Annotated in this window: 55 protein-coding genes and 1 riboswitch (2 of these 56 running past the window's edge); of the genes, 18 read left to right on the top strand and 37 right to left on the bottom strand. The window is 71.0% G+C overall.

The features are described from left to right. Nucleotides 1-285: the 5' portion of an LLM class F420-dependent oxidoreductase gene (locus tag ACIQMV_RS08380; RefSeq protein WP_141357422.1), read on the bottom strand. It extends 639 nt beyond the left edge of the window; the window shows 285 of its 924 coding nt (coding positions 1-285); its start codon is at nucleotides 283-285; its stop codon lies beyond the left edge, outside the window. A gap of 79 nt (nucleotides 286-364) precedes the next feature. Then, the gene (locus tag ACIQMV_RS08375) at nucleotides 365-835 is read right to left on the bottom strand and encodes a DUF6099 family protein (RefSeq protein ID WP_141366160.1); all 471 of its coding nucleotides are present in this window, start codon (nucleotides 833-835) and stop codon (nucleotides 365-367) included. A 760-nt stretch (nucleotides 836-1,595) separates the two neighbouring features. On the opposite strand from ACIQMV_RS08375, the gene ACIQMV_RS08370 reads away from it, so the two are divergent. Continuing rightward, complete coding sequence (locus ACIQMV_RS08370) at nucleotides 1,596-2,324, top strand: SDR family oxidoreductase (protein WP_402592004.1); 729 nt, start codon at nucleotides 1,596-1,598, stop codon at nucleotides 2,322-2,324. Nucleotides 2,325-2,667: 343 nt separating this feature from the next. On the opposite strand, the gene ACIQMV_RS08365 is transcribed toward ACIQMV_RS08370, so the two are convergent. The 3 genes from ACIQMV_RS08365 to ACIQMV_RS08355 form a co-directional block, all read right to left on the bottom strand. After that, nucleotides 2,668-3,534 (bottom strand): hypothetical protein, encoded by an 867-nt coding sequence (locus tag ACIQMV_RS08365; protein WP_402592003.1) that lies wholly within the window; start codon nucleotides 3,532-3,534, stop codon nucleotides 2,668-2,670. A gap of 264 nt (nucleotides 3,535-3,798) precedes the next feature. Continuing rightward, nucleotides 3,799-4,197: a nucleotide pyrophosphohydrolase gene (locus ACIQMV_RS08360; RefSeq protein ID WP_141357434.1), complete on the bottom strand. Its 399-nt coding sequence runs from the start codon at nucleotides 4,195-4,197 to the stop codon at nucleotides 3,799-3,801. An 88-nt stretch (nucleotides 4,198-4,285) separates the two neighbouring features. After that, entirely contained in the window at nucleotides 4,286-4,675 is a 390-nt protein-coding gene (locus ACIQMV_RS08355; protein ID WP_402592002.1) for a cell division protein SepF, read from the bottom strand. 316 nt (nucleotides 4,676-4,991) lie between these two features. Here ACIQMV_RS08355 and ACIQMV_RS08350 point away from each other — a divergent pair, with 316 nt between their 5' ends. Next, a complete protein-coding gene (locus ACIQMV_RS08350; RefSeq protein ID WP_402592001.1) occupies nucleotides 4,992-6,668 on the top strand; it encodes a hypothetical protein in 1,677 nt (558 codons plus the stop codon). A 98-nt stretch (nucleotides 6,669-6,766) separates the two neighbouring features. Here ACIQMV_RS08350 and ACIQMV_RS08345 read toward each other — a convergent pair whose 3' ends face one another. From ACIQMV_RS08345 to ACIQMV_RS08310, 8 genes are all read right to left on the bottom strand, one after another. Continuing rightward, a complete protein-coding gene (locus tag ACIQMV_RS08345; RefSeq protein WP_402592000.1) occupies nucleotides 6,767-7,765 on the bottom strand; it encodes a polysaccharide deacetylase family protein in 999 nt (332 codons plus the stop codon). Nucleotides 7,766-7,809: 44 nt separating this feature from the next. After that, nucleotides 7,810-8,814 (bottom strand): glycoside hydrolase family 11 protein, encoded by a 1,005-nt coding sequence (locus ACIQMV_RS08340; protein WP_401772882.1) that lies wholly within the window; start codon nucleotides 8,812-8,814, stop codon nucleotides 7,810-7,812. Between the two features lie 301 nt (nucleotides 8,815-9,115). Next, nucleotides 9,116-9,700 carry a hypothetical protein gene (locus ACIQMV_RS08335; RefSeq protein ID WP_402591999.1) on the bottom strand — a complete coding sequence of 195 codons (585 nt, stop codon included), beginning with the start codon at nucleotides 9,698-9,700 and terminating at the stop codon, nucleotides 9,116-9,118. A 69-nt stretch (nucleotides 9,701-9,769) separates the two neighbouring features. Continuing rightward, a complete protein-coding gene (locus tag ACIQMV_RS08330; protein WP_141357444.1) occupies nucleotides 9,770-10,519 on the bottom strand; it encodes an SDR family NAD(P)-dependent oxidoreductase in 750 nt (249 codons plus the stop codon). 47 nt (nucleotides 10,520-10,566) lie between these two features. After that, nucleotides 10,567-11,370, bottom strand: coding sequence for an SDR family NAD(P)-dependent oxidoreductase (locus tag ACIQMV_RS08325; RefSeq protein ID WP_402591998.1), 804 nt, complete (start codon nucleotides 11,368-11,370; stop codon nucleotides 10,567-10,569). Nucleotides 11,371-11,463: 93 nt separating this feature from the next. Continuing rightward, a complete protein-coding gene (locus ACIQMV_RS08320) occupies nucleotides 11,464-12,855 on the bottom strand; it encodes an MFS transporter (protein ID WP_402591997.1) in 1,392 nt (463 codons plus the stop codon). Further along, nucleotides 12,852-13,745 carry a polysaccharide deacetylase gene (locus ACIQMV_RS08315; RefSeq protein ID WP_141357450.1) on the bottom strand — a complete coding sequence of 298 codons (894 nt, stop codon included), beginning with the start codon at nucleotides 13,743-13,745 and terminating at the stop codon, nucleotides 12,852-12,854. The genes ACIQMV_RS08320 and ACIQMV_RS08315 overlap by 4 nt, the downstream gene beginning before the upstream one ends. Nucleotides 13,746-13,885: 140 nt before the next feature. Continuing rightward, entirely contained in the window at nucleotides 13,886-14,887 is a 1,002-nt protein-coding gene (locus ACIQMV_RS08310; RefSeq protein WP_402591996.1) for an asparaginase, read from the bottom strand. Between the two features lie 221 nt (nucleotides 14,888-15,108). Here ACIQMV_RS08310 and ACIQMV_RS08305 point away from each other — a divergent pair, with 221 nt between their 5' ends. Continuing rightward, nucleotides 15,109-16,179 carry a LacI family DNA-binding transcriptional regulator gene (locus ACIQMV_RS08305; RefSeq protein ID WP_402591995.1) on the top strand — a complete coding sequence of 357 codons (1,071 nt, stop codon included), beginning with the start codon at nucleotides 15,109-15,111 and terminating at the stop codon, nucleotides 16,177-16,179. Here the strand turns inward: ACIQMV_RS08305 and ACIQMV_RS08300 are convergent. After that, entirely contained in the window at nucleotides 16,126-17,391 is a 1,266-nt protein-coding gene (locus tag ACIQMV_RS08300) for an MFS transporter (protein WP_402591994.1), read from the bottom strand. The two genes, ACIQMV_RS08305 and ACIQMV_RS08300, sit on opposite strands and share 54 nt — an antisense overlap. A gap of 89 nt (nucleotides 17,392-17,480) precedes the next feature. Here ACIQMV_RS08300 and ACIQMV_RS08295 point away from each other — a divergent pair, with 89 nt between their 5' ends. Continuing rightward, on the top strand, nucleotides 17,481-18,257 hold the full coding sequence (locus ACIQMV_RS08295) for a DeoR/GlpR family DNA-binding transcription regulator (protein WP_402591993.1): 777 nt from the start codon (nucleotides 17,481-17,483) through the stop codon (nucleotides 18,255-18,257). Beyond that, on the top strand, nucleotides 18,254-18,826 hold the full coding sequence (locus ACIQMV_RS08290; RefSeq protein ID WP_402591992.1) for a histidine phosphatase family protein: 573 nt from the start codon (nucleotides 18,254-18,256) through the stop codon (nucleotides 18,824-18,826). The genes ACIQMV_RS08295 and ACIQMV_RS08290 overlap by 4 nt, the downstream gene beginning before the upstream one ends. 56 nt (nucleotides 18,827-18,882) lie before the next feature. On the opposite strand, the gene ACIQMV_RS08285 is transcribed toward ACIQMV_RS08290, so the two are convergent. Then, entirely contained in the window at nucleotides 18,883-19,656 is a 774-nt protein-coding gene (locus ACIQMV_RS08285; protein ID WP_141357462.1) for a CbtA family protein, read from the bottom strand. Nucleotides 19,657-19,677: 21 nt separating this feature from the next. Continuing rightward, entirely contained in the window at nucleotides 19,678-19,896 is a 219-nt protein-coding gene (locus tag ACIQMV_RS08280; RefSeq protein WP_141357464.1) for a CbtB-domain containing protein, read from the bottom strand. Between the two features lie 36 nt (nucleotides 19,897-19,932). Beyond that, nucleotides 19,933-20,074, bottom strand: a riboswitch (cobalamin riboswitch). A gap of 205 nt (nucleotides 20,075-20,279) precedes the next feature. On the opposite strand from ACIQMV_RS08280, the gene ACIQMV_RS08275 reads away from it, so the two are divergent. Further along, nucleotides 20,280-21,392 carry an aminotransferase class V-fold PLP-dependent enzyme gene (locus ACIQMV_RS08275; protein WP_402591991.1) on the top strand — a complete coding sequence of 371 codons (1,113 nt, stop codon included), beginning with the start codon at nucleotides 20,280-20,282 and terminating at the stop codon, nucleotides 21,390-21,392. A 27-nt stretch (nucleotides 21,393-21,419) separates the two neighbouring features. On the opposite strand, the gene ACIQMV_RS08270 is transcribed toward ACIQMV_RS08275, so the two are convergent. The 4 genes from ACIQMV_RS08270 to ACIQMV_RS08255 form a co-directional block, all read right to left on the bottom strand. After that, nucleotides 21,420-22,676, bottom strand: coding sequence for an MFS transporter (locus ACIQMV_RS08270; RefSeq protein WP_402591990.1), 1,257 nt, complete (start codon nucleotides 22,674-22,676; stop codon nucleotides 21,420-21,422). Continuing rightward, a complete protein-coding gene (locus ACIQMV_RS08265) occupies nucleotides 22,673-23,815 on the bottom strand; it encodes a PLP-dependent cysteine synthase family protein (protein WP_402591989.1) in 1,143 nt (380 codons plus the stop codon). Before ACIQMV_RS08265 ends, ACIQMV_RS08270 begins: the two co-directional genes overlap by 4 nt. Before the next feature lie 120 nt (nucleotides 23,816-23,935). Next, the gene (locus ACIQMV_RS08260; RefSeq protein WP_402591988.1) at nucleotides 23,936-24,367 is read right to left on the bottom strand and encodes a hypothetical protein; all 432 of its coding nucleotides are present in this window, start codon (nucleotides 24,365-24,367) and stop codon (nucleotides 23,936-23,938) included. 88 nt (nucleotides 24,368-24,455) lie between these two features. After that, entirely contained in the window at nucleotides 24,456-24,908 is a 453-nt protein-coding gene (locus ACIQMV_RS08255) for an ATP-binding protein (protein ID WP_402591987.1), read from the bottom strand. Between the two features lie 191 nt (nucleotides 24,909-25,099). On the opposite strand from ACIQMV_RS08255, the gene ACIQMV_RS08250 reads away from it, so the two are divergent. Both ACIQMV_RS08250 and ACIQMV_RS08245 read left to right on the top strand, forming a co-directional pair. Then, nucleotides 25,100-25,951: a helix-turn-helix domain-containing protein gene (locus ACIQMV_RS08250; protein ID WP_401772856.1), complete on the top strand. Its 852-nt coding sequence runs from the start codon at nucleotides 25,100-25,102 to the stop codon at nucleotides 25,949-25,951. Beyond that, a complete protein-coding gene (locus ACIQMV_RS08245) occupies nucleotides 25,948-26,139 on the top strand; it encodes a DUF397 domain-containing protein (protein WP_401772854.1) in 192 nt (63 codons plus the stop codon). The genes ACIQMV_RS08250 and ACIQMV_RS08245 overlap by 4 nt, the downstream gene beginning before the upstream one ends. Before the next feature lie 58 nt (nucleotides 26,140-26,197). On the opposite strand, the gene ACIQMV_RS08240 is transcribed toward ACIQMV_RS08245, so the two are convergent. Genes ACIQMV_RS08240 through ACIQMV_RS08215 form a run of 6 tightly spaced genes read right to left on the bottom strand, consistent with a single transcriptional unit; the run spans nucleotide 26,198 to nucleotide 32,990 of the window. Beyond that, nucleotides 26,198-27,964, bottom strand: a complete 1,767-nt coding sequence (locus ACIQMV_RS08240; RefSeq protein ID WP_402591986.1) for a CocE/NonD family hydrolase — start codon at nucleotides 27,962-27,964, stop codon at nucleotides 26,198-26,200. An 18-nt stretch (nucleotides 27,965-27,982) separates the two neighbouring features. Next, on the bottom strand, nucleotides 27,983-28,924 hold the full coding sequence (locus ACIQMV_RS08235) for an MBL fold metallo-hydrolase (RefSeq protein WP_402591985.1): 942 nt from the start codon (nucleotides 28,922-28,924) through the stop codon (nucleotides 27,983-27,985). A gap of 34 nt (nucleotides 28,925-28,958) precedes the next feature. Further along, nucleotides 28,959-29,882 (bottom strand): alpha/beta hydrolase, encoded by a 924-nt coding sequence (locus ACIQMV_RS08230; RefSeq protein ID WP_402591984.1) that lies wholly within the window; start codon nucleotides 29,880-29,882, stop codon nucleotides 28,959-28,961. 4 nt (nucleotides 29,883-29,886) lie between these two features. Beyond that, nucleotides 29,887-30,999 (bottom strand): FAD-dependent oxidoreductase, encoded by a 1,113-nt coding sequence (locus tag ACIQMV_RS08225; protein WP_402591983.1) that lies wholly within the window; start codon nucleotides 30,997-30,999, stop codon nucleotides 29,887-29,889. 12 nt (nucleotides 31,000-31,011) lie between these two features. Next, complete coding sequence (locus tag ACIQMV_RS08220; protein WP_402591982.1) at nucleotides 31,012-31,956, bottom strand: phosphotriesterase; 945 nt, start codon at nucleotides 31,954-31,956, stop codon at nucleotides 31,012-31,014. 59 nt (nucleotides 31,957-32,015) lie between these two features. After that, nucleotides 32,016-32,990: a phosphotriesterase gene (locus ACIQMV_RS08215; RefSeq protein WP_402591981.1), complete on the bottom strand. Its 975-nt coding sequence runs from the start codon at nucleotides 32,988-32,990 to the stop codon at nucleotides 32,016-32,018. Between the two features lie 244 nt (nucleotides 32,991-33,234). Here ACIQMV_RS08215 and ACIQMV_RS08210 point away from each other — a divergent pair, with 244 nt between their 5' ends. Genes ACIQMV_RS08210 through ACIQMV_RS08195 form a run of 4 tightly spaced genes read left to right on the top strand, consistent with a single transcriptional unit; the run spans nucleotide 33,235 to nucleotide 36,666 of the window. Beyond that, a complete protein-coding gene (locus ACIQMV_RS08210; protein WP_402591980.1) occupies nucleotides 33,235-34,407 on the top strand; it encodes a cytochrome P450 in 1,173 nt (390 codons plus the stop codon). After that, a complete protein-coding gene (locus ACIQMV_RS08205) occupies nucleotides 34,404-34,592 on the top strand; it encodes a ferredoxin (protein ID WP_141357496.1) in 189 nt (62 codons plus the stop codon). The genes ACIQMV_RS08210 and ACIQMV_RS08205 overlap by 4 nt, the downstream gene beginning before the upstream one ends. Next, nucleotides 34,589-35,731, top strand: coding sequence for an NAD(P)/FAD-dependent oxidoreductase (locus ACIQMV_RS08200; protein WP_402591979.1), 1,143 nt, complete (start codon nucleotides 34,589-34,591; stop codon nucleotides 35,729-35,731). Before ACIQMV_RS08205 ends, ACIQMV_RS08200 begins: the two co-directional genes overlap by 4 nt. A gap of 11 nt (nucleotides 35,732-35,742) precedes the next feature. Beyond that, entirely contained in the window at nucleotides 35,743-36,666 is a 924-nt protein-coding gene (locus ACIQMV_RS08195) for a LysR family transcriptional regulator (RefSeq protein ID WP_402591978.1), read from the top strand. A gap of 39 nt (nucleotides 36,667-36,705) precedes the next feature. Here ACIQMV_RS08195 and ACIQMV_RS08190 read toward each other — a convergent pair whose 3' ends face one another. From ACIQMV_RS08190 to ACIQMV_RS08155, 8 genes are all read right to left on the bottom strand, one after another. Then, entirely contained in the window at nucleotides 36,706-37,314 is a 609-nt protein-coding gene (locus ACIQMV_RS08190; RefSeq protein ID WP_388478345.1) for a TetR/AcrR family transcriptional regulator, read from the bottom strand. 135 nt (nucleotides 37,315-37,449) lie between these two features. Next, a complete protein-coding gene (locus tag ACIQMV_RS08185; RefSeq protein ID WP_401772839.1) occupies nucleotides 37,450-38,124 on the bottom strand; it encodes a 3-oxoacid CoA-transferase subunit B in 675 nt (224 codons plus the stop codon). Next, a complete protein-coding gene (locus ACIQMV_RS08180; protein WP_402591977.1) occupies nucleotides 38,124-38,819 on the bottom strand; it encodes a 3-oxoacid CoA-transferase subunit A in 696 nt (231 codons plus the stop codon). The genes ACIQMV_RS08185 and ACIQMV_RS08180 overlap by 1 nt, the downstream gene beginning before the upstream one ends. Next, nucleotides 38,816-40,009 carry a thiolase family protein gene (locus ACIQMV_RS08175; RefSeq protein WP_402591976.1) on the bottom strand — a complete coding sequence of 398 codons (1,194 nt, stop codon included), beginning with the start codon at nucleotides 40,007-40,009 and terminating at the stop codon, nucleotides 38,816-38,818. Before ACIQMV_RS08175 ends, ACIQMV_RS08180 begins: the two co-directional genes overlap by 4 nt. Next, the gene (locus tag ACIQMV_RS08170) at nucleotides 40,006-41,280 is read right to left on the bottom strand and encodes an FAD-dependent oxidoreductase (protein WP_402591975.1); all 1,275 of its coding nucleotides are present in this window, start codon (nucleotides 41,278-41,280) and stop codon (nucleotides 40,006-40,008) included. Before ACIQMV_RS08170 ends, ACIQMV_RS08175 begins: the two co-directional genes overlap by 4 nt. A gap of 13 nt (nucleotides 41,281-41,293) precedes the next feature. Continuing rightward, nucleotides 41,294-41,929 (bottom strand): maleylpyruvate isomerase N-terminal domain-containing protein, encoded by a 636-nt coding sequence (locus ACIQMV_RS08165; RefSeq protein WP_402591974.1) that lies wholly within the window; start codon nucleotides 41,927-41,929, stop codon nucleotides 41,294-41,296. After that, a complete protein-coding gene (locus tag ACIQMV_RS08160) occupies nucleotides 41,926-42,753 on the bottom strand; it encodes a fumarylacetoacetate hydrolase family protein (protein WP_402591973.1) in 828 nt (275 codons plus the stop codon). The genes ACIQMV_RS08165 and ACIQMV_RS08160 overlap by 4 nt, the downstream gene beginning before the upstream one ends. A 2-nt stretch (nucleotides 42,754-42,755) precedes the next feature. Beyond that, nucleotides 42,756-43,916 (bottom strand): cupin domain-containing protein, encoded by a 1,161-nt coding sequence (locus tag ACIQMV_RS08155; RefSeq protein ID WP_402591972.1) that lies wholly within the window; start codon nucleotides 43,914-43,916, stop codon nucleotides 42,756-42,758. Between the two features lie 68 nt (nucleotides 43,917-43,984). On the opposite strand from ACIQMV_RS08155, the gene ACIQMV_RS08150 reads away from it, so the two are divergent. Then, nucleotides 43,985-44,761: an IclR family transcriptional regulator gene (locus ACIQMV_RS08150; protein ID WP_141357514.1), complete on the top strand. Its 777-nt coding sequence runs from the start codon at nucleotides 43,985-43,987 to the stop codon at nucleotides 44,759-44,761. 227 nt (nucleotides 44,762-44,988) lie between these two features. Next, nucleotides 44,989-46,635 (top strand): MFS transporter, encoded by a 1,647-nt coding sequence (locus ACIQMV_RS08145; RefSeq protein ID WP_402591971.1) that lies wholly within the window; start codon nucleotides 44,989-44,991, stop codon nucleotides 46,633-46,635. 121 nt (nucleotides 46,636-46,756) lie between these two features. Here ACIQMV_RS08145 and ACIQMV_RS08140 read toward each other — a convergent pair whose 3' ends face one another. Further along, nucleotides 46,757-48,349 (bottom strand): MFS transporter, encoded by a 1,593-nt coding sequence (locus ACIQMV_RS08140; protein ID WP_402591970.1) that lies wholly within the window; start codon nucleotides 48,347-48,349, stop codon nucleotides 46,757-46,759. 191 nt (nucleotides 48,350-48,540) lie between these two features. Continuing rightward, a complete protein-coding gene (locus tag ACIQMV_RS08135; RefSeq protein ID WP_141357520.1) occupies nucleotides 48,541-49,011 on the bottom strand; it encodes a MarR family winged helix-turn-helix transcriptional regulator in 471 nt (156 codons plus the stop codon). A gap of 47 nt (nucleotides 49,012-49,058) precedes the next feature. Between ACIQMV_RS08135 and ACIQMV_RS08130 the strand changes: the two genes are divergently transcribed. Together ACIQMV_RS08130 and ACIQMV_RS08125 are read left to right on the top strand one after the other, a co-directional pair. Then, nucleotides 49,059-49,469, top strand: a complete 411-nt coding sequence (locus ACIQMV_RS08130) for a hypothetical protein (RefSeq protein WP_402591969.1) — start codon at nucleotides 49,059-49,061, stop codon at nucleotides 49,467-49,469. A gap of 5 nt (nucleotides 49,470-49,474) precedes the next feature. Continuing rightward, on the top strand, nucleotides 49,475-49,732 hold the full coding sequence (locus tag ACIQMV_RS08125) for a hypothetical protein (RefSeq protein WP_402592473.1): 258 nt from the start codon (nucleotides 49,475-49,477) through the stop codon (nucleotides 49,730-49,732). 170 nt (nucleotides 49,733-49,902) lie between these two features. On the opposite strand, the gene ACIQMV_RS08120 is transcribed toward ACIQMV_RS08125, so the two are convergent. Beyond that, entirely contained in the window at nucleotides 49,903-53,271 is a 3,369-nt protein-coding gene (locus tag ACIQMV_RS08120; RefSeq protein WP_402591968.1) for a type ISP restriction/modification enzyme, read from the bottom strand. A 646-nt stretch (nucleotides 53,272-53,917) separates the two neighbouring features. On the opposite strand from ACIQMV_RS08120, the gene ACIQMV_RS08115 reads away from it, so the two are divergent. Beyond that, complete coding sequence (locus ACIQMV_RS08115) at nucleotides 53,918-54,310, top strand: hypothetical protein (RefSeq protein ID WP_402591967.1); 393 nt, start codon at nucleotides 53,918-53,920, stop codon at nucleotides 54,308-54,310. A 5-nt stretch (nucleotides 54,311-54,315) separates the two neighbouring features. Then, nucleotides 54,316-54,884: the 5' portion of a nucleotidyl transferase AbiEii/AbiGii toxin family protein gene (locus ACIQMV_RS08110; RefSeq protein ID WP_402591966.1), read on the top strand. It continues 100 nt past the right edge of the window; only the first 569 of its 669 coding nucleotides appear in the window; it begins with the start codon at nucleotides 54,316-54,318; its stop codon lies beyond the right edge, outside the window.

The raw sequence follows: 54,884 nt of genomic DNA, 5'->3' as shown, positions 1-54,884 counted from the left end.
CATCCGGTCCACCTGGGCGACCTGGACGGCGAGCACGCCGGGCAGCCGGAAGGTGGCAGCCGTCATGAGCGTGCCGAGCCGGATGCGCTTGGTCTCGCGGGCGAGTCCGGCGAGGGTGATCCAGGCGTCGGTGGGTCCGGGCAGGCCGTCCACGTCGCCCATGTGGAGGAAGTGGTCGGAGCGGAAGAAGGCGTCGAACCCCAGGTCCTCGGTGGCCTTCGCCACGGTGAGCAAGGTGTCGTAGGTCGCCCCCTGCTGGGGCTCGGTGAAGATGCGAAGATCCATGCTCCCCATCCTGCACGCCGGCGGGCCCACCGGCGCACGGGCCTCACCGGGTCCCGTCGCCCTCCCGCCCCCGGTCGGGTCAAATCGCCTCCCTCTCCGGCGGCGCCTCCTCCCGCGCGGCCAGTTTCCGCACCATCTCGCGGACCCTGTCGCGGGCCTCGTCCGCCGCGTCGATCGCCTCCATGCACTGCCAGTACGTGGCCTCGTCGGCGGCCGAGCTCGCGACGCCGACGAGCGCGATGCCGGCCTCGCCGAGCAGGGCGTCCAGGCACAGCAACGCCTGCCGGGCGTCGTCCAGTTCGGTGAGCAGGGCCGCCCGTAAGTCCTCCGGATCGAGGTCCGGCGCGTCGAGGACTCCGCAGCCCCGGCCCGCCAGTTCGGTCAACCCCAGCGCCTCGCCCCGTAGTTCGGGTGGCCCGGAGACGGCGAGCCGGCTGCCGATCGCCTGCGCCAGGGCTTGCGCCTGCCACACCTCGGTCAGGATGGCGGGGGCTTCGCCGCTCCCCGCCAGGGCACGCCTGCTCGCCAGGATGAGCCGCACCGCGTCCATGCGCTGCCCCTGTCTGTCCCGACGTGCTGTTCGCACGTCCGCCCGAACACCCTTGTTCACTACCCAGAGTGAAGGCGCCTGGGACGAAAAGCCAGAGGAAGCCGGAAATCTGCGGACAACAAATCGGTTTCGGTCGGATGAACGATTTCGGAGAGTGACAACGGAGGAGGGGCTTCCCCCTTCACGCCCCTGTTCACCCTCATGGGATCGCAGAAGTCCGGCGGACTGATCGAGGCGACCCTCGAGGACGTCGCCGAGTCCCTCGGGTACAGCCGGCCCCACCTCACGACGGATTTGCTGATCTCTGAGGGATGGGAAAACTGGGGAGGAAGCGGCCCTGCTGGTGCGATGGCGGTGCGGCCACGGCGTGCCGGGGCCTCCAGATGAAGCCCCGCCGTTCGACCAGGTCACCGCCTGCGCCGGTGTTCTGGTGCGGCCTTGTACGTCATCTCGGCGAAGGTCGCTGTACGTGGGCTGGTCGCTGACGGTGAAAAGGGGAGGCCCTGCAGCCGGGAGCCGTCTCACATGCGTCGCTGCACCGGTCGGTGCACGCTGGTGGTGGAGAGGGCTTTTGCGTGGGCAAGCCTGCGGGCGCGACGACCCGACCCGGCCGTCCCGGCAGGGCCCGACATCAGGTGGAGACCGAGCGCCGGCCTGCTGGTGATGGGTTCCCCCCTCTGCGCGAGTCGTCCGTGGACCTGGGCCGGCCCAGGACGCGGTCCGGCGCGGGGCTTCCCCCTGCAGGGTCGTTCCTCGACAGGTGCCCGCTGTCATCGGCAGGCAGCAGTGGGAAGGAAGCGCGATGGAGATCAAAGGATCGACCGCCCTGGTGACGGGGGCCAATCGTGGCATCGGCCACGCGTTCGCCCGCGCGCTGATCGCGCGGGGAGCAGGGAAGGTCTACGCCGGTGTCCGCGATCCGGCGGGCGTGGGCGACGAGGACCTGACCCCGCTGCGTTTGGACGTCACCGTGCCGGAGGACGTCGCCGCGGCGGCGGCGGCCGCCGCGGATGTCACCATCGTGATCAACAACGCGGGTGTCGGAGGTTTCGACACCAAGCTGCTGACGGGCTCCTTCGACGGCGCGCGCGAGGCGATGGAGATCAACTACTTCGGTACCTGGGCCGTGTCCCGTGCCTTCGCCCCGGTCCTGGCGCGCAATGGCGGCGGCGCACTGATCAACATGCTGTCGACCGCCTCCTGGGCGTCCCGGCCGGACTATCCCGGGTATGCGGCCTCCAAGGCAGCCCAGTGGTCGTTGACGGGCGCGCTGCGGGAAGGCCTGCGCGAGCAGGGAACTCTCGTGATCGGTGTCCACGCCAGTTTCGTGGAGACGGATCTCAGTTCCTTCACGGACGCACCGAAGATCAGTGCGGATGATGTTGCGGAGCAGACCATGGAGGCACTGGCGAACGACCGGGTCGAAGTCCTTACCGACGAGCGGACCCGGCAGGTCAAACGTGCTCTGTCGCAACCAGTCGAACAGTGAGGAGCTGCCGGCTCGCCCCCACGGGGCTGACGGCAGCGGATCACCGCCCGGTACCTGCAGCAGCCCGACGAGGTGCTGGATCGGCACGCCATCGAGGGCCCCGCAGCACCTCGCCGCTCCAACGGTGAGCTGGTGTTCGCCGAGCCGTGGGAAAGCCGCGCCTTCGGCATGGCCGTCACCCTGTACGAGACGGGCGTCTTCGGCTGGACGGAATTCCAGACCTTCCGCGGTCGTCACTGCCCACGCGTCATCGTTCGGCAGCTCGTAGCGCCCGCCGTTGCCCTTGAGGCCGAAGGCCGCATGTTGCGGTCCGATGGGTTGCCGCATCGGTCGATGAGTCCCCCTACGACCGTCCGTACGGCACCGGCCGGCCGGTGAACGCGTCCAGGAGGACACGGTCGCCGAGTGGCCGGTTCAGCTTCACCGTCACCGTCTCCATCAGCAGGTCTGCGGTACAGGGACCCTCCTTCGTCCCGACGACGGAAGCGGACAGCACCACGCTCCCGCCCGTCTCCAGCACGTCCACGACAGGACCGTCGTCGCAGGCCCCGTGGCCGGAGAGCACCGTGACGGACCGGCCGTCCCTCGCGGTCCTGACCAGCTGCAACGTGTCGCCGGACCCCTCCGCGACCGGCTTGACCGGCGGCGTGAGAGGTTTCGAGGGGCGGACGGCGGCCAGCTTGAGCGGAGTGTCGTAGCCGTCCAGGGTGAAAAGCCAGGCCGGGACGGTCGCCGGGCCGCGGCTGGTGGCCACGGTCATCTCACCCAGCTTCGCCCCGGTCACGGTCAAGTGCGGTCCGTCGTCGCTGCCGCGGGCCACTGCCTCATACGCCTGCCGCGCCCCCATCAGCGGCAACGTGAGCGAGCCCCCGCTCTCCCACTTCACCCGGCCGTTCTTCCCCGGCGCGGCGGGGAGTTGGCCGCGCAGGGCGAAGTTCTGGGTCCCGTAGGCCTGCTTGTCCGATATGCCGTGGAAGACGTCCTCGGGCAGCTCGACAGCCTCTCCGATCGGGTGGTAGCCCTTCCGCCAAGCCCGGGCGGCCTCGGAGCCGTCCCAGGCGTCGGCGACCTGACGAGCGCGGGCCCCCGCCACCAGGCCACAGCCGGTGACGGTCCCGCCCGCTGCGGCGAACAGGGCGAGGACGAGGAGCAGTTGGGCGGTGCGGGCCAGGGCGCCGGAGACGGCGGCCAGAGTGGCTCGTATACGCATGCGTTCCCCAGGTGGAGAAAGGGGCCGGGCGCCGATCGTTCCTCGCAGTCCGTCTCGGCGCGGGGCCCAATGACCGTGGAGTCTGTTTGACTCACGTGATCAGATCCCTCACCGGTGGGGGCGGTTGTACGGGAATTCGAAGTTCTGGAAACGGCCTGTCAGTCGCCGTGGCGGCGGCCGCCCCGGACTCAGGAGAGCCCACACATGCTCGTGCTCCTGCGCAGCAAGCGGGAACAGGCCCGACGGTTCGAGCGGAACTGGGGATCACGCCCCCGGCTCGCCCGGCTCCGTCCATTCCCCTGGTTCCGCAGCCGGTTCCCCTGGCTTCCCCGGCACCGGAAACCGCCGCTCGTTCCGGTCGATCTTCGCAGCCAGCGCCGCCAGTGGATCGACGCCGAGCACCTCGCACAGTTGCAGCAGATAGGCGAGGACGTCCGCGACCTCGTCGCGCACACGGTGCGCGGTCCCGGGGTCCGCCATGACGCCGGCCGACTCCTCCGGGGTCAACCACTGGAAGATCTCGACCAGTTCGGACGCCTCCACGCTGAGCGCGGCGACCAGGTTCTTCGGCGTGTGGTACGGCTGCCAGTCGCGCGCGGCGGCGAACTCCGCCAACCGCCGCTGCAACCCGGCCAGATCCGGATGCTCGGATTCCTCAGTCACACCATCAGGTCTATCACCCGCGGCTCCCCCACCGGCGCGGCCCCGGCTCACGGCGCGACCCGCGGGCTCACGGGCACGGTCCCCGGGCTCACCCGCCCGGAACGGCCGCGCCCGGGATGAGTCCGCTCACCTCGGTGCCGGGCGGCGTGAGCAGGAACACGTTGCGGTCGACGCGGTGCATCCCGCTGCCCAGCCCGAAGACGACACCGGTGCTGAAGTCCAGGACCCGCTTGGCGACCTCGCCCTCGGCGCCGGTCAGGTCGAGGAGCACCGGTACGCCCGCCATCAGGGTCTCGGCGACATCCCGGGCGTCCGCGAACACGTTGACCCGCAGGACGACGAAGCGGCGGCGTGCCTCCGTCGTCGCCTCCGGTGGCACGCGGTGGTTCACCGCGGACGGCCAGGCGTCGCGGCCGCGCAGCGGAACGACCTGGGCGAGCCCCTCCCACTGCTCATCGGTGACGTCGTGACTGTTCACCGGCTCCCCCTGCCCTGACTCGCTTGCCTCACCTGCACCAGCCAATTCTTACGCGACGTCACCCTTTCGGCCCAACAGCGACACGGTGCGCGACAGGAGGTCACGAGAGTGCCCGAAAGAGACATCATCTCAACGTATATCGATCGCCCGTCACACGCGGGTTGACCGTTTCCCACCCGAAAGTGGCTTCTTACCGCGCTCACACCGGACTCTTCACCGCCCGCCGCGCGCCGCTCACCGGATCCGATTAGGTTCGGGTGTCGTGCACTTGGCAGAACAACAGCTGGTGGCACCCGGTCGGCGGACACTGTCGGCGGTGTCCGCCCCGGAACCGCCGGCCCAGTGGCATCGCGTCCTGACGCTACTGGCCGTCGTGAGTCTCTTCATCGGTACCCGGGCGGTGTGGACGCAGGCCGCGTCCCGGCTGCTCCCCGTCGCCGGCGTCATCTGCCTGTGCTACGCCTCGATCCTGGTCTGCGCGGTGCTGGCCCTGGTGGTCCGCCGCACGAGGTCCCTGGCCCGCGTGGACCTGTGCGTGCTGCTGACCGCCGTGACGCTCACCGTGTGCGCGTGGCTCATGAACCACGCGGGCGGCGACGAAGCGGTCCTCACCGCGCAGGCGGCGAGGGAACTGGTCGCCGGGCACACGGTGTACGGGCAGCCGTGGCCCTGGCTCTTCCACGGCCCCGTGCCGCTCACGCCCACCGTGGACGGCAGCTACGACTACACCTACGGCTACCCCCCGCTGGCGGTGCTGCTGACCGCGCCCCTGCTGTGGCTCGGGCACGACGGCGCCCCCGCGACGGCGGTGAGCACGGGCGCGCTGATCGCCGGCACGGTGGTCCTGTGGCGGATGCTGCCGCCGCGGTGGCGCCCGGCGGCCACCATGGTGTGCCTGGGCCTCGGCCTCCTGCCGCCCTACGGGCGCCTCGGCTATCCGGCGGTCCTCGCCCTGGCGCTGCTGATCCCGGTCGTGGTGCGCTGGCCGCGGATCGGGCAGGGCGGACGGCTCGGCGCGGCCGGACTGGCCCGGGCCGCGTGCCTGGGCGCGGCGTGCGCGGCGCAGCAACTCCCGTGGTTCGTGACGCCGTTCCTGCTGGCCGGTGTCTACGCGGTGCGTCGCGGCGAACTGGGCCCCCGGCAGGCCTTGTCGGTGGTGCTCCGGCTGCTCGGGGCCGCCGTCACCACATGGCTGCTGATCAACACGTACTTCATCGCGAGCGAGCCGGGCGAGTGGCTGCGCGGCATCGCGCTGCCACTGACCCAGGGCGCGGTGCTGCACGGACAGGGCCTGGTGGACGTGTCGCTGTACTTCACCGACGGCAGCGACCGCCTGGACTGGTACTCGCGTGCCAGTGTGCTTCTCGCCGCGGCCCTGCTGGCCGTGTTCGTGCTCTTCGTACGGCGGCTGGGCCCGGCGGCGACCGTCCTGCCCTGGTGCGCCTTCTTCCTGGCGACGCGCTCCCAGGACGGCTACTACCTGATGATGACGCCGCTGTGGCTCACCGCCGCCGTCACCGCGCCCGCCTCCGAGTTCGCGCGGGCCTGGCAGCCCCGGCCGCGCCCGCTGTCGGGGCCGCACCGGCGCCCGGCCCGCATCGCGGCGGCCGGGCTCCTGGTCCTCCCCGCGCTGGTCAGCGCGACCGTGGCGGTGACGGGCAGGCCACCGCTGGCCATGCGGGTCACGGCGGTGCAGCGGTCCTCCGCCACGCACGTCTCCCGGCTGACCCTCCAGCTCACCAACACCAGCGGCGATCCCCTCACGCCCCACTTCATCCTCACCAAGGGCAAGGGCATGGGCAGGTTCTGGTCGCTGGTGAAAGGTCCGGCCACGATCCCGGCGCACTCCACCGCCCGCGTCGAACTACGGGCGCCCCGCACCGGGTTCACCGTCCCCGGTCCCCATACCCGCCTCCGTCTGCGCGCGTTCACGGCCACCCCGCAGACGCTGTCGAGCCAGGACGTCTCGCTGACGGCGCCGAAGAAGAGGTGAGCGCGCGGAGGCCCGCTTCCGGTGGCCCCCGCGCGCGCTCGCGCCGGCCGCGAACCGCCGGTGGCGCGGCGGCCGTGGTCCGCCGCGCCACCGGACGACTAACTCGTACTGCAGGAGACCGTCGGCCAGGTCCAGGTGCCGTTGGTCTGTATCGTCACGCCCCAGTTGTTGCCGTTGCCGTTGGGCTTGGCCACCAGCACCTGCGAACTCGGATAGCTCGCGCTGATGTTCCAGGTCGCGATGATCTTCTCCGGCGACGGAACGTTCATCGTCACCGTCCAGTTGCTGGAACCGCTCACCGACACGTTCAGGTTGTACCGGTCACTCCACTGCTGACCCGCCGACAGCGTCGCGGTACACCCACCGGTGCCACCACCACCGCCACCACCACCGCCGGAGCCGCCTCCGTCGGGGGCCACGGCGCGGCCGGTCTGCGGGGAGATCATGCCGGAGCACAGGCCCTTGGAGGCCAGGGTCTGCGCGATGCGCGGAATCGCGGCGAGCGTGTTGGCGGGCCACTCGTGCATGAGGATGATCTGGCCGTTGCCGAGCCGGGAGACGGCCTGCACGATCGCGTCGGTGCTCGCGCCGTTCCAGTCCTGCGAGTCGACGTCCCAGATGATCTCGGTCAGGCCGTACTTGGCCTCGACCGACTTCAGCGTCGAGTTGGTCTCGCCGTAGGGCGGCCGGAACAGCTTCGGCGTGCCACCGCCCGCGGCGGCGATGGCCTGCTGGGTCCGGGAGAGTTCCGAGTCGATCTGCGACTGGCTCTGCTGGATCAGGTGCGGGTGGGTGTAGCTGTGGTTGCCGACCCACATGCCGGCGTCGACCTGCGCCCGTACCTGGGCCGGGGAGGAGGCCGCGAACTGGCCCTCGTTGAACATCGTGGCCCGCAGCCCGTTCTGCTTCAGCGCGTTGAGCAGGGCCGGGGTGCGGTCGTTGGACGGGCCGTCGTCGAAGGTGAGTCCGACGTACCCGTTGCAGGTGGCCGCGTACGACGGAGTGGCGTCGACGGTCAGGGAGCCCGCCACGGCCAGCGCCGTGACGGCCAGTCCCGCGAACAGGGACCGCAGTGACGCAAGTGGTCTGGTTCTCATGCGGCTTGGGACCTTTCTGAAGGGGGTCTTCGGGGTCGGCGGGGTCAGCTCGCGCTGCAGGAGACCGTCGGCCAGGTCCAGGTGCCGTTGGTCTGTATGGTCACGCCCCAGTTGTTGCCGTTGCCGTTGGGCTTGGCCACCAGCACCTGCGAACTCGGATAACTCGCGCTGATGTTCCAGGTCGCGATGATCTTCTCCGGCGACGGAACGTTCATCGTCACCGTCCAGTTGCTGGAACCGCTCACCGACACGTTCAGGTTGTACCGGTCACTCCACTGCTGACCCGCCGACAGCGTCGCGGTACACCCACCGGTGCCACCACCACCGCCACCACCACCGCCACCACCGGAACCGGCGTCGCCCACGGTGATGTTGGAGTTGCCGCTGCTCTGGTAACCCTCGGTCGCCATGATCATGTAGTTGAAGGTGCCCAGCTTCATTCCCTTGCCGGCCCAGGCGTCGAAGTGGTTGCCGGTGGTGATGGTTCCACCGGTCTTCTTCGACTGGCGGACGCTCCAGTACTGGTCGAAGGTCCGGGTGCCCTCGATGGAGGGGGCGTTGACCCGTGTCGTCTTGTAGATGTCGTACGTGCCGCCGTCGCTGGTGACGGTGCCCATGTACGTTCCGGTGGGCCGGTAGGTGCCCCAGTTGTCGACGACGTAGTACTCGACGAGCGGGTTGGTCGTCCACCCGTAGAGGGCGAGGTAGGCGTTGCCGGACGGGTTGAAGCTGCCCGAGTAGTTCACGCTCCTGCGTCCGCCGGTGCTCCAGCCCTTGCCGGCGACGAAGTTGCCGGTGTTGCTCCATGAGGTGCTGTAGTTGCCGCCGGACCCCATGTTCATGGAGACGGTCCCCGGGCTGTCGGTCCAGAACGAGTAGTAGTAGCCGTTGTTGGTGCCGGTCTGGTTCGAGGTGACGACCGTGTCGGCGCTGGCGGTGCCCGGCAATGTCATCGCGGCCATGACAACCAGGGCGGCGGTGCAGAGACTCCTGATGAACCACGTGAAGCGACCGCGTCTGCGGCCGTTCTCCCGGAAGAGCGTGTTCATGTCCGTGCTTCCTCCTCGTGAGGGTGGTGGGGGGCGGGCAGCACGGCAGGACCTCACGGAACGGCCGGCTGCCAGGAGGTGACGCAGCGGTGAGAAGTGTTGAGCCGGGTCCGTCGGGTGTCAACAGTTTCGGTCGGAATTTCGAAACGTTCGCTCGGGCCAGGAGTCGCACGGAGGCTTGTTTTACCTGCTCAGAGCAACAGTCACCGGAACCGTCCAAGCGTGCCCGAGCAGACGCTGATGCTCTAGATCAACTTGAAGGCCGACACCTTCGAAAGTTTCGAGGAGGTCGGCTCACTCACTACGCCCCGTACAGGTCCTCAGGCGCACGCACCGGCAGGTGGCAGGCCGTCAGGTGCCGGGCCGCACCGGCCGCGCCGACTCCGCGGACCAGGATCGCGCCCCCGCGCTCCGGGCCGTCCGAGGTGGCCTCCAGGACCCTGGCCCGTACGGCGCCGGACCCGATCTCCACCAGCACGGTGCGCGCCCCGGCGGGGTCCGGGAGGGTGACCTCCAGCGAGGCGTCCGGTTCGGTCCGGGCCACGGCGGCGCACCACACCGCGACCGTGGCCGGGTCCCAGCCGCCCGGCACCTCGACGGGCACGGTGGCGGCCGGGCCCCGCAGCGACAGCCGGCCCGCCGGCCGCGCACCGCGCTCGGCGGCCGCCCGCCACAGCGTGTCCAGGTCCGCCGCGTGCACGGTCCGGCCGACCCGGTCGCCGAGCAGGTATCCCGCGGACAGCCAGGCCCGGACCCGCAGTCCCGATCCGGGCCCCAGGAGTCGTTCGGTCCGCGCCGCGCGGGCGGCCAGGACGGCGCGGCCGGGCGGGGCCAGGACGTCCTCCCAGCGCGGTACGGAACGGCCCGCTCCGCAGGCTCCGCACATCGTGGCTCCCTCCTGTCAGGGCATCAGGGCACGGGCATGGGCATGGGCATGGGCATCAGGGCATGGACATCACGGCATGATGTCGCCGCTGTTGGGTCCGAGGGTCTGCCCCACGTAGAGGTTGCCGCCCGGATCACTGGCCAGCAGCACGGCGGTGGGGGCGACCTCCGCCGGGACCCCGAACCGGCCGAGGGGCAGCTCGGCCTGCTTCGCCTGCTTCCAGTCCTCGCTGATCCCCTCCACCAGTGGGGTGAACACCGGTCCCGGAGCGATGGCGTTGACCAGCACCCCGTGCGGGGCGACCTCACGGGCGAGGGCCTTGGTCAGCCCGATGACGCCGGCCTTGGCCGCCGAGTAGTGCACCAGGCCCTCGCCCCCCTTGATGCCCAGCTGGCTGGCGATGTTGATGACCCGCCCGCTGCCGCGCGCGACCATGTGCGGGACCGTCCACCGGCAGCACAGGAACACGCTGCGCAGATCGATCGCGATCATCTCGTCCCAGGTCTCGACGTCCATCTCGACCAGGGGAACCTCGGTGAGGATCCCCGCGGAGTTGACCAGGACGTCGGGCACGCCCAGGGCGGCCACACAGCTCTCCACCATCTGCCGGGTCTGCTCCGCGTCGGCCACGTCGACGACCGCGGTGGCCGTCCTCGTGCCCTGCCGCGCGTAGCGCTCGGCCAGGGCGGCGAGCCGGTCGGCGTCGCGGTCGGCCAGGAAGAGCCGCGCGCCCTCGGCCGCGTAGGCGTCGGCGATGGCCGTGCCGATGCCGCTCGCCGCGCCGGTCACCAGGGCGACCTGATCCTGGAGGAGTCCCATGCCGTTCACCTTTCCGCGCTGTTCCGTGTGCTGCCGCGGCCGCGCCGTCACTCCGGCCACCGGACCGTCAGACCGCCGTCCACGATCAGCTCCTGCCCGGTGATGTACGCGGCGTCGTCGCTGGTGAGGAAGCGGATCGCGCGGGCCACCTCGTCGGCGTGGCCCACCCGGCCCGCCGGGATGCTCCGGCCGGCCCGCTCCAGCCCGGCGCGGCCCAGCGAGTTGGCCTCGTCGAGCGACTGCGGGGTCTCGATCAGCCCGGGGATGACGGTGTTGACGCGGATGCCGCGCGGGGCGAGTTCGGTCGCCAGCGACCGGCACAGCCCCAGCACCCCGCTCTTGGCGGCGGCGTAGTGGGCGTGGTCGTCCCAGCCGTACACCCCGCCGGCGATGGAGGAGACCGCCACCATGGCACCGGGGCCGGTCATCACCGCGGCGGCGGAGCGGAAGGTGCGCAGCACACCGGTCAGGTCGACCGAGAGCATGTCGTTCCAGGCGTCGTCGTCGAGTTCCGCCAGGGCGGCCCGGCGCAGCACTCCGGCGCCGGCGACGGCGATGTCCAGCCGCCCGTACGTCTCCACGGCGGACCGGGCCAGGGCGTCGACCTGCCCGCTGTCCCGGACGTCGACCGCGACCGCGGTGCACCGGCCGCCTGCCTCCTCGACCAGCCGGATCGTCTCGTCGGCGCTGTGCGGGTCCTTGGGGTAGAAGCCGACGACGCTGTCGGCCCCGGCGCGCGCGTACGCGACCGCCAGGGCGCGGCCGATGCCGCTCGCGCCGCCGGTGATGACGGCCACCTTTCCGGCCAGTCCGTCGTCGCGGGCGGGTGCGGTGTGCTCGTGGGAGGACATGTCCTGCCTTTCATGGGGTTCCCGGTGCGTGGCGGGTGCGGGCCGCCACGCACCGGGATGCGAGGGGGGACGGGGGCTCGGGGGGACGGGGGCTCAGTGCGCCGCGGCGAGGGAGGCGGTCTCGTCGTCCTCGTCCTGGCTGACCTTGCGGGCGCCGAGCATCAGGACGCCGGAGAGGAACATCCCGACGGCGCCCGCGATGAACGCGGCGGTGGTGGCGCCGGCGCCGAGGCCGATGATCGCGCTGAGCAGGGCCGAGCCGATGATCGCGCCGACCGGGCCCATCACATGGGCGGTGTTGGAGCCGATGCCCCGGACCCGGGCCGGGAACGACTCGCCCATGTAGAAGAGCATCGCCGAGTACGGTCCGTTGAGGAAGAACAGGCCCAGCGCGTACATGGGGATGACGTAGGCGCTGCTGTTGGGTCCGAAGAGCATCGCGGTCATCACGACGCCGCCGATGCTCCAGCCGACGATGATGGTCGTGCGCCGGCCGATCCGGTCGCCGAGGTATCCGTGGAAGAGGTAGCCGAGGAATCCGGCGAGGTTGGCCAGGATCAGCACGACCAACGCGCTGGAGAACGAGACGCCCTTGCCGTCGGTGAGCACGGTGGTGCCCAGTACCGAGAAGACCTGGATGCCCATCCAGTTGAACAGCCACGCGCCGGACAGGCACAGGGTGTGGCGCCGCAGGTCCGGGGCGAAGAGCTGGCGCAGTCCCGACTCGTTGTCGCGGCTGATGTCCAGGCTGTAGAGCTCCGCCAGCCGGGCCGCGTCGTCCTCGCGGCCCTCCTTGCGCAGTTCGCGGGTGCGCTTCAGGGCGACGAAGGAGGGCGACTCGCGGAGCTTGGACCCGGCGACGAGGATGACGACGACCGGGAAGGTGGCCAGCAGGAAGATCCAGCGCCAACCCATCAGCGGCAGCAGCACGGCGGCGAACGCCGATGCCAGGAGGGCGCCGACCGGCCAGCCGCTCTGCACGAAGCTGAACAGGAAGCCGCGCCGCCGGCTCTTTCCGTACATCTCGTTGAGGTAGACGCTGTTGACGACCTCTTCGGAGTAGCCGAGGCCCGAGATGGCGCGGACCCCGATCAGCGAGGCGGCGCCGCCGACCAGGGCGGTGAAGCCGGAGGAGAGCGCCGCGCCCGCCGTGGTGACGATCAGGCTCGGCTTGCGCCCCCACCGGTCCAGCATCGGCCCGACCAGCAGCGAGACGACGAAGGTGCCGACCGTGACGCCGGTCGCGATCGCCGTGGCCTGACCGGTGGTCCAGCCGAACGTCTCGGAGATCTTCGGCAGCAGGGTGCCGAAGAGGACGAAGTCGTAGACCGAGAAGACCCAGGCCAGGAAGCAGACCACGGTGGTGGTCATGATGGTGCGCCGGCTCAGGGTGGGCGGGCCCTTGAGGAGGACCTCGTCCGAGGGCGTGCCGGTGCGGGGCCACTCGGTCTCGTGGACTATTCCGGGGTTCTGCGCGGTGGTCATCTGCTGTCGCCCTTCTGACGCGGGTTGCGGGCGGCGAAGTCGTCCGCGATCTGGTCGAAGGTCACCCAGCGGACGCCTTCGTGGGAGTTGATGTGGTCGATCAGCCGCTCCAGCATCAGCAGCACCTGCGGGCGGCCGGCCACGTCGGGGTGGATGGTCATGGTGAAGGCGGCGTGGTCCATCTCCCGGTGCACCCAGTCGAACTGGTCGCGCCACATCTGCTCGATGTCACGGGGGTTGACGAAGCCGTGGCTGTTCGGGCTGGCCTTGATGAACATCATCGGAGGCAGGTCGTCGAGGTACCAGTTGGCCGGGATCTCGATGAGGTCCGTCTCGTGTCCGCGGACCAGCGGCTTCATCCAGGTGTCGGCCGGCTTGCTGTAGTCGATCTTCGTCCAGGAGTCGCCGACCCGGACGTAGTACGGCTCGAAGTCCCGGTGCATCAGCGAGTGGTCGTACTTGATGCCCCGCTCCAGCAGCAGTTCGTTGGTGACCGGGCTGAACTCCCACCAGGGGGCCACATATCCGGTCGGACGTCGGCCGGAGCGGGTCTCGATCAGCTCGATGCAGCGGTCCAGGACCGCTGACTCCTGCTCGCGGCTCATGGCGATCGGGTTCTCGTGGCTGTAGCCGTGCACGCCGATCTCGTGGCCGGCGGCGACACAGGCGTCGAACTCCTCCGGGAAGGTCTCGACGGAGTGGCCGGGCCAGAAGAACGTCTGGGTCAGGCCGCGGCGCCGGAACAGCTCCAGCAGGCGCGGCACGCCGACCTCGCCCGCGAACAGCCCGCGGGAGATGTCGTCGGGCGAGTCCTCGCCCCCGTAGGAGCCGAGCCATCCGCCGACGGCGTCTACGTCCACACCGAAGCCGACGAGGATTTCCTTGGTCATCGACATCTCCTTGTTCTTGATGGGGTTGCTGTGGGTGGGCTCTTGATGGGGTTGGTTGCTGTGGGGGGTCGGAAGGACCGGGATGGGTCAGGAAGTCGGGACGGGTCGGGGAGCCGGGAGGTCAGGCTGTCGGGAGTCGGTCAGGAGCCGGTGTCGGACGACGGGTCCCGTCCGGCGAGCCAGGCGCGGACGAGTGCGTCCGGCGACCGGCCGGGTACGGCGCTCGCGACGGCCAGCAGCAGCCGGGCCTGCCAGGGGCTGAGGTCGCCGGCGAAGATCGCGCCGACCCTTTGCAGTTCGGCGCCGCCGCCCGCGTAGAGAGGTTCGACCGGGCCGGAGTGCACCCGTGAGCAGATGAGTACCGGGTGGCCCGCCGCCACGGCCTCGGCGACCGCCTCCACCAGCTCCGGCCCGGCGTTGCCCGCGCCGACCGCCGCCACCACGACCCCGGCGGCGCCCGCGGCCAGGCTCGCCCGGACGAACAGTCCGTCCGCGCCGGGGTAGGCCGGCACCACGTCCACCCGGGGCAGCCGGGGCAGGTCGAGGTCGAAGGGCAGCCGCGGGCTGGGTCTCGGCTGCCACAGCGGGACCACGCGCCGGCCCACCACGCGGAGCGCCGGTCCACGTCCGGGCGCGGTGAAGGCGTGCGCCGACATGGTGTCGCTCTTGCGGACCCCGCGGGCGGGGAAGGCGAAGCCGTCGAAGACCAGCAGCGGGCCGTGCCCGCGGGCGGCGTCGTCGGCGGCCACGGCGAGGGCGTCGCCCAGGTTGCCCGGGCCGTCGGCGGCGCGGTCGTCGAACGGGCGCTGCGCGCCGGTCAGCACGATCGGCCGCGGGTCGTCGAACGCCAGGTCGAGCAGGAAGGCGGTCTCCTCCATGGTGTCGGTGCCGTGCGTCATCACCACCCCGTCGGCGCCGTCGCGCAGTGTGCCGCGCACCTCGCGGGCCAGCGACAGCAGGTCGGCGGTGTCGAAGGCGTAGCTGCCCCGGGTGACCACGTCCCGCACGCTCACCTCCGCGCCGTCCGGCAGCGGACCCACCGACGCGACCAGTTCTTCCGCGAGCACGGTCGCCCGGCGGCCCTCCGCCCCGGACCGGCTCGCGATGGTGCCGCCGGTTGCCACGACCTGGATACGACGCATGAACCCTCTCTCCGCAATCGATTGCGGAGAGGCTATGCAAACGATTGCGTCCGGTCAATGGGTTGCCGCACACTTGTCTGGCCGGAGGGTTCGGGGATGTGCGAAGCTCAAGGGCGCGGCGCGGGGGCGCCTACGGGTTCCGGCAGGAGTCCGGCGGAGCCCGAGACCCGCCCAGAAGCACTGAGAAGCACCGAGACGAACCGAAAAGAGGGGCAGCGAGCGTGGATCGCCAGGGAGCGCGGGCGGGGGCCGGCACACACACCGGTCGTGCCCCGGTCACACTCGCCCAGATAGCCCGGCAGGCGGGGGTCCACGTCTCCACGGTGTCCCGGGCGCTGAGCCCGGACGAGAGCGTGCGGGGCGGAGTGGCCACCGACACCGCCACACTGATCCGGGCGCTCGCCGAGGAACTCGGCTACCAGCGGGACCCGGCCGGGGCGGCGCTGCGCACCGGCCGCTCCCGGATGCTGGGCGTGCTCGTCCCGAGGCTGACCGACATCGTGCTCGCCACGATCTACGAGGGCATCGACGCGGCGGCGGCGGCCGCCGGCTACCACACGGTGGTCGCCAACACCGGCGACGACCCGGAGCTGCAGCGGCGCCGGGCCGACGCGCTGCTGGCCCGGCGCGTCGACGGCCTGGTACTCGGCGACGCCCGTTCCGACTCCGACCTCGTCGCCGAACTGGCCCGCCAGCACATCCCGTTGGTGCTGGTCTCGCGCCGGCTGCCGGGCCGGATCTCGGTGACCACCGACGATGTCCTCGGCGGCCGGCTGGCCGCGGAGCACCTGCTGGAACTCGGCCACCGGCGGGTCGCGGTGGTGGCCGGAGAGCCCTACGCCAGCACTGGCGCGGAGCGCACCCAGGGCTTCCTCGACGCGTACGCCGAGGCGGGCCTGCCGGTGCCCGAGAGCCACGTCGTGCGGTCCCGCTTCGACGTGCCCGGCGGCCGGGCGGCGGCCGAGCGGCTGCTGGCCCTGCGGCCGCGGCCCACCGCCGTCTTCGCGGTCAACGACTTCGCGGCGATCGGCGTCATGGCGGCGGTCCGGGACGCGGGCCTCACGGTGGGCCGGGACGTGGCGATCGTGGGCTACAACGACGTCCCACTGGCGGCGGCCCTCCCGGTGTCCCTGACCTCCGTGAGCTCCCCGATGTACCGGATGGGGGAAGTGGCGGCGACGACGCTGGTCAACATGCTGAACGGCAAGCCGGGCCGCTCCCGGCGGCTGCGCCCCGCCCTAGTGGCCCGCGCCTCGACCCTCGGCGGCACCCCGCTCACCCCGGAGGAGTGACGCGGCCGGAGGCCCCGCCTCGGGGACCGGCCCCCGGCCCGCGACCGTGCTCCCCCGCTGCCGCAGCACTCCCGCCGTCGCGGCCGCGACCACGCAGCAGGCCACGGGGAGGAAGAAGGTCAGGTTCAGCGGGACCAGGCGGGTGAGCCAGCCGATGACGGCCGGTCCCGCGAGCATGCCGAGGTAACCGAGTCCGGCGACCTTGGAGACGTTGGCGCCGGCGGCATCGGCGTCGGCGTGACCGGCGGCGCTGAAGAGCTGGGGGACGCAGCCGGAGAGCCCGGCGCCGAAGAGCGCCCAGCCGGCCAGGGCGAGCGGAATCCAGGGCGACAGGGCGGCCGCCGCCATGCCGACGGCCGCAACCGAGGCGCCGTAACGCAGGATCGCGGCAGGACCGAAGCGGGCCGAGATACGGTCGGCGAGCAGGCGGCCGATGGTCATCGTCGCGGCGAACGCGCCGTAGGCGAAGGCCGCCGTGCTGTCGGAGGCGCCGAGGACGGTCCGCAGGTGCAGCACGCTCCAGTCGTTGGCGACCCCCTCGCACAGCATGACCATCAGCGCGAGGACGGCCAGGATCCAGATACGGGTACGAGCCGGGGCCGTCTGCCCGGCGGGTCCACCGAACTCGGTCCCGGCCTCCGCGGCCGGTCCCGCGGCGGTGGGCAGCAGGCCCGGGGCGGCGCACACGGCGACCACCACTCCCAGTACGGCCGCCGTGCCGAGCGTCGCCGCCGGGGTCCAGCCCGCGCTCGCGACGGCGGCACCCGCGAGGGCGGCCACCACGCCGCCGACGGAGAACGTGGCGTGGAACGCGGACATCACCGGGCGTCCGTACGCCTTCTCGACCTGGACGGCGTGGGCGTTCATACTCACGTCCAGGCAGCCGTTGCCGAACCCGAGCACGATCAGGGCTCCGGCGAGCATCCACGGCTCGGAGGCCAGTCCGGGCAGCACGAGGGCGGCACTGCACAGGACACCGGAGGCGGGCACGACGATCCGGGTGCCGAGGCGGTCGGCGACCGGGCCGGCCAGCTGCATCCCCACGAAGGCGCCCGCCCCGAGCAGGAGCAGGAAGCCGCCCAGGACGGCGTGGCTGACGCCGACGCGGTGCTCGATGGGCGGGATCTGCACGATCCACATCCCCAGCAGGGTCCCGTTGAGGATGAAGTACGTGAAGGTCGCCAGACGCGCCGCGCGAAGTGTTCGCTCCATGGAGCGAACGTATCGAACATGAACCTTGTTTGAAAAGCGCCGGTTCTCACAGTGTTCCTGTTTACTGGAGCATGGTGTTCAATCGGCGCATGGGGAACACGGGCCGTCTGAGGCAGATCACGGACGCAGTGCGCGAGGCGGGCAGCCTCGGCGTCGGCCAGTTGGCCGAACTCACCGGGGCCTCGGAGATGACCATCCGCCGCGACCTGGAGACCCTGGCCGCCCAAGGTGTGCTGGAACGCTTCCGGGGCGGCGCCCGGACCCTGCTGCTGCGCGGCGAGGAGCCCCCCTTCCCCCTGCGCGCGCAGGAGGGCACGCGGATCAAGCAGCGCATCGCCGCGGACGCGGCCGCGCTGATCGCCGACGGGGAGACGGTCGTCCTCGACAGCGGCACCACCTGCCTGGAAGTGGCCAGGGCACTGCGCGGCCGGCGGGTGACCGTGATGCCGCTGTCGCTCCAGGCCGTCGACGCGCTCGCCGACAGCCCCGGGCAGACCACCCTCCTCGTGCCCGGCGGCCGGCCACGTCCGGGCGAGGGGGCCCTCACCGGACCCCTGACACTGGCCTCGCTGGCGGCTCTGCGCTTCGACACCGCCGTCATCGGCTGCTGCGGGCTGACCGCACAACAGGGCCTGACCGCATACGACTTGGACGACGCGGCGGTGAAGCGGGCCGCGATCGACTCCGCCCGGCGCGTGCTCGCCGTGGCCGACGGCACCAAACTGTCCCGTACGGCGCACGCCTTCGTCGCACCGGTCTCGCGGCTGCACACCCTCGTCACCGACGATTCCGCGCCGCCCGGCGAGGTCGAGGCGATCCGCGCCGCGGGCACCGCCGTCAACACCGCACGGCAGGAGTGCAGTTGACCAGCCGAGTCACTCTCGTCTCGCCCGCGACGAGCCCGTCGCTGCGGCAGGCCCGGTTCGACGACGGCGACTCGATCGACGACGGCGGGACGGCCAGGGCCCGTTCGGCCGCCGGGTCGCTGCCCGCGGCCGCCCGCGTGCTCCTGTCCCCGAGCGCGCGCTGCCGGGAGACGGCGTCGGCGCTCGGCCTCGACGGCGTGAAAGTAGGGGAGTTGGCCGGTCTGGACGCGGGCCGCTGGCGGGGCCGGACCCTGGAGGAGGTGATGGCCGCCGAGCCGGAGGCGGTGGGCCGCTGGCTCGCCGACCCCGACTGCGCGCCGCACGGCGGGGAGTCGGTGCGGGACGTGTGCGAGCGGGTCGGGCACTGGCTGGACAGCGCACGGGACACCGACGGCCGTACGCTCGCGGTGGTCGAGCCGGAGGTCGTACGGGCCGCGGTCGTCCATGTACTGGGCCTGCCCGCGTCCGGCTTCTGGCGGCTGGACGTACCTCCGTTGACGGCAACGGAGTTCAGTGGACGGGCCGGCCGCTGGAATCTGCGGCTCGGACAGCCGCTGGCGGCGCCCTGAGGAACGCGAGAGGGCCCCCGGACGGTTCCGAAGGGCCCTGTCGTGTGCCGAAGGGGTCAGTGCGCGGCCGGAACCGCGCGCCCGGTCGTGGCCGTCGCCGGCCGGGGATTCAGCAGTCGCCCGGCCAACTCGCCGAAGAGCAGCCCGAATCCGCCCCACAGGACGGCCTGCGTGGCCAGGGCGGAGAGCCGGAACCGCCACAGCAGGGTGGCCGGGAAGTCCGCCGGCACCTCGTTGACGGTGGGCAGGAAGGCGTACGCCAGACCGATCACCAGGGCGAAGGCGGCCACCGCGGCCACCGTCGCGTACCACGTGCCCAGCGCGGGCGCGAGGCGCTTGCCCAGGATGGTGGCGGCGATCGCGAGGAGGACGCTGAGCAGCATCATCAGGAAGTACAGGGTCGTGCGCTTGCCGATGGTGTCCCCCTGGCCGACCGCGGGCGGGTTGGCCGGGTACTTCAGGAACGGCACGACGTACACCGCCAGCAGCGCGCAGCCGGACAGCAGCAGCGCGGTCGCCCGCGGGGAGAAGCGGCCCACGCGGCCCAGCGCGAAGCAGAAGGCGAGCGCGGCGATGCCGCCGAAGGCGACCCCGTAGACCAGGACGCCGGTGGCGAGACCGGCCGTGGACTGGAGGGAACGGGAGACGACTTCCACCTCGTCATGGGAGTGGGAGTGGGAATGGGAATGTGCGTGCACCTCCTCGAGGCCGATCGCCTTGTCGACGAACGGCTCCCCGAGGAAGTAGGCGACGACCAGGGCGAGCACGCCGGCGGCAAGGCCGGCGAGCATGCCCCGTACCAGGAGGTTTCTTACGGTTGCGGAGTTCATGAGCGTGCGGTGACCCTCGCCTCAGTGGCAGGGGAAGCCGAGCAGGTGGCGGGCGTCGTGCACCCACTCGTGGACGTCCGTGCCGCTGAACACGGAGGTGGCGCCCTGCTCGGCGCCGACGAAGTAGAGCAGGACCAGCATGAGAACGCCGAAGAAGACCGCCCAGGGAGCTATCGCCTTCAGCGGCAGCGTGGCGGGAACGGCGGGGGTGGCGGTCGGCTGAGCGACGGTCTGCGCCATGGCAGAACCTCCTCTGGGAGTTCGCGTCCCATCTCGGTGGTGCACAGGACGACAGCCACGGGTCTGACTCACGAACACCCCGAGGGCGTTCGCATACAGTGGCGCGACCGTGCCGGATTCCCACCGGCTTCCGTCGTGCCGTCGTCGATATCGCACAGACGGTATCGCGTGCCGCGCGCCCGGCCAAGACCGCGACCCCGGACGTGATCTTCTCCACCGGGCCGCCTCCACCTGCTCACGGATCACCTCACCATCAGGGCGGCGGGGCCCCGGCGGCCGTGAATCGGACGCTCCGGCGCTGTGGCAGGATGCGCGAGCGAGCTCTGCTCCACCGCCCGCCGCGCCACTCGATCCGCACGCATCACCCCGGAGGGACGAGCCCCGTGCTCACGTCGTACGCCGCCCACTTCGACACACCCGCCGGGTACCTGGACTTCGCACGCTTCGGGCCGCCCTCCCGCGACGCCGTCACCGCCACCGCGCGCGCCCTGGAGGCGTCCGCCCGCGCCGACCACACCACCGTGGACGCCCTGATGCGCGCGGAGGAGACGGCGCGGGACACGGCCGCCCGCCTCGCCGGCACCGACGCCCGGCACACGGTGCTCCTCCCGAACGCGTCCACCGGTCTGTTCCACGCCGCGCTCGGCATCAGGGAGGGCGTGGTCCTCGCGCCACGCTCCGACTTCCCCGCCAACCACTACCCGTGGCGCCGCTCCGCGGACCTGGGCCGGGCCACGCCGCGCTGGATCGACCCCGTACCCGGCTCCGGAGTCACCCCCGATCTGGTCCGCTCCGTGCTGACCGACGACGTCGTGGCCGTGTCGGTCAGCGCCGTGGACTTCCGCACCGGGTTCCGTGCCGACCTGGCGGCGCTGCGTGAGGCGATCGGGCCCGACCGGCTGCTGATCGTGGACGCCATCCAGGCGTTCGGGGTCGCTGCCCTGCCCTGGGACGCCGCCGACGTGGTGGTCGCGGGCGGCCAGAAATGGCTGCGCGCCGGATGGTCGACCGGCTTCGCCACGCTGTCCGACCGCGCCCTGGAATCCCTGGAGCCGGTCCTCACCGGCTGGACGGGCGTCGAGGACGTCGGCCTCTTCGACGGAGCCGAGCACCCGCCCGCCCCGGACGCAGGACGGTGGTCGATCACCAATCTGAGCCCGGTGACGGCCGCCGCGTTCGCGGCCGCGCTGGACCTCGTCGAGCGGCACACCGTCGCCGCGATCGAAGCCGCGGTCGCCACACGGATCGCCGAACTCACCGAGGTCGTCGCGGCGTGCGGCGGCCGCGTCCTCTCCCCCGCCGACCCGGCGCGGCGCGCGGGCGTCCTCTCCTTCACCCTGCCGGACCACGATCCGTCCCTCGTCGCCAAGGCGCTGCACACCGAAGGCGTCACCGCGACCGTGCGCACCGACTCGCTCAGGCTGTCCCCGCACGCCTCGACCCCGCCGGAGGCAGCCGAACGGGTCGCCACCGCACTGTCGTCACTGGGGAGTTGACCCCGCGGGTCGGCGACCTCCTTTCCGTCAGGCGGGGGCGGGCTCGGGCTCCGCCTGGGTGGTGAGCCGGCCGGCCCGGGCGAGCGCCGCGACCGAGGCGGCGCAGACGAGTCCGGTGGCGGTCAGGGCCGTCCAGGTCACCCAGAGGGCATGGTGCCGCTGGGCGAAGTCCCACAGCGCGCCGGTGACGAGGTTGCCCAGGGTGATGCCCAGGCCGGAGACGGTGTTGTAGAGCCCGTAGTAGGTGGCGACCAGACGGTTGCCCGACAGGGCGACGACGGTGTCCATCTCGAACGGGTAGACCACGGCGGAACCCACCGCGAGCAGGACCACCGCGGTCACCAGCGCGACCAGCGCGGCCCCCGAGGAGCCGCGCGGGGCGAGCGCGAGCGGCAGGAAGGCCAGCCCTATCACGGCCAGTCCCCGCACCAGCGCCTGACTGGGTCGCCACCGCTGCTTGGCCCAGCCGGTCAGGCGCAGCTGGCCGACGACGGCCACCGCGGCGGAGACGATGAAGAGCCCGCTGGTGACCGCCGTGCCGTTCGCCCCCAGGGCGTCGGCCGCCGCCAGCGGGAGGGCCAGGTACACCTGGAAGGTGAGCACGTAGGAGCCGATCATGGCGGTGGCGAAGAGCAGGAAGGGGCGGTTGGACACGACCGTCCGCCACTGCGCGAGCACGCTCTCCTGCCGGGCCGCGTCCGCCGCGTGACCGCGCCGGGCGGGCAGGGCGCGCCACTGCAGCACGGTGAGTACGGCGAAGATGCCGGCGGCGGTCGTGCACACGAGGCGGAAGTCGGCGGCGAGCAGGGCGAGCCCGACGAGTGGGCCGAGCAGCATGCCCGCCTGGTAGAAGACGTTGAAGGCGGCGAAGGCGTCCACGCGCCGTTCGCCCGCCTCGACGGCGAGGTAGGCGCGGACGGCGGGGTTGAACAGGGCGCCGGCGAAGCCGGTGGCGGCGGAGGCCGCGATCAGGGCGGGGAGGTTGTCGACCCAGCCGAGCAGGCCGAAACCGGCGGTGCGCAGCAGGCAGCCGGCCATGATCGGGGTTTTGTAGCCGAGGCGGTCGGCGAGCGTGCCGCCGATGAGGAACATGCCCTGCTGGGAGAAGTTGCGCACGCCCAGCACGAGCCCGACGGCCCAGGCGGCGAGGCCGAGTCCATCGGACAGGTGGGCGGCGAGGTAGGGCATGAGCATGTAGAAGGCGAGGTTGATGGCGAACTGGTTGGCCATCAACAGCCTTACGGCGGGCGGGAAGGAGCGGGTCTGCCGCCACAGGTCCGTCATCGCCCGGCCCTCGCGAGTTCCGGCGCACCGCCGCCGACGGCGAGCGGGTCGACGACACGGGTGCAGCGGGTCCAGCGGGACACGGTCCGTTCGCCCGGATCACCGATCTCTTCCGGGTCGTCGGCGGGCAGGTGTCCGAGGAGGCCGTGCTCCCGGCAGTACGCGTCGTCGAAGACGGTGCCGACATAGCGTTGCGGGCCGTCGGGGAAGACCGCGACGATCCGTTCCTCGGCGGGCAGGGTGCGGGCCAGCCAGCGGGCGACGAGAGCGACGGCGCCGACGCTCCAGCCGCCGGTGGCGTAGTGGTCGCGGGCCAGGAGGCGCGCCGCCCACACCGCCTCGGGGGCGGCGACCCAGTGCACCTCGTCGAACAGGTCGTAGGCGACGTTGCGGGGGTGGATGCTGGAGCCGAGTCCGCGCATCAGGCGGGGCGCGGCGGGCTGCCCGAAGATCGTCGAGCCGGTGGTGTCCACCCCGGCCACGCGCAGCCCCGGGAAGAAGCCGCGCAGGACGGAGCCGATGCCGGCGGAGTGGCCGCCGGTGCCGACGGAGACGACGAGGCTGTCGATACGGCCGAGCTGGGCGACGAGTTCGTGGGCGAGCGGGGCGTAGGCGGCGACGTTGTCGGGGTTGTCGTACTGGTCGGGGCACCACGCGTCCGGGTGGGCGGCGAGCAGTTCCTCGACCCGGTGGCGGCGGGCCTCCTGCCAGCCGCCGACCGGGTGCGGGGTGGTGACGACGTCGACTTCGGAGCCGTACGCCGTGAGCAGGCCGGTCATCAGTGGTTCGATCGCCGGGTCGGTGACGACGGTGACGGGGTGGCCGAAGGTGGCGCCCGCGAGGGCCAGCCCGAGACCGAGGGTGCCGGAGGTCGACTCCACGATCCGGGCGCCGGGCAGCAGCCGGCCGCGTTCGCGGGCGGCTCGGACCATGTGCAGGGCGGTGCGGTCCTTGATGCCGCCGGGGTTGTGGCCTTCGAGCTTGGCCCAGAAGCCGCGCCCGGCGGCGGTGAAGGGCTCGCCGATCCACAGCACGGGGGTGTCGCCGACCAGTCCGGCGGGCGTGCGCATGGGGCGTTTGGCGTCGGCCAGGAGCTGGGCCGGGCAGGCGGGGACGGAGGTGCGGATGGGGTGGTTCATGGCGTGCTTCTCCTGCGGCCGGGACCGTGAACGGCCGCCGGTCGTGTGGGGGCGGGAAGAGGGCGGGACCGATCGGCTGCCGTTCCCCGCGTCGGGGGCAGGGCTCGGCAGCGGGGCCGATCAGGTCCGCCACACGCCGAAGAGGGCTCGCGCGTGCCCGGGCGAGGTGTTGCCGGGTTCGGGAGCGGCTGCGGGGGTTCGCGCCGGGAGCGGCGCGGCCGGGGTGTGGTCGGCGGTCAGGACGTCGTGGACCGCGGGGTGGGCCGGGGAGGCGTCTCGCGGGAGTTGCGCGGTCGGCTCGTCCCCGTCCCAGCAGTGCACGTCGCCGTCGTGTGCGGGGGCCGAGGTCCGGACGTCCGCCCGGTGCTGGTCCTGAGGTGTCTGTCCGTAGGCGGCAAAGGCCACGAGCGGGGTGTCGGCCCGTGCCGCGCCGGTGGGTGTCGGGCCGTGGGCGCAGGCCAGTACGTGCATGAGCGCGGCCAGCAACAGCACGAGCACCGCTCCGGTCCGTGACGCGGAGCGGCGGCGTCCGAAGATCGACCCGGCCAGCATGAACACGAACAGTAGTCGGTCACGTACGTAAAGTTCTTGTCAAAGGTCAGGGGCCGACCGGGTTCCGCTGCCGACGCGCGGCTGGATGTCAACACCCTGGTCGTGCGCTCGGGCACAGGGCGCACTCGGCCCATACCGTCTTGCCGGGGCCGAGGCGGTCCCGTACGCCCCAGTCGACGGCGAGCGCGTCGACGAGGACCAGGCCACGGCCCCCGTCCCCGTCCGGGCCGGGAGCCATGCGCGCCGGCCGGGCGGGGTGGGTGTCGGTCACCTCGATCCGGACGACGTCCCGCCCCTCCTCGAAGGACAGGGCGAGAGCGAAGTCACGCCCCGGGACACGGCCGTGGAGAACGGCGTTCGCGGCGAGTTCGGCGACGACGAGGACGACGGTGTCGTGCGCTTCGGTTCCTCGCGGATGCCCCCACTCGGTGAGCTGGTGCGCGGCGAGCAGCCGGGCGAGGCGGGCACCGCGCCGGGTGGTGGAGAAGCGCTGCGTGAACGTGCGTACGAGGGTGGCGGATTGGCGGTTCGGGGCTGGCATGCGGGCCAGCTTGCCGACAGTTGACAGGTCGTCGGCAGGTCCGCCGCTGATACAGATCACGCTGTACCGGTTCACGCGCTGGACTGGGTCGGTCGCCGTGCGTGAGCATTGATCGGTCTGGCGTGGCGCAGCCCGGACGACGAACGGTACGGCACGGGTACGGCCCGGTGGCACAGGGGAAGGCGGCTGCGATGACGACGGACAACGGTGGCGGAGTGGGCGGGGGCTGCGAGCCGGAACTCTCCGACAGCCTGAAGACCTTCGGCGCGGTCCTCAAGGCCCTGCGGGAGGAAGCCGGCCTGACACAGGAGCAGTTCGCTCCGCTGGTGCGCTACTCGCCCGCGTACATCGCCAAGATCGAGCAGGGGAAGCGCTTCCCGCCGAAGGAACTGCTGAAGCGGTCGGACGAGGTCCTGGGCGCGGTCGCGGCGCGCGTGCTGGGGGCTGCGGCGAAGAGCCTGACGCGGAAGGCGGGGCTGGCGTCCTGGTTCCGGCAGTGGGCGGGGATCGAGGAGGAGGCGATCTCGCTGTACGCGTATGAAAGCCGGGTCGTTCCAGGCCTGTTGCAACCTGAGCCGTACATCCGCGCGATCTTCGACCGGCACCTGCCTCCGCTCACGGAAGAACAGTCCGAGCGGCAGGTGGCAGCACGACTGGCCAGGCAGCAACTTCTCGTCGAACGCCCCAACACGTCGTTCAGCTTCGTCGTCGAGCAGGCTCTCCTGGAACGCCGCATGGGAGGTACGGCCGTCACGAAAGTCCTGCTCGACCACCTCATCGCAGTCGGCCGGTACCGCAACGTGGAACTCCAGGTCATGCCGCTGCTCCAGGAGGAACACTCCGGCTTCGAGGGCGAGATGTACCTTGCCGAGACAGCCGAACACCGATGGGCCGGTTACGTCGAAGGCCACGGCACCAGCATGCTCATCAGTGACCCGAAAGCCGTAAGTCAGATGCTCCAGCGCTATGGCAAGATGCGCTCACAGGCTCTGAGCCACCAAGCCACCGCGAGCCTGCTGGATCAGATGCGAGGAGCGCTATGAGCACGAGCGAACCGGCCTGGTTCAAGAGCAGCTACAGCGGCGGCGGCGGCGACAACTGTATCGAGGTCGCCCTGCGCCCCGGCGTCGTTCTTGTCCGGGACTCGAAGGACACCCGGAGGCAGTCCCTCGCTGTCTCCCCCGACGCCTGGGCGGCGTTCACGGCACTGGCTGCCGACTCGCACCTCTGAGCGCCCCGGGAGGCGAGCCGCCGGGGGTACGGCGGTCCCCCGGTCGGCGTCGGCCTCGTCAGGAGCCGCTGCGCCGGTCTCCGTCCTGATCGCGCGCAGAGCCCGCCGTGACCGTCGTGAACGGCAGCACCAGCCGGGAGGGGTGTGCGGCGTCGCGGTAGATCTTGTGGGTGACGGGGCGGCCCACCGGCAGGTGGAAGGCGTCCGGCGGCAGCAGCGCGTTGTGCGCGTCGGCCAGTGGCTCGTCGTTGGAGAGCTCCACGACCAGCTTGTGGCCCCGCAGGAACGTCGCCGCGAACGGGTAGACGCGCAGCACGTACTCCTCGATCTTCCCCGGCTCGACCGGCACCGCGCGGGTGTGCGGGTGGTAGGGGTCGCCCTCGGTGGTGCGCTCCTCGTCGAGCTCGCGGTGCGAGGCCTTGAGGTAGGCGGTGGTGATGAGCCGGCGCTTGCCGCCCGGGGCCTCGTCCCACATGCGCAGGATGAAGTTGGTGTCGGGCTGGTCGATCTCCGCGAACAGGTGCGCCGCGCCCTGGCCGATCATCTCGGTGGGCTCGGTGAACGGCTCGGTGCTCCAGCTGAGCATCTCCACCTTGTCGGTGACCGTGAGCGGCGCCTGGTAGAAGCCGTCGGGGGCGGCGTGCTCGGCACCCATGGGCTCGGGCTCGAAGGAGAGCTTGTGGCGCGGGCGGAGGTAGAGCGGCTTGTGCTCCACGGCCTTCGGCGGCCACTGGGCCCCGGTGACGTACTGGCGTGAGCCCTCGACGTGCACGGTGACGGCGGGCTCGTTCATGATCCCGTTGTCGATGCCCTTGATCCAGTAGTCGTACCAGCGGAACATCTTGTCGTGCTCTTCGACGAAGGGGCGCGACTGCATGGGCGGGTACGGACCGATGTCCAGCTTCTTGGGGCCCTTGACGCGGTTGAAGACCTCGATGGTGCCGTCCATCGTCCAGCCGCGGCCCTGGTCGATCTGGAGCCAGACCGGGATGTCGATGTCCGGCGCGAGGGTGACGGGGTTGCGTTCCTCGTACCACTCGCCGTCGACCTCGTTCATCACGATGTCGAACCAGGCCTCGTGGTTCTTCGGGTAGTTCAGCACGTGGACCAGGTTGGGCCAGGCGGCCACGTCCGGGTCCCGCAGGCGCTCGGCGACCCGCTTCTTGATCTCTTCGGGCGAGCAGGTCTCGAGCATGCGGGACTTGACGCCGTCGGTGAAGGCCCAGCCGGAGTCGCCGCCGCGCCCTTCACGGGCGGCGCGCGGCATGAACCACATGACGCCGCCGTGATAGGTGGTCTCGTAGAAGTCGTAGTGGCCGCCGCTGACGAAGATCGCCTTGAGGCTCGGCGGACGCTCGGCCGCCGCCAGTACCTGCATCGAGCCGAAGTAGGAGATGCCGATCATGCCGACGTTGCCGTCGCACCACGGCTGCGCGGCGACCCACTCGATGAAGTCGTACGCGTCCTGGCCGAGCGAGACGCCACCGGCGTTGTAGTTGCCGATGTGCTCGCCCTCGGAGGCGCCGGAGCCGCGCAGGTCGCCGATGACGTGGACGTAGCCCTCCTGGACGACGCGCGCGATGTCTCCGGCCTCGATGCAGCCGTCCCACATGGGGCTCGGCCGGCGCTGCGGCGGGGTCGTCAGGGCCAGGGCCTGGAGCTCCTTGCCGTACGGGCTCAGGGCCACCAGCGCGGGCCGCGGTGTGTCGTCCGCACCGCTGTACGCGTCGGCCACCAGCGTGACGCCGTCGCGCATCGGCACCTGGAGATCCTTGCGGACGGCGATCGACTGCTCGCCCGCGCGGATCGTGTGAAGGTCAGTCATGGGTGTGAAGCTCCTGTGTTACGCGTTCTGTTCGAGGTGCGTGCGGTAGCCGGCCATGGAGGTGAAGAACGGCGACGGCTCGAGCGCGGGGTCCCCGGTGTAGCCGAGCTCCTCGGCGGCACGGGCGAACGGGGAGTACGGCGAATCCGTCTCCCGCAGGCCCGCCTCCAGGCATCCGCAGGCGGCCGCGGCGACACGGGCCTCGATGTCCAGGCTCTGGGTGATGGCCTCCTGGGCCTGCGCCTCGTCGAGCTCGACGCCGTACGGTGTGCCGTCGACGCGACGGTAGGGGTGCCCCAGGTAGAGGTGCCGCGGGCGGATCTCGTCCCGCAGGTACTCCAGGCCGGCGCGGTAGGCGACCGGGTCCGTGTAGCCCGGGAAGCCGTTCGCCGCCCCGTGGACCTGGACGGCGTCTCCGGTGAACACCGAGCGCTGTCCGTCGACGACGTAGGCGACCGATCCGGGTGTGTGGCCCGGTACGGAGTGCACGGACACGGTGACGTCACCGCCGAGGGAGAGGGTCTCGCCGCCCTTGACCAGCAGGGAGGGCTCCATCTCGCCGGAGATGACGGCCTCCGTGGCGGCCGTCACCTTCGCCTCGCCCTCGGGGTCGTCCAGGTACCGCCCCCGTCCCGCGAGGTACTCCTCGACGTGGGCCCGGCGCGAGCGGAGCATCGGTGCGTCGGCCTCGTGGATGACCACCCGGGCGCGCCGCCCGGTGAGCTCCCACAGAGCGTGCGCTCCGCCGACGTGGTCGATGTGACCGTGGGTCAGCAGGATCCAGCGCACGTCCTCGATGCGGCGTCCGATGGCCTCGAGCGCGGGAGCCATCCCTTCGGCGGGCGACGAGGCGATGCCGGTGTCGACGATCGCCGGCTCGGGTGCGTCGATGAAGAAGCTGTAGAGACCGAACCGGCCCCAGGGCGAGACCAGGGGGTGGACGGTGACTGGGTGCGTCATGCTTTCCTACTCCGCTCGTGCACGGGCCGGCCGGTCAGCTGCGGCCGAGGAAGTCGCGTGTCTGCGTGAAGACCGCGTGGTACTCCGGGATCCAGGAGAAGTGCTGGACGAACCCGTGGCCCGCTCCCTCGTACCGGCTCACCGTCGCCTCCACACCGGCTTCGCGCAGCCGCTCGCCGTACAGCTCGCCCTCGTCGCGCATCGGGTCGTGCTCGGCGGTGACGACCAGCGCGGGCGGCAGACCGGTGAGGTCGGTCCGCTTGATCGGCGACACCAGCGGGTCCGCGGGGTCGGCGCCGCTGTCGAGGTAGAAGGCGTTGAAGGGCTTCAGCCCCGCCGTCTCCAGGCCGTAGCCCACCGCGTTCTCCCGCAGCGACGGGTAGCGGTCGACGTCGAAGTCCAGGTCGAGCGAGGGGTAGTAGAGGATCTGGTGGGTGATCCGGTCGAAGCCGTCGTCGTGCGCCCTGGCGGCGACCGCGGCGGCGAAGGTGCCGCCGGAGCTGTCACCGGCGACGGCGAGGGTCGTACCGTCCCAGGCCAGGCCCGTACCCTCTTCGGCGACCCAGCGCACGACCGCGTAGCAGTCGTCGAGACCCGCCGGGAAGGCCGCCTCGGGTGCCAGGCGGTAGCCGACGGAGACGACCTTGAGCCCGGTCTCCTTGGCCAGTGAGCGCGCGACGTGGTCGTGGGTCTCCAGGCTGCCGAGGAAGAACGCGCCGCCGTGGAAGTAGACCAGCACGCCGTAGCTGTCGGCCTCAACAGGGGTGTGGATCCGTACCGGTACCTCGCCGGCGGCCGTCCTCGCCGTCACGTCGTCGACCGCGTGCAGCGGCAGGCGCTCCTCCAGGGGAGCGACGTGCGCCTCGTCCGCGGCACGCATGGCAACCGGGTCGAGCGGGCCCTCGGGCGGGGCGGGCAGGCTCGCGAGGAATGCGGCGATCTCGGGATGCAGCGTCATGGTGTCACTCCTGTCCGGCAGCGGCGGGCTTCTGGCCGGGGAAGACGTCGTCGATCTCGTCCTCGGTCCAGCCCTGGCGCGAGATGGCCTGCAGTTCGTCGGTCACGGGCTTGCGGGTGGCCTGGTACAGGGCCAGTCCCTCCTTCAGGGACGCGGCTTGGCGCAGGGCGTCGGCGAGCGCCCCGGCGTCCTCGATGGCCGAGTTCGCGCCCTGCCCCTGGTGGTGCAGCATCGAGTGGGCGGCGTCGCCGACGAGGACGACGGAGTCGGAGTGCCAGGTGTCGACCGGGTCGATGTCGTAGACGGCGCGGATGTTCACGGTGCCCATGTCGAGGTCGCGCGTGATGCTCACGAGGCGCTCGTCGAAGCCCTCCACCGTCTTCAGCAGGTCGTCCTTCGTGACCTGCGGGTTCCAGGTGCCGTCCGGGCACAGGGCGGTGATGTCGAACGACACCTGGCGCCGGTGCCGCAGCGGCAGCAGGTAGATCTTCGTGCCCTTGCCGATGTACATCCGGAGGTTGTCGTCGACGACCATGCCGTGGGCGTCGTCCACGGGGATGACGGCACGGTAGGCGTGCTCGCCGGAGAACACCGGGCTCCTGTCGCTGAACAGCTGCCGGCGCACGACCGACTTGATGCCGTCGGCGCCGACGACGAGGTCCGCCTCGACCGTCCTGCCGTCCGCGAAGGTGAGGACGGAGCTGTCGCCCTTGTCCTCGACGGTCCGCAGTTTGTGCCCGAGGTGCACCATGCCCTCGGGCAGCACGCCCAGCAGGGCGTCGATGAAGTCGCCACGGTGGATGAGATGGGTGTGGGTCTGGTCCCCGGCGGCCGGCCACGCCTCCTTCATGATCGGTTCACCGGTGGCGGTGAGGATCTCGAAGTACTCGCTGGGCGAGCTGACCTTCGCGATCGCCTCGAAGATGCCCCACTGGCGGAACCGGTTGATGGTGGCGGGGCGCAGACCGATGCCGGCGCCGACCTCGCGGATCTGGTTCGCCTGCTCGTAGACGTTCACGTCCGCGCCGAGCAGGCTCAGGGCCTTGGCTGCCGCCGCGCCGCCGTATCCCGCTCCGACGACCGCGATCTTCAGGTTCTTCAGGTCCGAGGACTGCATGGTGGTTCTCTCTTACTTCTGGATGGTCAGGAAGTCGGCGGGGTTGTCGACGAAGATCGTCTTGATGATGGCCTCGTCCAGGCCGGCGGCGCGGAGGTCCGGGATGAGGTCGTCGAAGATGTAGTTGACGGTGTGCCCCTTGACGCCCGGCCAGCCCAGAGGGCTGCAGTTGGCGTCGGCGGAGGCGAGGACCTGCCGCAGCCGGCCGTCGCCGATGAACCGCAGGAAGTGGTCCAGCCGTTCCTTGCGGGGGCGGGCCCAGAACGGCGGGTCCGGCAGCTCGGTCTCGTAGCCGAACGTGTCGAAGCCGATGCGGCCGCCCTGCTCCGCGATCCAGACGTCGCGCGTCTTGTCGGCGTTCACCCCGTCGTCGACATGCCCGAACAGCACGCGGTCGAGCGGAAGGCCCTCCTCGTTGAAGATCGCGATCGCGTTCTCGGCGTCGATCGCGAGGTGGGTGAGGATCGGCACGCCGGTGGTGAGCGAGGCGCGGGCCGCGGCGCGGTAGATGCGCTTGTCCAGGTCCGTCATACGGCCGCCGCGGCTCACGCCGACCTTGATGACTCCGGCCAGGCTGCCGGTGGAGCCGATACCGACGGTGATCTCGTGGACGAACTGCCGGGTGAGGTAGTCGACGTCGGCGCGGGCGAAGTGCGGCAGAGCGGTGTCGCCGCCGACGAAGCCGGTGCAGGCGACGATGTGGACGCCGGTCTTCGCGGACAGGGACTTGTAGTAGTCGACGTCACGGCCGTTGCAGATGCCGGTCGCGTCGACGAAGGTGCCGCCGCCGAGCTCGTGGAACCTGCGCAGCTTCGGGACGGTCTCCTCGTAGCGCTGCTCGGGCGTCTTCCACCACTTCGTGTCCAGCTCGGAGCCGGGCATGCCGTACCCGATGTGCTCGTGGATCGCCACGAGACCCAGCTCCTCGGCGGGGATCGGCCCCAGAACTGTGTTCACTCTCGACACAACACTCACCTTTTGAGAAGAGGACTTGACGGTCGTTCGGGCCGGCGCGCTCAGCGCACCGCGAGCAGGTCGCGCGGGTTGGCCACGAGAATCCGCCGCACGTCGTCGTCGCCGAGGCCCCGCGCCTTCAGCAGCGGCACGAAGGCGGTCAGGACATGGCTGTACGGCAGGTCGTTGGCAGGGTGCCCCTTGGCCACCCCGGTCGCGCTGGCGGAGAGCAGGATCCGGTCGCCGAGACCGGCCTGCACGAGGACGGCGACCAGGGCGGCGCGCTCGGCGTCGGTGAGGTGCTCGGCGTCCTCGGTGCCGACGTGGTCGAGCGCGACGTAGGCGCCGCGGCCGGCGACCTTCGCGGGCGCGCCGGCGGCTACGGCGTCCTTGCGGTCCAGCCCGCCGACGACGACCCGGTCGGCCGGCAGCTTCTCGTCGAGCACGATGTCGAGGTCGTGGACGGCGTCCGCGCCGTACCGGATGGAGACCGCGACGCTGGTGGCGAGGGCGGTGCGGGCCGCGCCGCGCAGGAGGCTCTCGTCGGTCGCGGTCGTGCCGGTCCGCGTCGCGGCGGTGGCCACCAGGCCGGCGGGGCCTCGGCGCTCCACGCGCGGGACCACCATGCCCTCGGTGATCTCCTGGGTGAAGAGGTCGGCGAACTTCTCGGCCGGCCACGGCGTCGGCGGGTTGGTCTGCGGCGTGAGGAAGTACCCGCCGAGCAGTTCCTCGGGGCCCTGGCCGGTCGAGGCGACGATGTGCACACCGGTCGTGCGGGACAGGGTTTCGTACAGCCGGACGTCCCGCCCGTGGAACATGCCGGTGCTGTCGACGATCGTGCCGCCGCCGTGAGCGCGGAAGTCCCTCAGCTTCGCGGCCAGCGTCTCGAAGATCTCGGCGCGGTCGAGGGTGACGTCGAAGGCGTGCTCCGCGCCCGGGAGCACCGACAGCAGCGCCTCGTGGACCGAGACGACGCCCAACTGCTCGGCCGGCACCGGGCCCAGGACGGTGTTCACGGTGTTGCTGTTCACGCTCATGACTGCCTCACGTGTCCGGTGTGGGGTGCGGCGGTGCACCCTGTGGCTGCTGTCACAGTAGCCATTCGGTTTACATAGCGTCAATGAAACGAACACCACGAAAAAACACTGCACAGAGGGTTGCATGGAGGGGGAAAATCAGAGCACGAGGAACACGGCGGGGATGACGCATGAATGGCGTGCATGTGACGCCATGTAAATCATTCATTTGATCGATGTGGTGTCGGCCACTTCACTGAGGGCCATGAGCACTCCGCCCACCTCCGACGTCGACCTCTTCGCCGACGAGGTCGTCCTGGACCCCTGCCCCGTCCACGCCGAGCTGCGGGAACAGGGCCCCGTCGTCCACCTGCCGAAGAACGGCGTCTACGCGCTGACGCGGTACGACGTCATCCGCGGCGCGCTCGCGGACTGGGAGTCGTTCTCCTCGACCTCGATCGCTTTCAACCCGATGGCCAACCAGGCGCTGACGGGCACCTCGCTCGCGTCCGACCCCCCGGTGCACACCCGGCTGCGCGCCACACTCACCGAGAACCTCTCACCGCGCGCCCTGCGCGGCCTGAAGGGCCGGATCGAGGCGAAGGCGGACGCCCTGGTCGCCGAACTCGTCGAGCAGGGCTCCTTCGAGGCCGTCGACGCACTCGCCCGTGCCTTCCCGCTGGAGGTCGTCGCGGATCTGATCGGCTTCACCGGTCACGTACGCGACAACATGCTGCGCTGGGGCCAGGCCGCCATGCAGGTCCTCGGCCCGATGAACCAGCGCACGGCCGAGAACTTCCCCATCGCCGGGGAACTGTACGCCTGGTGCTCCGAGGTCACGGCCGACGACCTGGCCGAGGGCTCCGTGGGCCGCGGCATCTTCGACGCCGAGGCGCGCGGTGCCATCCCCGAGGGCACGGCCGGCCACATCATCCACCAGTACCTGGGCGCCGGCGTCGACACGACCGTCGCGGCGATCGGCAACGTCGTCGCCCTCTTCGCCGCGCATCCCGACCAGCTCGACCTGGTCCGCGCCGAACCGTCCCTGATACCGGGGGCGTTCAACGAGGTGCTGCGCTTCTGGTCTCCCGTCAACGTCTGGGGCCGGCTCGCCACCCGGGACGTCGACGTCGAGGGCACCGTCATCCCGGCGGGCGCGCAGATCGCGGTGCTGCTCGGCGCCGGCAACCGCGACCCCCGGCACTACGACGACCCGGACACCTTCCTGGTCGAACGCAACCCGGTCGACCACCTGTCGTTCGGTTACGGCCCGCACGGCTGCGCGGGCCAGGGGCTCGCCCGCCTGGAGGCCCACGCCGTGATCGAGGCACTCTCCCGGCGCGTCAAGCGCCTCGTCGCCGGCCCCGAGGTCCGTGTCCCCAGCAACATCACCCGGAGCATCGAGGAGCTCCCCGTCCTGGAGGTGATCCCCGCATGAAGATCGTTCTCGACCGCCCCCGGTGTGAGGGCCACGGCCTGTGCGAAGAGGCCGCCCCGCAGCTCATGCACGTCGACGACGACGGCGAGCTGGTGCTCGACCGCGAGGAGATCGACGAGGCCGACGCCGCCCTCGCGAACGCCGCCGCCCGGGTGTGCCCGGTCGCCGCGCTGAGGGTCGAATGAGCGCCGGCACCCTGGAACGCGTCGTCGTCGTGGGCAACGGGATCGCCGGGCTCACCGCCGCCGACACGCTCCGCGAGGCCGGGTTCGACGGCGAGCTGACCGTCGTCGGCGACGAGACGCACCCGGCGTACAGCCGCCCCGCCCTGTCGAAGGCGCTGCTGCTCGACGGCGACGACATGTCCTCGCACGCGCTCCCGCCGCCCGGCCACGGGGCGACCGAGCTGCTGGGCGTGCGCGCGACCGGGCTCGACCTCGATCGGCGGCTCGTCACGCTCGACGACGGCACCGCCCTGCCGTACGACCGCGTCGTCCTCGCCACGGGCTCCCGGGCGCGACGGCTGTCCGGGTCGCCCGACGAGGTCACCCTGCGCGGACTGGACGACGCGCTGACACTGCGCCGCCGCCTGGCGGACCGGCCCTCGGTCCTCGTCGTCGGCGGCGGCCCGCTCGGCATGGAGATCGCCTCGGGCTGCCTGGCCGCCGGCTGCCGGGTCACCCTCGTCTCCCAGGGGGTGCCGCTGTCCGCCCAGCTCGGTCCGCACCTCGCCGGTGTCTTCGCCGCCGCAGCGCGCGACCGGGGACTCACCGTCGTCGAGACCCGCGGGGCCCGGGTCGAGGGGCGTGCGGGCGACGCCCGGGTCGTGCTGGACGACGGCGCGGTCCTCGATGCGGAGGTCCTGCTCACGGCCGTCGGCGACGTGCCCAACACGGAGTGGCTCGCCGGCACCGGTCTCGTCGTGAACGGCGCCGTCCCGGTCGACTCGCGGGGCCTCGCCCGCCCCGAGGTCGCGGCCGTCGGCGACCTCGCCGCCTTCCCCACCCCGCGGGGCCTGCGCCGCATCCCCCTGTGGAGCAGTGCCATCGAGCAGGCGAAGGCCGCCGCCCGGGCAGTCGTACACGGCGAGGACGCGCCGCCGCTCGCGTTCCAGCCGTACTTCTGGACCGAGCAGTTCGGACTGACCCTCAAAGCGGTGGGACACCTGCCGGCGGCCGGGGAACCCGCGTACGCCGACGGAGAGCCCGGCGGCGGACCGGCGTTGATGACCTGGTCGCAGGAGGACGGCACCACCACGGCCGTGGCCCTCGACTACCGCATCCCCATCCCCCGGCTGCGTCGCATGACCCGGGCGGCCGCGTAGGGTCTCGGTCCATGAGCAGCGACGTGGAGGGCACCCCGGCTTCGGGGCTGGACCGGCTGGCGTCGGTCAATCTCAACCTGCTGGTGCCCCTCCTCGCGCTGCTGGAGGAGCGTTCGGTGACCAGGGCGGCGGAACGGGTCGGGCTGTCGCAGCCCGCCATGAGCCACGCCCTCACCAGGATGCGGCGTCTGCTGGGCGACGAGCTCGTCGTCCGGCAGGGCAGCGGCGTCACGCTCACCCCACGGGCGCTGGAGCTGATCGCGCCGCTGCGCAGCGCGCTGCAGCAGACGGCGCAGATCGTCGACTTCCCCTGCTTCGAACCCGCCACGGACGAGCGGGTCATCACGGTCGCCATGACGAACAGCACGGCGTTCGTCATCGGCCCCCGGCTGACGCGGCTCGTCGCGGAGCGCGCGCCGCGCGCCACGCTGCGCGTGCGGACGATCACGGTGCCGACCGAGGCCACCTTCACCGAAGGGGGTGTCGACGCCGTGCTGATCTCCGAGGGGCACTTCTCGCCGTATCCGCGCGAGCGGCTGTACAACGACCGCTGCGTGGTGGTGGCTTCGCCGGAAACCCCGCCGCAGGCGAGTGCGCTCGATCTGCTCACCACCGAGCCGCACATCGTGGTCGACACCGACCGGCGGGTCTTCCCTTACTCGGTGCTGGAGGACAAGGGGATCCCCTACCGCGTCGGCCAGTGGATCTCCGACTTCCTGCTGGTGCCGTTCCTCGTGGCCCGCGCCGGCGGCGTCGCGCTCCTGCGGTACCGGGTCGCCGCCACCATGCGGACGCTCGCCGACGTGCGGATCGAGGAGTTCCCGTTCCCGCTGCCCGGGCTCGGCATCGACATGGTGTTCAACCCGCGCCTGTCCGACCGGTCCTTCGTCGCATGGCTCCGGGCGCTGCTGTTCGACGCCGCGGCCGAGATCTGAGACCGGCCCGGCTCGCGGCGACGGTCAGGTCAGGTCAGGTCAGGTCAGCAAGCGCACCCAGCTGGTGCTGAGCTCGTCGAGCATCTGCTCGCGCGTGAGCTTCCAGTCCGCACCGTCCCAGTGCTGGGCGACGTAGTCCAGCTCGGCCATCGCCAGTACACCCCGGAAGCGGCGCTGATGGGGGGCGAAGCGCCCGGCCGCCGTCAGTCCGTCCTCGATGTCGCTGATGGCCTCCTCCAGCCATCGCTCCACCAGGTCGACAAGTTCCGGATCGACCGCCGCGGCATCCCGGCCCACGCGGATGATCGGCCGGATCGCCGGCCAGCTGTCGGCGGTGCGCCGCAGCCAGGCGGTGATCGCCTCCGGCGTCCCGTCGGCCACGGTCGCGACCAGGCCCTGGGCCGTGGAGCCGTGCTCGGGGGAACTGACGCGCTGCAACGCCTCGTTGAGCTGCTCGTCGATGAGCGCCTTCATCAGCTCGCTGCGGGAGGGGAAGTACGCGTAGAACGTCACCCGGGTGGTGCCCGCCGCGGTCGCGATGTCGTCGACCGTGGTGGCGGCGTACCCCTTCGTCTTGAACAGCTCGAGTCCCGACTCCAGCAGCAAGCGGCGCGTCATCTGCTTCTGCGCCTGTCGAAGGTTCGCCATGCCGGGATCCTAACGCGCCGCCGCACGGCGACCGTACACACCGGCTCCGCGCTGCACAGCCAGTACATTTCCTTGACGAGCTATAAGGCAGGTGGGGGCGGCCGGTGCCGGGCGGCGCACGGCACCGGCCGCGGCTCAGTCGAGCAGGCCGACGGAGAGCCGCTCGCGCAGCTCGGCCACCGTGATGCCGTACGTCTCCCGCACACGGACCCCGTCCGGGCCGGGCTCGAAGACACCGTGGTCGGTGTAGACGAGGCTCACGCAGGCGGCGCCGGTGAGCGGATACGTGCACGCGGGCACCAGCTTGGGGGCACCGTCCCGGGTGAACAGCCTCATCATCACCAGCACCCGCCGCGCCCCGACGGCGAGGTCCATCGCTCCGCCCACGGCCGGGATGGCGTCCGGGTCGCCGGTGTGCCAGTTGGCCAGGTCGCCGTGGCGCGAGACCTGGAACGCCCCGAGGACGCACACGTCCAGGTGACCGCCGCGCATCATCGCGAAGGAGTCCGCGTGGTGGAAGTACGCCGCCCCGGGCAGCTCGGTGACCGGCACCTTCCCGGCGTTGGTGAGGTCGGTGTCCACCTCGTCGCCCACCGCGGCCGGCCCCATGCCGAGCATGCCGTTCTCGGTGTGCAGCACGATCCCGGCGTCGGCCGGCAGGTGCTCGGCGATCCGGGTCGGCTGCCCGATGCCGAGGTTGACGTACGCGCCGGGCGGGATGTCGCGGGCGATGCGGGCCGCGAGCTCGTCGGTGGTGAGCGGCCCCCGGTCGGCGTGCTCCACGGGGGCTGCGGGGTGGGTCGTCGTCATCAGCGGGCTCCTTGCACGGTGAGCCGGCGGGCCTCGGCCCGGACCAGACGGTCGACGTAGATGCCCGGGGTGACCACGGCCTCCGGGTCGATCTCCCCCGCGGGGACGATCTCGGTGACCTGGGCGACCACGGTGCCGGCCGCGGTGGCCATCACGGGTCCGAAGTTCCGGGCCGTCTTGCGGTAGACGAGGTTGCCCATGGTGTCCGCGCGATGCGCGGAGATCAGGGCCACGTCCCCCTTGATCGGGTGCTCCAGGACGTGGGCGCGCCCGTCGATCTCCCGGGTCTCCCTGCCCTCGGCGAGCGGGGTGCCCACGCCGACGGGGCTGTAGAAGCCGCCGATGCCCGCACCGGCGGCCCGCATCCGCTCCGCCAGGGTGCCCTGCGGCACCACCTCCAGCTCCACCCGGCCGGCCCGGTACAGGTCGTCGAAGACGTAGGAGTCGCTCTGCCGGGGGAAGGAGCAGATCACCTTGCGCACCCGTCCGGCCTTGAGCAGCGCGGCCAGGCCCACGTCCCCGTTGCCGGCGTTGTTGGACACCACGGTCAGGTCGCCGGCGCCCTGCCGGATGAGGGCGTCGATCAGGTCGAACGGCATGCCTGCCAGGCCGAACCCGCCCACCAGGACCGTGGAGCCGTCCTCGACGCCGGCCACGGCCTCGTCGGGCGTGGCGGCGACGGTCGTCGCGCTCATCGTCCGCTCACCTCGCCGGTGACGTTCTCCAGCACGACGGCGAGGGCCTGGCCCACGCCGATGCAGATGGCCGCGACGCCCCAGCGCTCCCGCCGCTCGCGCAGCACCTTCGCCAGGGTGGCGAGGAGCCGGCCGCCCGAGGCGCCCAGCGGATGGCCGATCGCGAGGGCGCCGCCCCGGGTGTTGACGATCTCCGGGTCGATGCCCCAGGCGTCGACACAGGCCAGGGACTGCACCGCGAACGCCTCGTTCAGCTCCACGGCGCCGACGTCGCTCCAGCCGATGCCGGCCCGGCGCAGCGCCTTCTCGGCGGCCTCCACGGGCGCGTAGCCGAACATCTGCGGCTCGACGGCGTGCACGCCGCGCCCGGCGATGCGGGCCACGGGGTCCAGGCCGATCCGGTCGGCGGCCGCGGCGGTACCCAGGAGCACGGCCGACGCGCCGTCGCTGAGCGGGGAGGCGTTGCCCGCTGTGATCGTCCCGTCCGGGCGGAACGACGGCTTCAGAGCCGCCAGCTTCCCGGGGTCGGTGTCGGGGCGGATGCCCTCGTCGCGGGCGAGCCCGTCCACGGGCAGGACCAGGTCGTCGTAGAAGCCCACGTCCCAGGCGCGCGCGGCGAGCCGGTGGGAGCGCACCGCGAAAGCGTCCTGCCGCTCCCGGGAGATGGAGAACTTCTCCTGGAGCAGTTCGTTGCACTCCCCCAGCGAGACCGTCCACTCCTTCGGCATCACGGGGTTGACCAGCCGCCAGCCCAGCGTCGTGGAGACCGCCGTGACATGACCGGCGGGGAAGGCCCGGTCCGGCTTGGGCAGCACCCAGGGCGCCCGGGTCATGGACTCCACTCCGCCGGCGACGACGACGTCCGCGTCGCCGGACTCCAGGGTGCGTGAGGCGGCGATCGCCGCGTCCAGGCTGGAGCCGCACAGCCGGTTGACGGTCGTGGCGGGCACGCTCACCGGCAGCCCGGCCAGCAGCACCGCCATCCGGCCGACGTCGCGGTTGTCCTCGCCGGCGCCGTTGGCGTTGCCCCACACCACGTCGCCGACGGCGGCGCGGTCCAGGTCCGGGGCCCTGTCCAGCAGTCCGCTCAGCGCGGTGGCGGCAAGGTCGTCGGGCCGCACCCCGGCGAGGGCACCGTTGAACCGGCCGAACGGGGTGCGGGCCGCCGCGTAGAGATAGGCGTCGCTCACCGTGCGCCGCCACCCCCGACGGGCACCGGACCCTCGACGGCCGCCGAGGACAGCGGGATCGGGGCGAACATCGCCGGCTCCTCGTCCGGCGTCAGCGCGGTCGGGCCGTACAGCCAGTCCACGAACGAGTAGTCGTAGGTGTCGCGTGCGCGCAGCAGCACGTTGCGCTGCTCGCGGGCCGTCCCGTCGAGGTGCCACAGCTCGCCCCACTTGCGGGAGGTGCTCAGCACACGGCGGCAGTGCTCCGGGCGGACCGCCTCGTAGGCGGCGAGGGCGGCGTCCCAGTCGACCGTGCCGCTCCCGGCGCGCTTGCGGGCGACGTGCTCGCCCAGCACCCAGCCGTCCTCGATCGCCATGATCGCGCCCTGTGCGATGTACTGCAGCGGCGGGTGCGCGGAGTCGCCGAGCAGCACGATCCGGCCGTGCACCCAGTTCATGATCGGGTCGCGGTCGAACATCCGCCACCACTTGTCCCGCCACATGAACGGCAGGCCGTCCTGGACGAAGCCGCAGGTCTTGGCGAACGCGGCGTCCAGTTCGTCGGGTGTGCCCCAGTCCTCCTGCCCGGCCAGCGCCTTGGGCGACTCGAAGACGGCGACCTGGTTGAGCAGCTCGCCGCCGCGCAGGCCGTAGTGCACGAAGTGGCAGGCGGGACCGACGTACACCACGACCTCGCTGAGGTCGACGGACCGCACCCGCGGCAGCTCGGCGGGCACGGTGCCGCGGTAGGCGACGTACGCCGAGGAGACGGGCTCGTCGTCGACGAGCAGTGTGCGGGCGAGGGAGTGCAGCCCGTCGGCCGCGATCACGACGCCGGCCTCGTGCGTCTCGCCGGAGGCGAGGATCACGCGGGCGCCGCCGTCGGTGTTCTCGTACGAGACCACCTGCGCGTCGGTGATCAGCTCGACGCCGGCCCGCTCGCACGCGCGCAGAAGCAGGCCGTGCAGGTCGCTGCGGTGGATGACCAGGTACGGGTAGCCGTAGCGCTTCTCCAGGTCGCGCAGGTCGAGCCGGGTCAGCTCGTCGCCGTCGACCGCGTCGCGCATCACCATCGCGTCCGGGACGACGCCGAGGCTCTTGGCCTCCTCCAGGAGGCCGTAGTCGTCGAGTATGCGGGTGCAGTTCGGCGCGAGCTGGATGCCGGCGCCGACCTCGCCGAAGGCGGGGGCGCGTTCCAGCAGGCGGACGCTCAGGCCCTGGCGGTACAGCGAGAACGCCGCGCCGAGGCCGCCGATGCCGCCGCCGACGACGATCACATCAGGGTGGGACATGGGGTGCACTCCTCTACAGCCACGGGCCGAGCTCGGGGGCGTCGGCGAGCGAGTGGGGACGGCCGGCCAGCCAGGCGGCGACCTCGGGCAGCGGGCCGTCGGGGAGCTCGGTCAGCCCGCGTTTGGCGCTGATCTCGGCGACCAGGGCGGTCAGGAAGCCCTTCGGGAGGTCGTCAAAGGTGACGACGCCGGTGCCGAGGTCGACGGCGTGGACGCACGCCTCGCGGGCGCGCATCCACGGGAGCTCGGTGGCGGGGACGGTACGGCCCTGGGCGGTGACGACCTTGTGCTGCCACTGCTCGTCGGTGAGCCCGTCCAGTCCCTCCGCGAGCCGGTGCGCGGAGCCGGTCAGCCAGGACCGCAGCTCCTCGGCCGACAGGGTGGGGCCCTTGGCGATACCGGCGGCGCGCTCCTCGGCGGAGACGTACATCGGCGTCTCCTCGCCGGTGGCCGCCCAGTGCACCAGGTTGCACAGGGCGTCGGCGTTGGCGGCGACGTGCGCCACGAGGTGCCCCCGGGTCCACTCCGGCAGCACGCTCGGGGCCGAGAAGCCTGCCTCGTCGAGGCCCGCGACGGCGTCGAGCATCAGCTCGGTGCCCGTGCGGGCCCACGCGCGCGCGTGGGCGAAGGTCCGCGTGACCTCGGTCATTCCGCAACCACCTTGTTGGTGCAGGCGCCCAGGCCGGCGATCTCGGTGACGACGGTCTGGCCGGGGAGCAGGAACACCTTGGGGTCGCGGGCGTTGCCCACGCCGGCCGGGGTGCCGGTGGCGATGATGTCGCCGGGGCGCAGGGTGATGACGGTGGAGATGTACTGCACCAGGAACACCGGGTCGAACAGCAGCGTGCCGGTGTCGTCCTGCTGCATGACCTGTCCGTCGACGACCGTCTTCACCTTGAGCGCGGGGCGGACGCCGCCGATCTCGTCGGGGGTGACGACGTAGGGGCCGACCGGGGTGGAGGCTTCCCAGATCTTGCCCTGGGTCCACTCGATGGTGCGGAACTGCCAGTCGCGCACCGAGATGTCGTTCATGACGGTGAAGCCGGCGATGGCGTCGACGGCCTGCTGCTCGTCCGCGCGGCGCACCTCCTTGCCGATCACGACGGCCAGCTCGACCTCCCAGTCGAGCGCGTCGGTCTCGGCCGGCTTGACGATGTCGTCGCCCGCGCCGAGCAGGGTGTCGGCGAACTTCGGGAAGAGGGTCGGGTAGTCCGGCAGCTCCCGGCCCATCTCCTTGATGTGGTTGGTGTAGTTGTGCCCGACGCAGATGATCTTGGACGGGTTGGGTACGACCGGCGCGAAGTCGGCACCCTCGACGGGGTGGGTGGTGCCGGAGGCGGAGGCGGCCCTGGCCTGCCAGTCGGCCGCGGCGAACAGCTCACCCAGGTCGGCGTACCCGAGATCGGTCAGGAGGTCGCCGTCGAGGCGGACCGCCCTGGTGCCGTCGGCGGTGCGGATGGTGGCGAGCTTCATGATCAGGCGTCCTTCTGGGTGCGGTTGAGCCGGAGCGCCTCGAAGACGGGCGCGTCGGAGAAGCGGAAGAGGTCGAGGGCTCCCTCGTCGGAGTCGGTCGTGCCGGCCTCGGACCGGGCGGCGAACGGCTCCCAGGACGGGACGACGAACAGGTCGCCGCGGGTCACCGTCCAGGACTTGTCGCCGACGGTCACCACACCGGAGCCGTCGAAGACCTGGTACACCGACGAACCGGTCTCGCGCACCGGCGCGGTCTCGGCGCCACGGGCGATGCGGTGGAACTCGGCGCGGACGGTCGGCAGGACGTCGGCGCCGTCACACGGGTTGGAGTAGCGCACCGCGGCGTGGCCGGGCTCGACGGTGCCGCCGAAGCCCTCCTTCTCCAGCAGGAGCTGGTCGCGCAGAGCGGCGTTGGTGTACTCCCACTTGTAGGACAGCAGCGGGCTGCCCGGCGTGGCCGGGGCGGTCGACAGCGGGCGCAGGCCGGGGTGGCCCCACAGGCGCTCGGAGCGCGAACGCTCGGGGGTGATGCGCTCGGCGTCGCTGATCTCGTCGCGGCCGAACTCGAAGAACTGCGCCTCGGTGACGTACTGGAAGGGGATGTCCAGGCCGTCGATCCACGCCATGGGCTCGGAGGTGGCGTTGTGGTGGGCGTGCCAGTTCCAGCCCGCCTGCGGGAGGAAGTCGCCGCGGTTCATGGGCACCGGGTCACCGCCGACGACCGTCCACACACCCGAACCCTCGACCACGAAGCGGAAGGCGTGCTGGGTGTGCCGGTGCTCGGGGGCGTCCTCGCCGGGCATGAGGTACTGGATGGCCGCCCACAGCGTCGGGGTGGCGAAGGGCCTTCCGCCGAGGGAGGGATTGGCCAGCGCGATGGCCCGGCGCTCACCGCCGCGGCCGACGGGGACCAGGTCTCCGGCCCGGCCCGCCAGCTCCCGCAGCCGCTCCCAGCGCCACAGGTGCGGCACGGCGCGCGAGCGCGGGTGGGCCGGCATCAGGTCGCCGATCTCGGTCCACAGCGGGACCAGCAGCTCCTGTTCGAAGCCCCGGTAGAGCTCTTCGAGCGCCGGGGTGACCTCGGGCTGCCCCTCCGCGGCGACGGCCTGGAGCCGGACCGGGGAACCCGTGGCGGTGTCTTGGGCTATGGAGGTCTCAGTCACGCCATCAGCGTGCGCCGCGTCTGGTGAGAGAACATGGAGATTCTGGAGAGCAGAATCAGAGGGACACCATGGACAAGCCGCTGAAGACACCGCCGCCCTACCCGATCGCCAGCGTGGACCACGCGCTGCGGGCGGCGACCATCCTGCAGATGGAGGGCGGCGCCACCGTCTCGCAGATCGCCGAGCGCCTCGGCGTCGCCCGGTCCACCGCCCACCGGATCCTGGCGATGCTGGTCTACCGGGACTTCGCCGTGCAGGACGAGGACCGCGTCTACCGCGCGGGACCGGTGCTGGAACTCGCCGCGCACTCCCAGTCCCTGGTCTCGCGGCTGCGCGCGGCGGCCCTGCCCCACCTGCACCGGGTCGTCGACCTGCTCGACGAGACCGCGAACCTGACGGTGCGCACCGGGGACACGGCCCGGTTCATCGCCAGCGTCGAGTGCCGGCAGGCCCTGCGGGTCGGCTCCCGGGAGGGCATGGTCTTCCCGGCGCACCGCACCACCGCGGGACTGCTCCTGCTCGCCGACCTCGCCGACGAGGAACTGGACGAGGTGTACGCCCCCGAGCGCTACCGCGACCGCCCGGCCGACCGCCCGGACCTCGCCCGCCTGCGCACGGAACTGAAACGGCTGCGGCGCAACGGGTTCGCCGTCAACAGGGAACGGTCCGAGCGCGGTCTGGTCGCCGTCGGCGTACCGGTGCGCGACCGGGACGGCACCGCGCTGGCCGGCCTGTCGGTGTCGATGCCCAGCGTGCGCTACGACCCGCACCGCCTTCAGTCCCTGGTCGCCGCCCTGGACGCCACGGCGCACGCGCTGGAGAAGGACCTGGCCGCGCAGCACTGAATCACGACCGGACAACAAAGCGAACGCGTACCTTACGACAACACTGCTCACCTTAGTTAACGAACAAATCATTGACGTGACGTAAAGCGAGTGTCATTCTCCACGGAACCGCGCCCGACTCGCGTCGTGCTTCGCTCTCCCCACCGCGTACGCAGAGCCGAGCCCTTCCACGCTCTCCGGGCTCCCGTTTCCGGGATGCCCTTCTTTCCCAGCCAGGGAGAACAGCAATGACGCTCAACAACGGGACGACGACGTCCCAGGGCCCAACCGCGGGGGCCGCCCGGACGCCGGGCTACGCGGGAACACTGGCTGCCGCCTGCGGCGCGGTCTTCGTGGCCCAGGTCGCGAACGCGCTGCCGGCCTCGCTCCTCGGACTCCTCCAGGAGGACCTGCGCACGCGCGGATCCCAACTCACGTGGATCACCGCCGCGTTCATGATCGCCGTCGTCTGCTTCGAGTTCACCTTCGGTGTCCTCGGTGACCTCTTCGGACGGCGAAGACTCGTCGCGGCCGGCACGGCCCTGGTCGCCGTGGGCAGCACCGTGGCCGCGCTCGCGCCCACCGTCCAGGTGCTGTGGATCGGCGCCGCCCTGAACGGACTGGGCGCCGGCGCCATGTTCCCCGGCTCGCTCACCGCGATCACCGCCGTCACCCGCAGCATGCGGGAACGGGCGCACGCGGTGGCACTCTGGAGCGGCTTCCTGTCCGCCGGCGCCGCCGTCTCACCTCTGCTCGGCGGCATGTTCGCCAAGGTCGGATCGTGGCGCGGTTCCTTCTGGGTGCTCGTCGGACTCGCCCTCGTGAGCATGGTGCTCACCCTGGTGCTGGTCACGGAGTCGAAGGCGCCCGAGGGCCGCAAGCTCGACGTAGCCGGTCAGATCACCTTCGCGCTGGGGCTCATCCTGGTGCTGTACGGCGCCGTCGAGGGGCCCGAGTCGGGCTGGACCACCCTCCCCGTCATACTCGCCCTCGCCCTCGGCACCTGCTTCCTCGCCGGTTTCGTCGTGGTGGAACTGGGGGCCGAGTCCCCGATCTTCGACCTGAAGCTGTTCCGCAACCGGGCCTTCACGGTGTCGTCCGTCGTCGCGGTCATCGGCATGCTCGCCTTCCTCGGCGCCTGCTTCGCGATGAGCATGTGGATGGGCCCGGTGCAGCACCAGGACCCGATCCGCGTCGCGATCCTGTTCCTGTTCCTCCAGGGACCCGCCTTCCTGCTCATCCCGGTCGTCTCGCGGCTGCTCCACCGGGTCGCCGCGTCCTGGCTGCTGACCTCTGGATTCGTCCTGATGGCGATCGGCTGCCTGCTGTTCACCCGCCTGGACGTGACCGATCCCCGACTCGGCCCGTTCGTCGCGCCCGCCCTGCTGATCGGCATCGGTTTCGCCCTCGCCGTCAGCTCGGTGACGGCCGTGGCACTGAACAGCGTGCCCCTGAACCTGGCGGGCATGGCCAGCGCCACCACCAACATGCTCCGTGACCTGGGCTTCGCGCTCGGCCCCGTCGTCGTCGGCGCGGTCGCCCTCAGCAACGCGGGGTCGGCGTTCACGCAGAACCTGTCCGGCGCGGACCTGCCGGCCGGCCAACTCGCCGCGGCACGCGAGATCGCCGCGGCCGGAGGACCCATCGCCGTGAACAGCGTGCCGCCCGGCGCCCCGGGGTCCGCGGCGCACGGCCTGGCCCTGGATGCCCTGGGCAACGGTTTCGGCACCGCGTTCCTGGTGTGCGGTGTGGCAGCCGCCGTCGCCGCGGCCCTGGCCGCCTTCGGCATGATCGGGGTCCACGCCCGCCGCTCCGCAGAGGACGGGGCGCCCGTACCGCCGGCCCCCGGAAGCGACGGCAGGGCGGAATCGGCCCCCACCGTCCTCCATCCCTGACCTCAGACGCTTCTGGGCGTCACCGGCACTGGTCGAAGCGCACGGCCCCGCCGCACACCGGGGAGCGGTGGACACGGGGCCGTGCACACGGCCTGGGCCCGCTTCTCCGCCCGACCCGCCTTCAGCCGTCGGTAGCAGGCGAGTCGGCGTCGCGGCGCAGGCCGACGGCGGCGAGCAGGGCGCCCACGACGCACAGGACGGCGGTGACGAGAACGGCGGCGTGCACACCGTTCATGAAGGCGTGGCCGCTGCCCTCGACGACGGCGGCCCTCAGCTGCGCGGGCATGCCGTCCGCGACGGGTGCCACGCCCATCGCCACGGCGTCCTTCGCCTCCTCGAAGCCATGTGCCGCGGAGGCCGGCACCCCGGCGCCGGTCAGCTCGCCGACGAGCGTCGCGCCCACGCGGCTGCTGATCAGCGAGATCAGTACGGACGTGCCGAGGGCGCCGCCGATCTGCAGCGCGGTGGACTGCAGGCCGCTCGCCACACCGCCGTCCCTGACGGGTGCGTTGCCGACGATCGCGTCCGAGGACGCCGACATGACCATGCCCACACCCAGACCGAGCAGCACGAACGGCGGCCACATGGCCGCGTACGAGGAGTGCGCGTCCCAGGTCAGCATCCACAGGGACGCCACCGCCTCCAGCAGCATGCCCAGCGGCATGGACAGACGCGCGCCGAACCGCTCGGTCAGCGCCGCGCCCAGCGGTGCCGCGACCACGGAGGCGAGACTCAGCGGCAGGGTGCGCACGCCCACCTCGACCGGGGGCAGGCCCCGGACGTTCTGCAGGTACAGCATCAGGAAGAAGATGACACCGAGCAGCACGAAGAAGTTGATCGCGGTGACGAGGGTGCCGATGGTCAGCGCCGGGCTGCGGAACAGCCGCATGGGCAGCAACGGGTGCCGGACACAGGTCTCGTACCAGCCGAAGAGCACCAGCAGGACCAGTCCGGCGGCGAGGGATCCCAGCGTTCCTCCCGAGGTCCAGCCCCAGGTCTCGCCCTTGATCACACCGAAGACCACCGCCACCAGACCGAGCGCGAGCATGATCACGCCGGGGATGTCGAAGCGGTGGCGGCCGGTGGAGTCCTTGCTCTCCGGCAGCACGAACGCGCTGAAGACCAGGGTCGCGACACCGATGGGCGCGTTGATGTAGAACACGGACTCCCAGTTGACGTGCTCGATCAGCAGGCCGCCGACGATCGGTCCGAGCGCGGTCGAGCAGGAGGCCACCATGGCCCACAGGCCCACCGCGGTGCCGAACTTCTCCGGCGGGAAAACCGCTCGCAGCAGGCCGAGCGTGTTGGGGATCAGCAGTGCGGCGCAGAGTCCCTGCAGCGCGCGGAAGACGATCACGCCTTCGACGGAGCCGATCAGGCCGATCATGACGGAGGTCACGACGAAGCCCGCGACTCCGGCCGTGTAGTACGTGCGCCGCCCGAACCGGTCACCCAGCTTGCCGCCCAGGATCAGGGCGGCGGCCATGGCGATGAGGTACGAGTTGGTGACCCACTGGAGGTCGGCGGTGGACGCGTGCAGGTCCCGGCCGATCTCCGGGTTCGCGATCGAGACCACGGATCCATCGAGGTTGACCATGAAGAGTCCGATCGCGACGGCGATCAGCGTCAGCCACGGATTGGAGCGCGGGCCCCGCTCGGCGCCCGGAGGCGACGGAGCGTGCAGGGTGGAGTGGTCCACGGAGGTGGAGGGCATGCGGGTGCCTCGTCTGTGATGAGAATGTCGAATATCGACAAGTCGATGAGATGGATCCGAGCCCTCGGCACAGGCGGAGGTACGGCGGCGTTCGGCCACCGAGGCGGGAATCGCGGCAGGAGAACGGCCGGGTCGAGGTGCGCACTGCGCACGGGACCGGGCGTTCTCGCCTCTGAACCGGTGCCGGAAGGTCAGTCGGCGGAGCGGGAGCGCCGGGTCAACGCCAGCAGCGCGCCGCAGGCCGAGCCGAGGGCGTCCTGCTCCCCGTCGGTGAGGGTCTCCAGCAGGCGCGCCATGTGGGCTTCCTTCAGCCCCCGTGCTTCGGCGAGCCGCTCCGCGGCCAGGGCCGTGGGATGCAGATGAGCGACCCGCTTGTCGACGGCGTCCCGCCTGCGCTCCAGCAGCCCCAGTTCGGTGAGCTGGGAGACGAGGGCGCTGACGTTGTTCGACTTCATCAGCAGGGCGTCCGCCGCGTCACGGACCGTGATGCCCGCACGCTCCTCGACAAGCCGCAGCAGAGTGAGCTGCCCCTCCGGCAACGTCGGATACGGAAAGTCCTGAGCCACCCGCCGCTCGAGCACCCTGTTCAGCACAGGCAGAACCGCCACGAGCACAGAGGCCACGTGGTCGTTCTGCGAGCCGGAGGGGCTGGGGTCGGGCACGCGTCGACTATAGGTATGCCAAGATACCTATGTCAACATACAAAACTTTGTCTGATCCGAGCCGGCCCGGCACAGCAGTCGGCCGCCCCCCATATCGACTCAGGGACCCCTCAGGCCCGGCCGCTGAGGACCTCGCGCTGTACCGGGAGAAGTTCCGGCGGCGTCTGCCGGAGTCGCTGGACGAGTTGCACGGCCCGGCTCAGGGGGTCGTGGAGCTGCCACTGCACATGGCCTGGTCGGGGATGACCTCGTACGACCTGGGCAAACCTCGCCAGCGCATGGGCCTGTACCGCACCGTCCTGCACGAGGGCCTGCGCGACGACCTGCCCCGCTATCTCAACCGGGACCTGCTCCTCCAGCTGTGGCCGGTGCTGCGCACCCTCGTCGGCCGCACCGTGTGCACCGTATGGGAGGACGCGTTCCCCCAGCTCGCCTCCCGCACCCGGGCAGCGGCGTGACGGACATGCCGGAGCTGCACACGCGGCTCCTGGCGGATGTGATCGCGCTCGGCTCCCCGTACCCCCTGGTTCTCACCGGCGGGTACGCCGTGCGGGCGCACCGCCTCGTGAACCACCCGAGCCAGGACCTCGATGTCGCCACCGAGAACCCGGCGCCCATGGCCGACATCGCGACCGTGCCGATTCACCACGCACAGCACGCAGATCCCCAGGTCAACGCCGGTTACTTCGCCGGCTCCAGGATCGCCACGCACTCCACGTGATGCGTCATCGGAAAGGTGTCAACCTGAGTGAGTCATGGAAAAGACCAGGTCAGAGCAGCTTTCTCGGCTCGCTGAGCAGCGTGAGGGCGCCCAGAGCGTCAAATGAGCGTCACGACTGGCCGGACGCACCCGCCCTCGGTACGGCAGGCGCGTCACCTTCATCAAGAGCTCTACGGATCTTGTCGCTTTCTGCGGGACGACTGCGCGGCGCCGGTGTTCCTACTCCTCCGTGGCAGCGTGGGAGCGTCGGCCGGAGAGCTCCTCTCTGCGGTGAGTGGCCTTACGGCGTGCGGCTCACGCCCCTCGATCCCCTCGGTCCCGGGGATAGGGTCGGTCTGTAGTGGTGCGGGAGCAGAACGCCGGGCGTTGTCCGGGACGGGCAGGACGTTCCGACGCTGCAACTCGGCGACGCTGACCAGCGGTGACATGAGAACACGGTCGAGCAGCTCATTCTGCGCCGGCTGCAGCTCGACCAGATGCCACAGAACGGACAACACGTACTGGAGTTCCTCACTCCAGGCAGGTAGCCACCGCTCGGGCCGGATGTGGTCCAGCTGGCTGACGGCTCTGCGAGACGGCGGTCCCGTCCTGCGTTTCAACCAGCCGTCGAGAACGTTCTGTCCGCTGACCTGGTAATCCCGCATTTGCTGAGTCACCGCACCGAAAACTCCTTGACCGAAGTGGAGTTCCAGACGGTCGGAGTCATAGACGAAACTCTCGGGTAGTTCGTCCCTGCCGACCTGTCTCCGATACGTGATCGCCAGCTGTGCGGTCGTCCAGACCTCCTGGGGTCCGCCGGGCCTCCCCGCCACGGGGTCCACGAGTCTCTCTCCGAAGGTGGAGGCCCAGATCACCTTCCGCCCGATGTGCAGCGCCTCCGACCACAGCGTGGCGTCACCGGTGAGCGGTACGCGGACGCCGACGGTGGTGAGTTCGTCATCGAAGCGGGACCGGAAACCAGGGTGGGCCGTGATCGCGGCGATGTACGCGAGCAAGTCCTCGGCGGTGACAGCCAGACCGCCGAAGGAGTTACGAAGGTGCTGGAGAAGGCCGGGGGTCACATTGGGGGTGCCGTCCTTCTGCAGGAAGGGGATCACCCTGCCACCACCCCAGCCGGCGAAGTGATGCATGTCCGGCATCAGCGCGGTGAACAGCGTGGCGGGGCCGTCACCGAACCGTTCTGAGTGCAGCTCCACGATGTGTATCTGGCCCTCGGCCCGGTTCTCCCACAGCTCCGGCGAGCACCTGTCAAGGACTCTGTTGTCCGGGATGATCCACTGCCGATCGAAAGGGCGGAAGGCCACAGGCACCGGTTCCGGACACTCGGGACCCGCCTCCAGCATCGACCGCCTTCGCTGTGCCGATCCCGGGAGCGACTTGACCGGCCGGTCGATGTTACGGCCGCCTTTGGTCTCCCTGAACAAGGCACGCTTCTCGGCCAGGTCCGTCTCGGCGGTTAACCTCCGCCACCGGGAGCGCAGCGTATCGGGGTCCGCGGAGTAGACCCACGTCCGCTTGGGCAAGATGCCGGGCACTGTCCATGGCAGCAGATCATCCAATGCGGGAAACGTATCCCATGCTCCGATGGCCGCAGGCGTGAACGGAGCATGGGCATCCTGACGCACCGGGCGCCACTGGTCACTGTCCGGCCCGAGAGTCTCGAGCTGCGCGTACTTCTCCTCACGAGTGCTGCCGTCCAGGGCGACGTACCTGATATGGGCAGGTTCGGTGTCAGCTCTGCTGCGGACGAACACGGCGATCGTCAGTTGCTGCTGAACGCCCTCGAAGAGGCGTGTCCGTAAAGGTGGCTGGATACCCTCCGGGCTGAGATCGATGATCCAGCCCTCGGAACAAGTCTCACGCAGGTATTTCCTCATCCCTCGGAAACCGGGCCCGCTGAGGAAGCCCGCGGTACTGATGAAGGCGACGATTCCGCGGTCCGACTCGGAACGGTGCTGTTCGAAGACCTTGAAAGTGGCCCAGCGCCAGAAGTAGACGTACAGGTTTTTGAGCTTGTTCTCGTGTACTCCGTTTCTGCCACCGAGGCGGAAGGCATCGAGCAGGGGTGCTTTGTCATCCCCCTCGCGCCCTTTCTCCACCCAGCCGCCCTCCCCCTCGGCTCTCTCCCGGTCCGGGGGGTTACTGATCATGACAGTGACCTTCTGCTCGCGCTTGATCCAGTCCGCCTTGCGGGTGTTCTCGACCAGAGGATCGCCATCGGGCAGGAACGTGAAGAGCGTGGCCCTCTCGTAGGGGTCTGCGAGGGTGTCGGCGAGATGGAGCCGCAGATCGCCGAGTTGAGTGTCGGTGACTTGCTTACGGAGGGTCTGGGTGATCCTCATCTGGGCGACCGCGTAGGCGGCCATCTGACGCTCGAAGCCGATCAGCCGGCCCGCCAGCTGTTCCACCGCTTCGCCGCGGAAACCCTCCCCGCGGCGGGAGCGTTCTTCGGCGACCCTGTCGATAATCTCGCTGAGGAATGTGCCGGTGCCCATGGCGGGGTCGACGATCGTCACCTGCTCGTCGGCGAAGCCCTCCACACAGCCCAGGCGGGTACGCAGGACTGCGTCGGTGAAGCGAACCATCTCCTTCACCAGACGGGGCGGGGTGTAGTACGTGCCGGAGCGTTTACGCAGATCGCGGTCGTATTCCTGGAGGAAATCCTCGTAGAGATGAACGTGGGCGTCGGGCGTCCGTGCTCGGATCGCCTCCCAGTCGACAGCGTCGATGACCTGCACGAGCGTGTCGATTCGGCGGGCGAACTCGGCGTCCACCGTCTCCGTCAGCAACTGCAGGGCTCGACCCATGACCGTGTTCTCTGCCTTCAACTCATGTGCAACATCAACGAAGTTGCGGTCGGCGAGCGGTACGTTCTCGATACGGGCCAGCAGCAGGGCGAAGGCGATCGTCTGGGTGTAACGGTCGGCGAAGAGGTGATCGGGGTCTTGCCCATCGGTTGAAGGGAAGAGCACCCTGCTCCAGTGGTGTGCCAAGGCGGTGAACGGCTTGGGGACAAGCCGTGGGCTGCGAGTACCGTCTGGCGTTCTGCGTTCGAGGGCGAGTTGCTCCAGCACCTCCTCGCGCAAGTACTGACACAGCGGAGCGATAGACGACACCAACTGGCCAACAGTCGTGATGTGTCGGGGCTGCCACCCGAGAAATTCCCGCAACAGATCGCGAAACGCCGCTCCGTCGGCTGCACTGGTACGCAACCGGCTGCCGGACCGGTACAGATCACCTTCGAGCCGAACCGTGCGCAGTGGCCGCGCCCCGCCTCGGTACAGGCACCAGGTGTGACCGTTGCTATACAGCACATTCGGCAGTCGACGCATCAGCTCCCACTGCTCCCGGTCCCGCTTCGTGAAGCCGTCAGGCGTGACGTCGTGCCCCGGGGCCTTCAGCTCGAGGAACCCGGTGATGCGCCCAGATGTCTCCACCGCGTAATCCGGACGCACCCGGGCCTCGGGCAAGGAATACTCAGGATGAAGGCGAGGACGCAGCTTCCAGCGCGCCCCGAATGTCTCCACCAGCTTCGCCACCGGCAGGCTGATGGACGCCTCCGTGTCGCTGACCCGCAGACGCTCCCTGCACTCGGACCCAAAGTCCGACACGAGAGTCCGTATCCACTCCTCCGGCACCTTGTCCCCTCCAAGCTGTGGACGCGGGCTGTGGATCACCGCAGACACAGCTTGTTGGAGGCGAAAGGATCGGCTCAGTGCGCACGGGGGGGCGCGCGCGGGCACGGACGGCGCGTTCCGTAACCGCTGGGAAAAGAGGGACGGTTGTTAGTCGGGAAGAGACGTCCAGAGCCTCCTTGACCGCCCCCTCAGGCGGGAAGGCGCTCTCGGGACGCCATTCCCGATTTACTACCGCGGTGCTGGAATTCTTCCTTCATTCCGTCACCGCAGCGATTCACAGTGTGCGAATCACCGAAGGCGAGCGGCCCCTCTGCCCCGCCTCTCGAAAGTCCTACAGATGCTTGCCGCCATACGCATTAACTAACCCGCTGGACGGACGGCTCCCCGAGGACGGGACCAGCGCCCGGCGGACTGCCAGGAGTCAGCACCGCTCACGGAATAGCAGACTGCGGCAACCAGCTCACCAGGAGATCCACCCCCCGCTCGCTCCGGACGCCAACTCGCTCATCATGTCACTCGCAACGTCTCCGGCCGCCATAATGGAGTCATGCCCTCCAGCCCACAGCACCCCGCACCCACCCCAAGGGACGTCTCGGGAGCGGACGCCGAGGACCTCGCGCTGTACCGGGAGAAGTTCCGTCGCCGTCTGCCGGAGTCGCTGGACGAGCTGCGCGGGCCGACACACGGTGTCGTGGATCTGCCGCTGCACCTGGCCTGGTCCGGGATGACCTCGTACGACCTGGGCAAGCCGCGCCAGCGTATGGGCCTGTACCGCACCGTCCTGCACGAGGGCCTGCACGACGACCTGCCCCGCTACCTCAACCAGGACCTGCTCCTCCATCTGTGGCCAGTGCTGCGCGCCCTCGTTGGCCGCACCGTGCGCGCCGTATGGGAGGACGCCTTCCCCGAGCTCGCCTCGCGCACCCGGGCGGCCGCGTGACGGACATGCCGGAGCTGCACAAGCGGCTCCTGGCGGATGTGATCGCGCTCGGTTCCCCATATCCACTGGTTCTCACCGGTGGATACGCCGTGCGGGCACACCGCCTCGTGAACCGCCCCAGCCAGGACCTCGATGTCGCCACCGAGAACCCGGCACCCATGGCCGACATCGCCGCCACGCTGCGCGCCGGCCTGGAAGCCCGCGGCTGGAAGGTGCACGCTTTGGAGACCGCCCCGCTGTCCGCCCGCTTCACCGTGACCGACCCGGCCACCGGACAGGAATGCGAAGTCGACATCCTCAAGGAGATCTTCTGGCGGCCGGTGGCCCGGAGCCCGTACGGCCCCGTCCTTGCGGAGGAGGACGTGATCGGGACCAAGGTCCGCGCCCTCGCCGACCGCGGAGCGCCCCGCGACCTGATCGACGTGTTCGCAGCCTCCCGCCGCTGGACCAATGCCGAGCTCGAAGAGTTCGGCCGCCGCCACGCCCGCGGCCGCTTCGAGCGCGAGGATCTGCAGGCGAACCTCACGGGCGCCGAGTGGACCGACGATGAAGCCTTTGCCGCCTATGGGATTGA

The sequence above is a fragment of the Streptomyces sp. NPDC091412 genome, from assembly GCF_044756885.1.
Classification (GTDB): domain Bacteria; phylum Actinomycetota; class Actinomycetes; order Streptomycetales; family Streptomycetaceae; genus Streptomyces.
The sequence above is the reverse complement of the archived record's forward strand: the minus strand, read 5'-3'. Positions and strand labels throughout refer to the sequence as shown.

What these genes read in the sequence shown, in the direction of transcription:
- ACIQMV_RS08375 (WP_141366160.1), bottom strand. Translation starts at nt 835, where the DNA reads ATGGACGCGGTGCGGCTCATCCTGGCGAGCAGGCGTGCCCTGGCGGGG.
- ACIQMV_RS08365 (WP_402592003.1), bottom strand. Translation starts at nt 3,534, where the DNA reads ATGCGTATACGAGCCACTCTGGCCGCCGTCTCCGGCGCCCTGGCCCGC.
- ACIQMV_RS08345 (WP_402592000.1), bottom strand. Translation starts at nt 7,765, where the DNA reads ATGAGAACCAGACCACTTGCGTCACTGCGGTCCCTGTTCGCGGGACTG.
- ACIQMV_RS08340 (WP_401772882.1), bottom strand. Translation starts at nt 8,814, where the DNA reads ATGAACACGCTCTTCCGGGAGAACGGCCGCAGACGCGGTCGCTTCACG.
- ACIQMV_RS08335 (WP_402591999.1), bottom strand. Translation starts at nt 9,700, where the DNA reads ATGTGCGGAGCCTGCGGAGCGGGCCGTTCCGTACCGCGCTGGGAGGAC.
- ACIQMV_RS08330 (WP_141357444.1), bottom strand. Translation starts at nt 10,519, where the DNA reads ATGGGACTCCTCCAGGATCAGGTCGCCCTGGTGACCGGCGCGGCGAGC.
- ACIQMV_RS08325 (WP_402591998.1), bottom strand. Translation starts at nt 11,370, where the DNA reads ATGTCCTCCCACGAGCACACCGCACCCGCCCGCGACGACGGACTGGCC.
- ACIQMV_RS08320 (WP_402591997.1), bottom strand. Translation starts at nt 12,855, where the DNA reads ATGACCACCGCGCAGAACCCCGGAATAGTCCACGAGACCGAGTGGCCC.
- ACIQMV_RS08315 (WP_141357450.1), bottom strand. Translation starts at nt 13,745, where the DNA reads ATGACCAAGGAAATCCTCGTCGGCTTCGGTGTGGACGTAGACGCCGTC.
- ACIQMV_RS08310 (WP_402591996.1), bottom strand. Translation starts at nt 14,887, where the DNA reads ATGCGTCGTATCCAGGTCGTGGCAACCGGCGGCACCATCGCGAGCCGG.
- ACIQMV_RS08300 (WP_402591994.1), bottom strand. Translation starts at nt 17,391, where the DNA reads ATGGAGCGAACACTTCGCGCGGCGCGTCTGGCGACCTTCACGTACTTC.
- ACIQMV_RS08295 (WP_402591993.1), top strand. Translation starts at nt 17,481, where the DNA reads ATGGGGAACACGGGCCGTCTGAGGCAGATCACGGACGCAGTGCGCGAG.
- ACIQMV_RS08285 (WP_141357462.1), bottom strand. Translation starts at nt 19,656, where the DNA reads ATGAACTCCGCAACCGTAAGAAACCTCCTGGTACGGGGCATGCTCGCC.
- ACIQMV_RS08280 (WP_141357464.1), bottom strand. Translation starts at nt 19,896, where the DNA reads ATGGCGCAGACCGTCGCTCAGCCGACCGCCACCCCCGCCGTTCCCGCC.
- ACIQMV_RS08270 (WP_402591990.1), bottom strand. Translation starts at nt 22,676, where the DNA reads ATGACGGACCTGTGGCGGCAGACCCGCTCCTTCCCGCCCGCCGTAAGG.
- ACIQMV_RS08265 (WP_402591989.1), bottom strand. Translation starts at nt 23,815, where the DNA reads ATGAACCACCCCATCCGCACCTCCGTCCCCGCCTGCCCGGCCCAGCTC.
- ACIQMV_RS08260 (WP_402591988.1), bottom strand. Translation starts at nt 24,367, where the DNA reads ATGCTGGCCGGGTCGATCTTCGGACGCCGCCGCTCCGCGTCACGGACC.
- ACIQMV_RS08255 (WP_402591987.1), bottom strand. Translation starts at nt 24,908, where the DNA reads ATGCCAGCCCCGAACCGCCAATCCGCCACCCTCGTACGCACGTTCACG.
- ACIQMV_RS08250 (WP_401772856.1), top strand. Translation starts at nt 25,100, where the DNA reads ATGACGACGGACAACGGTGGCGGAGTGGGCGGGGGCTGCGAGCCGGAA.
- ACIQMV_RS08245 (WP_401772854.1), top strand. Translation starts at nt 25,948, where the DNA reads ATGAGCACGAGCGAACCGGCCTGGTTCAAGAGCAGCTACAGCGGCGGC.
- ACIQMV_RS08240 (WP_402591986.1), bottom strand. Translation starts at nt 27,964, where the DNA reads ATGACTGACCTTCACACGATCCGCGCGGGCGAGCAGTCGATCGCCGTC.
- ACIQMV_RS08235 (WP_402591985.1), bottom strand. Translation starts at nt 28,924, where the DNA reads ATGACGCACCCAGTCACCGTCCACCCCCTGGTCTCGCCCTGGGGCCGG.
- ACIQMV_RS08230 (WP_402591984.1), bottom strand. Translation starts at nt 29,882, where the DNA reads ATGACGCTGCATCCCGAGATCGCCGCATTCCTCGCGAGCCTGCCCGCC.
- ACIQMV_RS08225 (WP_402591983.1), bottom strand. Translation starts at nt 30,999, where the DNA reads ATGCAGTCCTCGGACCTGAAGAACCTGAAGATCGCGGTCGTCGGAGCG.
- ACIQMV_RS08215 (WP_402591981.1), bottom strand. Translation starts at nt 32,990, where the DNA reads ATGAGCGTGAACAGCAACACCGTGAACACCGTCCTGGGCCCGGTGCCG.
- ACIQMV_RS08210 (WP_402591980.1), top strand. Translation starts at nt 33,235, where the DNA reads ATGAGCACTCCGCCCACCTCCGACGTCGACCTCTTCGCCGACGAGGTC.
- ACIQMV_RS08205 (WP_141357496.1), top strand. Translation starts at nt 34,404, where the DNA reads ATGAAGATCGTTCTCGACCGCCCCCGGTGTGAGGGCCACGGCCTGTGC.
- ACIQMV_RS08200 (WP_402591979.1), top strand. Translation starts at nt 34,589, where the DNA reads ATGAGCGCCGGCACCCTGGAACGCGTCGTCGTCGTGGGCAACGGGATC.
- ACIQMV_RS08195 (WP_402591978.1), top strand. Translation starts at nt 35,743, where the DNA reads ATGAGCAGCGACGTGGAGGGCACCCCGGCTTCGGGGCTGGACCGGCTG.
- ACIQMV_RS08190 (WP_388478345.1), bottom strand. Translation starts at nt 37,314, where the DNA reads ATGGCGAACCTTCGACAGGCGCAGAAGCAGATGACGCGCCGCTTGCTG.
- ACIQMV_RS08185 (WP_401772839.1), bottom strand. Translation starts at nt 38,124, where the DNA reads ATGACGACGACCCACCCCGCAGCCCCCGTGGAGCACGCCGACCGGGGG.
- ACIQMV_RS08180 (WP_402591977.1), bottom strand. Translation starts at nt 38,819, where the DNA reads ATGAGCGCGACGACCGTCGCCGCCACGCCCGACGAGGCCGTGGCCGGC.
- ACIQMV_RS08170 (WP_402591975.1), bottom strand. Translation starts at nt 41,280, where the DNA reads ATGTCCCACCCTGATGTGATCGTCGTCGGCGGCGGCATCGGCGGCCTC.
- ACIQMV_RS08165 (WP_402591974.1), bottom strand. Translation starts at nt 41,929, where the DNA reads ATGACCGAGGTCACGCGGACCTTCGCCCACGCGCGCGCGTGGGCCCGC.
- ACIQMV_RS08160 (WP_402591973.1), bottom strand. Translation starts at nt 42,753, where the DNA reads ATGAAGCTCGCCACCATCCGCACCGCCGACGGCACCAGGGCGGTCCGC.
- ACIQMV_RS08150 (WP_141357514.1), top strand. Translation starts at nt 43,985, where the DNA reads ATGGACAAGCCGCTGAAGACACCGCCGCCCTACCCGATCGCCAGCGTG.
- ACIQMV_RS08145 (WP_402591971.1), top strand. Translation starts at nt 44,989, where the DNA reads ATGACGCTCAACAACGGGACGACGACGTCCCAGGGCCCAACCGCGGGG.
- ACIQMV_RS08140 (WP_402591970.1), bottom strand. Translation starts at nt 48,349, where the DNA reads ATGCCCTCCACCTCCGTGGACCACTCCACCCTGCACGCTCCGTCGCCT.
- ACIQMV_RS08125 (WP_402592473.1), top strand. Translation starts at nt 49,475, where the DNA reads ATGCCGGAGCTGCACACGCGGCTCCTGGCGGATGTGATCGCGCTCGGC.
- ACIQMV_RS08115 (WP_402591967.1), top strand. Translation starts at nt 53,918, where the DNA reads ATGCCCTCCAGCCCACAGCACCCCGCACCCACCCCAAGGGACGTCTCG.